This window comes from Streptomyces oryzae, assembly GCF_017676365.1.
In the GTDB taxonomy this organism is placed as follows: Bacteria; Actinomycetota; Actinomycetes; order Streptomycetales; family Streptomycetaceae; genus Streptomyces; species Streptomyces oryzae.
Genome location: NZ_JADKMA010000041.1, coordinates 1 through 41,381 on the forward strand (window position 1 = coordinate 1; position 41,381 = coordinate 41,381).

The window sequence follows — 41,381 nt, forward strand, 5'->3', positions numbered from 1 at the left end:
GGGGCTGCTCGAGAGGCAGCCCCTCCGGCGTCCGCCCCGGCCGGAGGGCCTTACTTGCCCAGCGTGGGGTACAGCGGGTGCTTCTCCGCGAGCGCCGTGACCCGCGCGGCGAGGGCCTTGCCCTTGGCGTCGTCGAAGCCCGGCAGCAGTGCCTCGGCGATGATGTCGGCGACCTCGGTGAAGTCCTCGTCCTGGAAGCCGCGGGTCGCCAGCGCGGGCGTCCCGATGCGCAGCCCCGAGGTCACCATCGGCGGCCGGGGGTCGTTGGGTACGGCGTTGCGGTTGACGGTGATGCCGATGTCGTGCAGCCGGTCCTCGGCCTGCTGCCCGTCCAGCTCGCTGTTGCGCAGGTCGACCAGCACGAGGTGGACGTCCGTGCCGCCGGACAGTACGGAGACGCCGGCCTCCACCGCGTCCGGGCGCAGCAGGCGCTCGGCGAGGATGCGTGCGCCGGAGAGCGTGCGTCGCTGCCGGTCCTTGAAGTCATCGCTGGCCGCGACCTTGAAGGCGACGGCCTTCGCGGCGATCACATGCTCCAGCGGGCCGCCCTGCTGGCCGGGGAAGACCGCGGAGTTGATCTTCTTGGCGTGCTCCTTCTTGGAGAGGATCACACCGCCGCGCGGCCCGCCGAGGGTCTTGTGCGTGGTGGTCGTGACGACGTCCGCGTACGGCACCGGGCTCGGGTGCAGCCCCGCGGCCACCAGCCCGGCGAAGTGCGCCATGTCCACCATCAGGTAGGCGCCCACCTCGTCGGCGATCCGGCGGAAGGCGGCGAAGTCCAGCTGGCGCGGGTAGGCGGACCAGCCCGCGATGATCAGCTGCGGGCGGTGCTCCTTGGCCAGCCGCTCGACCTCGTCCATGTCGACCCGGCTGGTCTGCTCGTCCACCTTGTAGGCGACGACGTTGTAGAGCTTGCCGGAGAAGTTGATCTTCATGCCGTGGGTGAGGTGGCCGCCGTGCGCCAGGTCCAGACCCAGGATGGTGTCGCCCGGCTTGAGCAGCGCGAACATCGCGGCGGCGTTGGCCTGGGCGCCGGAGTGCGGCTGTACGTTGGCGGCCTCGGCGTCGAACAGCGCCTTGATGCGGTCCCTGGCCAGGGACTCGACCACGTCGACGTACTCGCAGCCACCGTAGTAGCGGCGGCCGGGGTAGCCCTCGGCGTACTTGTTGGTGAGGACCGAGCCCTGGGCCTCCATGGAGGCGACCGGAGCGAAGTTCTCCGAGGCGATCATCTCGAGGGTGGACTGCTGGCGGTGGAGTTCGGCGTCGACGGCGGCGGCGACGTCGGGGTCGACCTCGTGGAGAGAACCGTTCAGAAGCGACATGGAAGAACCGTCCCTGTGAAGTGGCGGCGGAGTGGGCAAGCGGAGTGGCAAGCGGCCTCGGTGATCCGAGGCGGCCCCGGGCGATCCGAGGCGGCCTCGGGCGACCGGGCGGGCCCCTCGGGTGACCGGGCGGACCTCGGTCACCCGAGGGGGCGCCTCAGCTGCCTGAGGCGAAAGCGGCGTACTCGTCGGCCGAGAGCAGGTCGTCCGGCACCTCGGAGATCTTCACCTTGAACAGCCAGCCGCCCTCGAACGGGGCGGAGTTCACCAGCGCCGGGTCGTCCACCACTTCCTGGTTGACCTCGGTGATCTCACCCGAGGCCGGGGAGTAGAGGTCGCTGACGGACTTGGTGGACTCCAGCTCGCCACAGGTCTCGCCCGCGGTCACGGTGTCGCCGACCTCGGGGAGCTGGACGAAAACCACGTCACCGAGTGCGTTGGCGGCGTGCTCGGTGATACCGACCGTCGCGACGCCGTCCTCGACGTCCGACAGCCACTCGTGCTCCTTGCTGTAGCGGAGCTGCTGGGGGTTGCTCATGAGTCTGATTCTCCCGGATGCGAAAGGTGCAGTGAAAACGGTCTTGGCAGGTGAAACCGGGGGCCCGAACTCGGCGCCACCGGGGGAAAGAGCTCGGCCACGCTGCCGGCCCGGTCCCTCGTACTGGTGACTCAGCCCTTCTTGTCCCTCGTGTAGAAGGGCAACGCCACAACCTCGTACGGCTCGTGGGAGCCCCGGATGTCCACGGCGACCCCCTTCGTTCCGGGTTCCGCGTGTGCCGCGTCCACGTACGCCATGGCGATCGGCTTGCCCAGGGTGGGGGAGGGAGCCCCGGAGGTGATTTCGCCCACAACGGCCCCGTCCGCCACCACGGAGTAGCCGGCGCGCGGTACGCGGCGCCCCTCGGACACCAGTCCGACCAGCTTGCGCGGCGGCGCGGACTTGGCCCGCTCGGCAGCGGCGGCCAGCGCGTCCCGGCCCACGAAGCGGCCCTCGTTCGTCGTTTTCTCGAACTTGACGACTCTGCCCAGACCCGCGTCGAACGGGGTCAGCGCGGTGGACAGCTCGTGTCCGTACAGCGGCATGCCCGCCTCCAGGCGCAGCGTGTCGCGGCAGCTGAGCCCGCACGGCACCAGGCCGGCGCCCTGGCCCGCATCCGTCAGTGCCTCCCAGACCGCGACGGCGTCGTCGGGGGAGACGAACAGCTCGAAGCCGTCCTCGCCGGTGTAACCCGTACGGGCGATGAGCGCGGACTTGCCGGCCACTATGTCCCGCTCGCCCGCGTAGTAGCGCAGCCCGTCCACGTCGAAGCCGGTCAGCTGCTTCAGGATGCCCGCGGCTGCCGGCCCCTGGACGGCGATGAGCGCGTACTTGTCGCGGTCGTCGCGCACCTCGGCGCCGTATCCGTCCTGCCGTTCGACCAGCGCGTCGAGGACGGTCTGCGCGTTGGCGGCGTTGGCGACCACCAGATACTCGCGCTCGTCCTGCTCGCCCAGCCGGTAGACGATCAGATCGTCGAGGATGCCGCCGTTCTCGTCGCAGATCATGGTGTAGCGGGCGCGGCCGACGGCCAGCTTGGAGAGGTTGCCGACCAGTGCGTAGTCCAGCAGTTCGCCCGCCTGCGGCCCGGTCACGGCGATCTCCCCCATATGGGAGAGGTCGAAGAGGCCGGCGGCCGAGCGCACGGCCAGATGCTCCTCGCGCTCGCTGCCGTAGCGCAGCGGCATGTCCCAGCCGGCGAAGTCGGTCATGGTGGCGCCCAGCGCGCGATGCGTGGCGTCCAGCGCGGTCTTGTGTGCGGCCGGTGGTTCGGTCATGCAGGCTCCCAGAGTTCCGATGAGTCCCAATGAGTCCCCACAAGGGGTATGACGCGGATGTCCTCCCCATCTGTCATCGGAACCTGAGAGGTTCGCCGACAGCTCCCGAACGGCTGGAGCCCGGCTTGCACCTTGGGTGGGATCGCCGGCCCGCGCCGGGGCGGGAGCGCGGCGGTCCGCTTTTCAGATCTGCCTAGCCTGCGCGGTAACGGGGCCTGAGAGATTCAAGGGAGGATCTTGCTCCTTCGGCGCCCCGGTGTGCGGATGCGGTAGCTGACATGCGAGGACTGCTGCCGCCTGCCGGGGACTCTCCCGCGCGGGTTCGAACGGCCGGTATGGAGTTGAGTCCGCACATCATCGCACGGGTGAGCGGGCCCTGGCTGCCCCTGAGCGGAAGCACTTCGCCTTGAATCGCATTACCTTTTCTTTACATACTGGGGGAAGGTGATGGCCGAGCCGTCGCCCGGGGAGGGGAGATCCATTGGGCAGCTTGTGCAGTGCCGACACGGTGCCGAGGAGCGCGCGGGCGGGCCCCGCGGCCCGCTCCGTGGTCCGCCACGACCTGCGCCGTTCCGCCGCGGCGCGGACGCTTCGCTATCGGACGGGGGATGTGGTGGTCGTCTCCGGGCTGCCGGGCGGCGGCAAGTCCACCCTGATCAGAACCGCGGTCCCGGCACACGGCGATGTCGTCCGTATCGACTCGCAGGACACCCGGGAGCGCTGGGAGCGGCGGATGCCGCGCTGGCTGCCGTACGGCGTCTACCGGCCGCTGGTGCGGCTCGCGCACTACGCGGGGCTGCGCGCGGCGCTCGGCTCCGGGGCCTCCGTCGTGGTGCACGACTGCGGTACGCAGAGCTGGGTGCGCCGCTGGCTGGCCCGGGACGCGGTACGCCGGGGCCGTTCGCTCCATCTGCTGCTGCTCGACGTCTCGCCCCGGGACGCGCTGGCCGGGCAGACCGCGCGGGGCAGAAGCGTGTCCGGATACGCCTTCCGCCGTCACCTGCGTGCAGTACGCAGACTGCGGTCCGCCGCCGAGGCGGGACGGCTGCCCGCGGGCTGCGCCTCCTCGGTGCTGCTCGACCGGGGCGCGGCACAGGCCCTGCGGTCCGTGCTCTTCGAACGACTGCCCCCATCGGTGCCCATGGAGGTCTCCACCTATGTGCGGCCGGTGCCCGCGCCCGCCCGGGTGCCGACGGCGCCCGCGCCCGCGCCGGTGGCGTCCGTGCCGCCCGCGCGGGCGGGGCCCCGGACGCCGACGGTCCCGCCGCCCGGGAGGGGCGACGGGACCGCGGAGGGGGACACCTGTGACCGGGCCCCGGATGTGACCGGGGTCAGTGGCCGTCCACCGGGGTGACCGGCTTCTGCGGCTGCTGCCCGGGGGTCAACCCCTGCGGCAGGAGCCCCTGCCCCGGCTTCGCGGGCTTCGCGGGCTGACCGGGCTTGGCGTTCTGGCCGGGCTTTGCGGGCTGACCGGGCTTCGCAGGCTTGGCGGGCTGGCCCGGCTTCGCGGCCTGGCCCGGCTTCGCGGCCTCGCCGGGGGCGGCCGGCTTTCCGGGCTTGGGCTCCGAGGGCTTGGGCTCGGACGGCTTCGGCTCCCCGGGCTTGGGCTCGGCGAGCTTCTGCTGCTTCGTCGGCTGTTCGGGCTTCTGCGGCTGCGCCGGCTTCTGGCCCGACTCGGGCTTCTGGGCGGCGCCCGGCTTCTGGCCCGTCGCCGGGTTCTGCTGCTCCAGCGGATCGTCCTGGGGGGCTGCAGGCTTCTGCTGCTGGCCCGGCTTCTGCGGCTGCGCCGGCTTCTGCTCCTGCGCAGCGTTGTCTCCCGACGGCTCCGGCTTGCCCGGTTCCGTTCCGGTGTCGTGGTCGGCGGGTTGATGGACGCCGGGCCGGTGTCCCGGGGTGTGGTCCGCGGGCAGCGAGGACGCCGCGGAGGAGGCCGCGCCCGCCGCGCCGATGGCGAGCGAGCCGGCCAGGGAAACGGTGACGGCGGTGGCGGTGAGTCTGTTCACTCGCATGTGCTCTCCTCCAATGAGCGTGCCGGATGGCACAAAATGGAACGAAACCCACTTTTCGGGCGATGAATGGGAGTCGCAACCGGAGCGTCGCCGGACGAGTCCCCGAGCCCTCCCTCGCGGCACCGCACACGGAGATCACGGATAGGCTTGTCCGTATGACAGTTCCCTCGCAGCCCCAGCCGCAGCAGCCGCAGCACTTCGGGCCCGGGCACGGGGGCGGCTGGCCCGGCAACGAGCTGGAGGAAGCCCTGGCCGCCTCGCTCCAGGTGCCGCACGCGGGCGCCCGGCTGCTGGAGGTGCTGGCCCGCAGCAGCGTATGGGTGCCGCTTCCGGAAGGCGGCAGCCGGGAGAGCCGCGAACTGGACCTGCCCACCATCGAGTTGGACGGCGCGGTCTATGTGCCGGTCTTCAGCTCGGAGGAGCAGTTCCTGAACGTCGTCGGCTCGCACATGTCCTTCACCGTCGCCCCGGCCCGCCAGTTCGCGCGCGGCCTTCCGCCGGGGGTCGGTATCGCGCTGAACCCGGAGGGGACGGTGGGGGTACCGCTGCCCGCTGAGGCCGTCGCGGAGCTGTGCGGGAACACCCCGGCCGAGCAGTCCGCGGCCGGTGTGGCGCGGGGCGCGCGGGTGCGGCTGTTCGAGCCTGACTGGCAGGACGACCCGCTCTCGTTCCTCACCGCGGCCTCGTCGGAGTTCGCCGCGCTCCCGGCCGTGCGTACCGCCCGGCGCGGCCTGGCCAGCATGGAGGGCGATCCGCCTGCGCTGTTCATCGGGGTGGAACTCGAGCTGCTGGAGCCGGAGTCCAGGCAGGCGGCGCACGACGCGCTCGGCAGGGCGCTGCACCTGGTCCAGGTGCCCTGGCCGGTGCAGATGGTGCTGCTGGACGCGGCCGACGACCCGGTGGTGGAGTGGATGCGCCAGTGCGTGCGCCCCTTCTACACCCGTGACTCGCACGCCTGAGCGCCGTACGGAGCCGAGCTGAGTACGAGTACTGATCCCCCGGCCCGCTCTTAAGCTGGTTGGATAGCGGTGAGGGGCGACGAGTCGGGCAAGGGAACGGCGGCAGTGTGGAAGGGCGGCCCAGGTGAGCGCGGGTGGAAGCGTCGAACAGCTCCTGCGACGGGTGTCGCCCGCTGCGGTGGACACCTACGAGACCTATGAGGCCCTGCTCCAGGCGCTGGCGGGCAGCCAGGTGTGGATGCTGCTGTGGAACGGCCAGGCCGGTGCACCCGACGCGCAGTACGGCAACATGGAGGTGGCCGGATACGGTTACGCCCCCTGTGTGACCTCGGCCCAGGAGCTGGCGGCCTCCGGCTGGAACCGCGCACACGAGGTCGTCGGCGGCCGGGACATTGCCGCGGCGCTCTTTCCCGACCGCTGGGGAATTTGGCTGAATCCGCACGCTCCCGGTGGTGGCGTGGGCATTCCGTGGGTGGATCTGCGGCGGATCGCGGTCGGCCTCGACCAGCTACCGGCCGGCCCGCTGGGGATCAGTGAGCCGACCCTGGACATCCCGCAGTTCTACGCACTGCTGACGCAGAACGCACACCACACGCCGGTCGTCCGTTCGCTGCGCCGCGCCTGGGTGCGCCCCGCGCTCGGCGTCCCGTATCTCGCCGTCGGCCTCGACCTCTACGACAACGGTCCGGCGTCCGTCGAGGCAGCGCGGCGGATGATGGCCCAGTCGGTCACCGCGGTCCCGGCCGGACTGCCCGTCTCCAGCGTCGCCATGGCGGACGACTACGACCCGGTGGCGATGTGGATGCGCAGCCAGTCCCGTCCGTTCTTCGACCGGGACGCACACCGTCCGGCGGGCTACGACGCGTCGCGCGCGCCGGCTCCCGGCTTCGGTTACGGCTACCCGCGCCCCTTCTGAGCGGGGCGCCAGCCTCTGCCGAGGCGGCCGGACCGGGCAAGGAGCCCGCCCGGATCGGGTCCGATCGGATCCGGACCGAGCCCCGGACAGAGATCGGAATCCGGACGCGTTTTTGGCGTCACAGACCCTATGGATTCCGGACAAAATCCCAGGTCTCGCACCGCTCAACGTCAACATCCGTCCGCATAACGGAACATGATGCGTCACATCACAGTTGCGCATCCTTTCCCCGCCAGGTCTGGCGACTGGTCGAGACCGCGATGAAGACTCCCCGGTAATCAGCCGCCAGCAGGCCGAAGTCCGGCCTACCGCCGGAACGGCTTGCGAACGTCTTCAGAACTTTGACCGCTACAGCGGTGTGCGTGGACTGGTCAACTGCCGGTCGAGAAGGGGTCCCCAACACGATGACGGCACCACTGCACGAGGAAACGGTCGCCGACAGCGCGGCCGTGGAGCCGGCCCTCAACAAGGCCGAAAAGGCGATCGAGGGCCGCTCACTCGGCCGGATCGCCTGGGAACGGCTCAAGCGTGACAAGGTGGCGCTGATCGGCGGCGCGATCGTCCTGCTGCTGGTCCTGGTCGCGATCTTCGCGCCGGCGATCGCGGCGTTGACCGGGCAGTCGCCGAACGAGCGGCACGAGGATCTGATCGATCCGCTCTTCAGCACACCAAAGGGCGCGTTGGGCGGTATGTCCGGTGAGCACCTGCTGGGTGTGGAGCCGGTCAGCGGCCGCGACATCCTCGCCCGGATCGTCTACGGGGCGCGTGTCTCGATCCTCGTCGGCTTCCTCTCGGCCGTCGTCGCGGTCATCTTCGGCACCATCCTCGGCACGCTCGCCGGCTACTTCGGCGGCTGGCTGGACGCACTCATCAGCCGGGTGATGGACATGCTGCTGGCCTTCCCGCAGCTGCTGTTCATCATCTCCCTGATCTCCGTCATGCCGAACCACCTGTTGGGCCTGACCGGTACGGGCGTGCGGCTGCTGGTGATGATCCTGGTCATCGGGTTCTTCGGCTGGCCCTACATCGGTCGCATCGTACGCGGCCAGGTGCTCTCGCTGCGCGAGCGGGAGTACATCGAGGCGGCCCGCAGCCTGGGTGCGGGGCGCGGCTACATCATCAGCAAGGAGCTGCTGCCCAACCTGGTCGCGCCGATCACCGTCTACATGACCCTGATGATCCCGACCAACATCCTCACCGAGGCCGCGCTCAGCTTCCTCGGCGTGGGCGTCAAGCCGCCGACCGCCTCCTGGGGCTCGATGCTCTCGGACGCCGTGACCTACTACGAGTCCGACCCGATGTACATGATCATCCCCGGCGTCGCCATCTTCATCACGGTGCTCGCCTTCAACCTCTTCGGTGACGGCGTACGCGACGCACTGGACCCGAAGGGCACCCGTTGATCCCCCATCCCAGACCCCGGCCCCGCCCAGCCCGTGCGGGCCGTGACCTACCACGGAGGTTGCGAGACGTGACACATCTACGCGCATCAAGGCGCCGATTGGCCGCGCTCTCGGCCGTCGCCGCCGCCACGCTGCTGGCCACCACGGCCTGCGGCGGTGGCGACAGCGACAGCGAGGGCGGTGGCGAGTTCAACGCGGGCGTCAACAAGGTCGCCAACGCCTCGAACAAGAAGGGCGGGACGCTGAAGTTCGTCGGCGTCCAGGACGCGGACTCCTGGGACACCACGCGTATGTACTACGCGTTCGCCTTCGACTTCGCGCGCTTCTACAGCCGCCAGCTGGTCAGCTACACCCCCAAGCCCGGCAAGAAGAGCGTCGAGCTCAAGCCGGACCTGGCCACCGACCACGCCCAGATATCCGACGACGGCAAGACCTACAAGTACACCCTCAAGGACGGCCTGAAGTGGGAGGACGGCAAGCCGATCACCTCCCAGGACGTCAAGTACGGCATTGAGCGGCAGTGGGCGCAGAAGACCCTCTCCGGCGGGCCGACCTACCTCAAGGACGTGCTCGACCCGGACGGCAAGTGGAAGGGCCCCTACGACGATAAGGGGGACTTCGACGGCATCAAGACGCCGGACGACAAGACCATCGAGTTCCATCTGGCGAAGCCCAACGGTGACTTCGAGCAGATGCTGGCGATGCCCACCAACTCGCCGGTGCGCAAGGACAAGGACACCAAGTCCAAGTACACGCTGCACCCCTTCTCCTCGGGCCCGTACAAGTTCAAGTCGTACACCCCGAACAAGTCGCTGCTCCTGGTGCGCAACAAGAACTGGGACCGCAACAGCGACCCGCTGCGCAAGGCGCTGCCCGACCAGGTCAAGGTCACGCTGCTCACCAACCCGGACGAGCGCGACAAGCGACTGATCAACGGTGACGCCGACCTCGACCTCAACCAGCGCGGTATGGAGGTCCAGGGCCGGCAGTCCGCGCTCAAGCAGCACAAGGGCAACGTGGACAACCCGGACACCGGGTTCATCTCGTACGTGGCCTTCCCGCAGAGCGTGAAGCCGTTCGACAACATCCACTGCCGCAAGGCCGCCATCTACGGCACCGACCACAAGTCCGTGCAGACCGCGCGCGGTGGCCCCACCGCCGGTGGTGAGCTGGCCGTCAACATGCTGCCGCCCGTGGTTCCCGGCCACAAGGACAGCGACGACCAGTACGGCATCCGCAAGAACGGCGGCAAGGCCGCCGTCGCCAAGGCCAAGGAAGAGCTCAAGAAGTGCGGCAAGCCCAACGGCTTCAGCACCACGCTCGCCGTGCGCAACACCGACAAGAACGACGTGAAGTCCGCCGAGTCCATCCAGGCGTCGCTCAAGAAGGTCGGCATCAAGGTGGACATCGACGAGTTCGACGGCGCCCAGGGCTCCTCGATCGTCGGTAACCAGGCCACGGTCAAGAAGAAGAACTACGGCATGGTCCTCTACGGCTGGGGCCCGGACTTCCCGAGTGGCCAGGGCTACGGCATCGAGCTGTGGCACAGCTCGAAGATCCGGGACAACGGCAACAACAACTACGCGCTGATCGACGACAAGAAGATCGACAAGGGTCTCGAGGACGCGATCGCCGAGATGGACCCGGACAAGGCCGCCGAGAAGTACGCCCAGGTCAACCATGACGTCATGGCGGGTGCCTACTACCTGCCGCTGACCTACATGAAGATCGTGCAGTGGCGTTCGGACCGGCTCACCAACGTCTACGCGGCCGACTCCTACAGCGGCTGGTACGACTTCGCGTCCCTCGGCGTCAAGTGACCCCCCAGGTCAGCGAATCCTCGAGGTTCGCCACCGATATCACCATCTGACGGCGCCACCCGCCGCTGGCACGAAGGGCAGGTGAAGGCCGCTACGGCGGCCCGGCCGCCCGCTCCCCGACCGGGAGCGGGCCCGGGCCGCCGACGGGCGGCCGGAGAGCAGTGCTCACATACCTCATCAGGCGGCTGTTCGCCGTCGCAGTGATGCTGGTCGTCATCATTCTGGCGGTCTTCTGCATCTTCTTCCTGATCCCCAAGTGGACGGGGATCGATCCGGCAACCATGTTCGTCGGCAAGCAGGCCGACAAGGACAGCATCGAAGCCGTCCGCCAGAAGCTCCAGCTGGACGACCCGGTCCTGGTGCAGCTCTTCGAGTTCTTCAAGGGCCTCTTCGTCGGCCGGGACTACACCGCCGGGGGCGACACCACGCACTGCTCGGCCCCCTGCTTCGGCTACTCCTTCCGTACCGAGCAGGAGATCTGGCCGGTGCTGACGGACCGGCTCCCGGTCACACTCTCGCTCGCGCTGGGCGCCGCGGTGATCTGGCTGCTGATCGGGCTGACCGTCGGTGTGCTCTCCGCACTCAAGCGGGGCAGCCTGTGGGACCGGCTGGCCATGACCGGCGCGCTGGCCGGCGTCTCGCTGCCCGTCTACTTCACCGGTCTGATCTCGCTGGCAATCTTCGCCTACCAGCTCGACCTGGTGAGCAACTCCTTCACCCCGTTCAGCGAGAACGCGGGCAAGTGGTTCAGCGGCATGATCCTGCCCTGGATCACCCTCGCCTTCCTCTTCGGCGCGATGTACGCCCGGCTGACCCGGGCCACCATGCTCGAGGTGATGGGCGAGGACTACATACGCACCGCCCGCGCCAAGGGGCTCAAGGAGCAGGTCGTCATCGGCAAGCACGCCATGCGCTCCACCATGACGCCCGTTCTCACGCTCCTCGGCATCGACATCGGCGCCCTGATGGGCGGAGCGATCCTCACCGAGACCACCTTCAGCATCCCCGGACTCGGGCAGGCCGTGCTCAAGGCGATCACCGACCGCGACCTCCCGCTGATCCTGGGCGTCACCCTCATCACCGCAACCGCCGTCGTCATCGCGAATCTCATCGTGGACCTGCTGTACGGCGTGATCGACCCACGAGTGAGGCTGGGATGACCGACCACGAGCACAAGTCCCCCGAGGACAGCAAGCCCGAGCCCGCCGAGGACGCCGCCGAGGCGAAGCAGGCCGAGGACGTGGCTCCCGCGGCTCCCGCGGCGGCGTCCGGCCTGACCGGCACCGGCACCGCGCCCGGCGAGGTGGAGCTGGACAAGCAGCCGCCCACGGCGTTCCTCGAAGTACGCGATCTGCGGGTGCACTTCCCCACCCAGGACGGGCTGGTCAAGTCCGTCGACGGGCTCTCCTTCACCCTGGAGAAGGGCAAGACCCTCGGTATCGTCGGCGAGTCCGGCTCCGGCAAGTCCGTCACCTCGCTCGGCATCATGGGGCTGCACACCGTCGGCCAGTACGGCAGGCAGCGCCCGCGGCTCTCCGGCGAGATCTGGCTGAACGGGCAGGAGCTGCTGAGCGCCGACCCGGAGGCGGTGCGCAAGCTGCGCGGCCGCGAGATCTCGATGATCTTCCAGGACCCGCTCTCGGCGCTGCACCCCTTCTTCACCGTCGGTCACCAGATCGTCGAGGCGTACCGCGTCCACCACAACGTCGACAAGAAGACGGCCCGCAAGCGCGCCGTCGAACTGCTCGACCGCGTCGGCATCCCCGAGCCCGGCAAGCGGGTGGACAGCTATCCGCACGAGTTCTCCGGCGGTATGCGCCAGCGCGCGATGATCGCGATGTCGCTGGTCAACAACCCCGAGCTGCTGATCGCCGACGAGCCCACCACGGCGCTGGACGTGACCGTGCAGGCGCAGATCCTCGACCTGATCCGCGATCTGCAGAAGGAGTTCGGCTCCGCCGTCATCATCATCACCCACGACCTGGGCGTCGTCGCCGAGCTGTCCGACGACATCCTGGTGATGTACGGCGGGCGCTGCGTCGAGTACGGCACCGCCGAGCAGGTCTTCTACGAGCCGCAGCACCCCTACACCTGGGGGCTGCTGGGCTCCATGCCGCGGATCGACCGGGACAGGTCCGACCGGCTGATCCCGGTCAAGGGCTCGCCGCCCAGCCTCATCAACGTCCCCTCCGGCTGCGCCTTCAACCCGCGCTGCCCGTACGCGGACGTTCCCGAGGGCGACGTCACCCGCACCACGCGGCCCGAGCTGCGCGAGGTGAAGCCCGGGCACCTGGCCGCCTGTCACATGGCGCAGGAGGACAGGGAGCGGATCTGGAACGAAGAGATTGCCCCGAAGCTGTGAGCCCCGTGAGTGAGGACGACGAGCCGATGACGAAACCCGAGAAATCCCCGGGCTCCGAGCAGACGGCAGGCTCCACGACCGCGCCGGGCGAGAGCACGGGCACGGCGGCCGAGCCGCGCCAGGGCGAACCGCTGCTGAAGGTCAGCGGTCTCAAGAAGCACTTCCCCGTCACCAAGGGCCTCTTCAAGCGGCAGGTCGGCGCTGTGCTGGCGGTCGACGGGCTCGACTTCGAGGTACGGGCCGGCGAGACCCTCGGCGTGGTGGGCGAGTCCGGCTGCGGCAAGTCGACGATGGGCCGGCTGATCACCCGGCTGCTCGAACCGACCGGCGGCTCCATCGAGTTCGAGGGCACGGACATCACGCACCTGGGCGTGCGGGGCATGCGTCCGATGCGGCGCGACGTCCAGATGATCTTCCAGGACCCGTACTCCTCGCTGAACCCCCGGCACACGGTCGGCGCCATCGTCAGCGCGCCGTTCAAGCTGCAGGGCGTGCAGCCGGAGGGCGGCGTCAAGAAGGAGGTGCAGCGGCTGCTGGAGGTGGTCGGGCTCAGCCCCGAGCACTACAACCGCTATCCGCACGAGTTCTCCGGCGGGCAGCGCCAGCGCATCGGCATCGCCCGCGCGCTGGCCCTGAGCCCGAAGCTGGTGGTGGCCGACGAGCCGGTCTCCGCGCTGGACGTCTCCATCCAGGCGCAGGTCGTCAACCTCCTGGACGACCTCCAGGAAGAGCTCGGCCTGACCTACGTGATCATCGCCCACGACCTGTCCGTCATCCGCCATGTCTCGGACCGGATCGCGGTGATGTACCTGGGCAAGATCGTTGAGCTGACCGACCGGCAGTCGCTGTACGACACACCCATGCACCCGTACACGCGGGCGCTGCTGTCGGCGGTGCCGGTGCCGGATCCGCGCCGCAAGGCGGCGGACGGCCGGGAGCGGATTCTGCTGCAGGGCGATGTGCCGTCGCCGATGAACCCGCCGTCCGGGTGCCGGTTCCATACCCGGTGCTGGAAGGCGACGGAGGTGTGCCGGACGAAGGAGCCGCCGCTGGTCCCGCTGGCGGCGGGGCACAATGTGGCCTGCCATCATCCGGAGAATGCGCCGGATCAGGAGCCCGGTGACACCAAGTTGCTGCGCGAGGCCGGTGTCAGTAAGAGCTGACCTCTCCGGGGGCGCCCTTTCCGATGAGGGGGCGCCCCTGGACGTTGTCTGCTTCCGGATACAAAGGTGCGGTGGAAACCCTCTTCAGTCCTCCCTTGCAGCACTGGCTGGATATCGCCGGCATCTTTGTCTTCGCCATCTCCGGGGCGCTGCTGGCGGTGCGCCGCAACTTCGACGTGTTCGGTATCGCCGTCCTGGCCGAGGTCACCGGCCTCGGCGGCGGTCTGTTCCGCGATGTCGTGATCGGCGCGGAGCCTCCGGCCGCCTTCACCGATCTCGGGTACTTCCTGACGCCGCTCGTCTCCGCCGTCCTGGTCTTCTTCCTGCACCCGCAGGTGGAACGGATCAACAAGGCGGTGAGCGTCTTCGACGCGGCGGGGCTGGGGCTCTTCTGCGTGACGGGCACGCTCAAGGCGAACGAGTACGGCCTGGGGCTGACGTCCTCGGTCGTGATGGGCCTGGCCACGGCCGCCGGGGGCGGGGTGCTGCGTGACGTGCTGGCCAACGAGGTGCCCTCGCTGCTGCGCTGGGACCGCGAGGTCTACGCCGTCCCGGCGATCGTCGGGTCCAGCGCCGTGGCACTGCTGATCCACCTGGACGCGGTACGCCCCAGCACCACTCTGGGCGCCGCGCTGCTCGCGTTCGTCCTGCGGCTGCTGGCGCTGCGCTACAACTGGCGGGCGCCGCGCGCATGGAAGCGCAGCAGCGCACGGGTGGACACAGAGGCGACGAGCGGCACACCAGACACGTCTACCGGCGGGTAATAAAACCGGTGTACGGTTCCACCATGTCCGAGGCACCATCCCAGGTCACTCCGCACGCGCCCGTCGGCGGCAGCGAGTTCGACCGCGACACCATGGTCCGCACCCGCGAGCCCGGCGTGCACGAGGCGCAGCTCTCCCCGGGCTGGGCGATAGGCAAGGCCCTCAACGGCGGCTACCTGCTGGCCGTACTGGGCCGTGCCCTGCGCCAGGCACTCCCGCACCCGGACCCGTTCACCATCACGGCCCACTATCTGACCGCCACCGTGGCCGGCCCCGCCACCGTCCGCACCTCGGTGGCCCGCGCAGGCCGCACCGTCTCCACCGCCTCCGCCGGGCTCTACCAGACGGACAGCCGCGGTACGGAGGTCGAACGCATCCGCGTACTGGCCACCTACGGCGACCTGGACGCGCTCACCGACGACGTCCGCACCAGCGCCGAGCCGCCCGCCATGCCGCCGCGGGAGCAGTGCTTCCGCGCCACCGACCACCCCGGCGGCGACGCGGCCGTGCCGGAGATGGGGCGCAGGCTCGATCTGCGGCTCGACCCGGAGACCTGTGGCTGGGCCCTCGGGGCGCCCAGCATGCGGGGCGAGATCCGGGCCTGGCTCGAGCTCGCGGACGGCCGTGACCCCGATCCGCTCTCGGTGCTGATGGCGGTGGACGCCCTGCCGCCCACCGGTTTCGACCTCGGCCTCACCGGCTGGGTGCCCACCGTGGAGCTCACCGTGCATGTGCGGGCCAGGCCGGCGCCCGGCCCGCTCCGCGTCGCCATCACCACCCGGAACCTGGCCGGCGGGTTCCTGGAGGAGGACGCCGAGGTGTGGGACACCGCCGACCGCCTGGTCGCGCAGTCCCGGCAGTTGGCCCGCGCTTAGGACGGCCCCGGGCGTGGCCGGGGTCCGCTTTCTCCCTGTGTGCTTACTTTGGTGGAGAAAGTGACCGTCTGAGAGAAAGCGACGCCCGTGACCTACACCGTGAAGAGCACGCTTCCCGAGTCGGATCTGCAGACCGTCGCCGAGGCGCTGCAAGGCACGCTGCTGGACCTCATCGACCTCTCCCTCGCCGCCAAGCAGATCCACTGGAACGTGGTCGGGCCGCGCTTCCGGTCCATCCACCTCCAGCTCGACGAGGTCGTCGACACCGCACGCCAGTACTCCGACACCGTCGCCGAACGCGCCTCGGCGCTCGGCGTCAGCCCCGACGGCCGCTCCACCAGGGTCGCCGGCGGCAGTGCCATCGCCACCGTCAAGGAGGGCTGGCTCCCCGACAACGACGCCGTCCGCCTCATGGTCGAGGCACTGGGCGCCGTCGTCACCAAGGCCAGGGAGCGGATGAAGGCCGTAGGGCCCGTCGACCCGGTCACCGAGGACGTCTTCATCCAGCTCATCGGCGTGCTGGAAAAGGAACACTGGATGTTCCAGGCGGAGAACCGCGGCTGAGCGGCGCGGGAGGGCTCCCGGCTCTCCCGCGCACATCGCGGAACCCACACGGCAGCGTGCGCTGCTACGCGCCGGTCGTGCGCCCCGCGGGGAACCGTAGGATTGAGTAACCATGGCTGACTCCGCCCACCCCGCCTATCTCGACCACGCCGCCACCACGCCCATGTGGCCCGAAGCGGTGCGGACGATGACCGAACAGCTCGCGGTCGTCGGCAACGCCTCCTCGCTGCACGGCGCGGGGCGGCGTGCGCGGCGCACCGTAGAGGAGTCCCGGGAGTCGCTCGCGGCCTCGCTGGGTGCCAGGCCCAGCGAAGTGGTCTTCACCGCGGGCGGCACCGAGGCGGACAACCTCGCGGTGAAGGGGCTGTACTGGGCGCGCCGGGACCAGGACCCGCGGCGTACGAGAGTGCTGGCGGGTCCGGCGGAGCACCACGCAGTCCTGGACGCCGTCGAGTGGCTCGCCGAGCACGAGGGCGCGCGCCTGGAGTGGCTGCCGGTGGACGGGTACGGGAGGGTGCACCCCGAGGCGCTGCGCGAGGCCATCGGGCGGGACCCGTCCGATGTCGCGCTGGCCACCGTGATGTGGGCGAACAACGAGATCGGCACCGTCACCCCGATTCCGGAACTGGCCGAGGTGGCAGCGGAGTTCGAGGTCCCGCTGCACTCGGACGCGGTGCAGGCGTTCGGCCAGCTCGACCTCTCCTTCGAGGAGTCGGGGCTGGCCGCGATGGCCGTCACCGGGCACAAGACCGGCGGCCCTTACGGCGTCGGCGCCCTGCTGCTGCGGCGCGAGTACGCCCCCGTACCGCTGCTGCACGGCGGCGGTCAGGAGCGGCATGTCCGCTCCGGCACCCTGGACACCCCCGCCATCGCCGCGTTCGCCACGGCAGCGCGGGTGTCCGTCGAGCGGCGGGCCGACTTCGTCCACGAGGTGGGCGCGCTGCGGGACGCGCTGGTGGCGGCCGTCCTCGACGCCGTGCCCGACGCGGTGCTCAACGGCGACCCCGACCCGGCCGGGCGGCTCCCGGCCAACGCGCACTTCTCCTTCCCCGGCTGCGAGGGCGATTCGCTGCTGCTGCTCCTGGACGCGCAGGGGATCGAGTGTTCGACGGGCTCGGCCTGTACGGCGGGCGTCGCGCAGCCCAGCCACGTACTGCTGGCCACCGGTACCGACCCGGACCTGGCCCGCGGCACGCTCCGCTTCTCGCTGGGCCACACCTCGACGAAGGCGGACGTGGACGCCCTCGCCGAAGCGATCGGCCCGGTCGTCGAGCGCGCCCGGGCCGCGGGGTTGAGTTAGGGCTGCTGAGGAGGGGGCTGCCCCGGTCTGTGGGCGGCAGTCTGCGGGTGCTTTGTGGCTGGTCGCTCCCCCAAGTTCTCGGCTTCGCTCGAACAGGGGGGACCCCCACCGCGGCGGAGCCGCAAATGAACACAGTCCCGCGCCCCTTCGGGGCGCTCACTTGTCGCGCAACGTGCTCTCCACCTTCATCTCCGTCCGCACCAGCCGCAGGTACTTGTCCCAGTCCCAATGCCGGCCCGGATCGGTGTGATCCGCGCCGGGCACCTCGTTGTGCCCGATGATGTGCCGGCGATCCGCCGGAAATCCGTACCGCGCGCAGATCCCGGCCGTCAGCTTGGCGGAGGAGCGGTACATGGCCTCCGTGAAGTCCTGCGGGCGGTCTATCCAGCCCTCGTGCTCGATGCCGACACTGCGTTCGTTGTACTCCCGGTTCGCCGCGTGGAAGGCGACATCCAGCTCGCGGATCATCTGGATGATCTGGCCGTCCTTGCAGACGATGTAGTGCGCGGCGGCCTGGTGCGCCGGGTTGCGGAAGACTTTCACGGCGGCCGCGGCGGTGCCCTGCGTGACGTGGATGATCACCCGGTCGATGCCGTAGTCGGCGGGCCGGTCCCCGCGCCGCAGGTTCCCGTCCGCTGCGGCCACCCACCGGGCGCGGGCGTCGTCCACCTCGCCCTCCAGCCGGGGCTTGTCGTTCCCCGGCATCCGCCACCACCAGCGCTTGAGCTCCTGCTGGGTGGCCACCCCGAGCACCCCCAGCCCCAGCACGGTGCTGCCCGCGATCAGCAGCCTGCGCCGGGCGACACCGTGCTTGCGCCGGCCGCCCCCGCTCTGCCGGCCGCCCTCGTCCCGGCCCTCGCCGGGCCCCTGACCGCCGTCGCCGGGTCCTGCATCCTCGGGGCCGTTCGGCCGCCCGTCATCCGCCGCCTGTCCCATACGCTTCCTAACGCGTTCGGGTCACCCGGTCGTTCCGTCTACCCTGGAGGACGCTATGACTACTGCATCCTCGCGGGGGACCTCCTCCGCGCGCCCGCTGCGTGTGCTGGCCGCCATGTCCGGAGGGGTGGACTCCGCCGTCGCGGCGGCCCGCGCCGCCGAGGCGGGACACGACGTGACGGGCGTGCATCTGGCTCTGTCCGCCAACCCTAAGTCGTTCCGTACGGGCGCGCGCGGCTGCTGCACCATCGAGGACTCGAACGACGCGCGCCGTGCCGCCGATGTGATCGGCATCCCGTTCTACGTGTGGGACCTGGCCGAACGCTTCCGCGAGGACGTCGTGGAGGACTTCGTCGCGGAGTACGAGGCAGGCCGTACGCCCAATCCCTGCCTGCGCTGCAACGAGAAGATCAAGTTTGCCGCGCTGCTGGACAAGGCGCTCGCGCTGGGCTTCGACGCGGTGTGCACCGGCCACTACGCCACTGTGGTGACGCATGAGGACGGGCGCCGCGAATTGCACCGGGCGAGTGACGCGGCCAAGGACCAGAGCTATGTGCTCGGGGTGCTGGACGAGCGGCAGCTGGCCCATGCGATGTTCCCGCTGGGCGACACCCTCACCACCAAGGACGAGATCCGCGCCGAGGCCGAGCGGCGCGGCCTCTCCGTGGCCAAGAAGCCCGACAGCCACGACATCTGCTTCATCGCCGACGGCGACACCCAGGGCTTCCTCGCCTCCCGGCTGGGCCGGGCCGAGGGAGACGTGGTCGACGAGTCCGGCACCAAGGTGGGCACCCACGACGGTGCGTACGGCTTCACCATCGGCCAGCGCAAGGGCCTGCGGCTGGGCCACCCGGCCCCGGACGGCAAGCCCCGCTATGTGCTGGACATCTCCCCGGTCGACAACACGGTGACCGTGGGCCCCGCTGCCTCCCTCGACGTCGCCGCGCTCACCGCCGTACGCCCCCGCTGGTGCGGCGAGCCGCCCGCGGACGGCCCCCGCCGCTACACGGCACAGCTGCGCGCGCACGGTGCCGAGACACCGGTGGAGGCGGAGCTGGTCGGCGGTGAGCTGCGGGTACGGTTCGCCGCGCCGGAGCGCGGAGTGGCCCCGGGCCAGGCGATCGTGCTGTACGACGGCACGCGGGTGGTGGGCTCCGCGACGATCGACCGGACGGAGCGCGCCGTTCCGGCTGCCTGAGCCGGCGTCGGGGCGCTGCTGGCCGGAACGCTCAGGCTCCCAGCAGCTCCAGTGCCTGCTGGGCGTCGTCCGCGAAGGTGACCAGATCCGACAGCGGGATGGGCAGGAACCCCTCGGCCTCCATCCGGGCCATCTGCTGCCGGAGTCCGTCGTAGAAGCCCGCCGTGTTGAGCAGCACCACCGGCTTGGTGTGCATGCCGTGCTTGCGCAGTTCCAGGATCTCGGTCGCCTCGTCCAGCGTGCCGGTGCCGCCGACCAGGACCACGATCGCGTCCGCCCGGTCCAGCATCAGCGCCTTGCGCTCCGCCAGATCGGCGGCGACGACCATCTCGTCGGCGTTCGCCCGTGCCATGTCACGCAGGAACTCCACCGAGATGCCGATGAGCCGCCCGCCCGCCTCCTGCACACCGTCGGCGACGACCTTCATCAGCCCGGAGTCCGAGCCGCCCCACACCAGGCTGTGGCCCCGCTTGCCGATGAGCTTCGCGAACTCGCGGGCTGCTTCGGTGTAGACGCTGTCGAGCTCGGCGGCGGAGCAGAAGACACAGATGTTCATGGGTGCGGAGGAGGCCATGCCGCACAGCCTATGACCGGGCTCGGTGCGGTGGAAGCCCGGCTGTCCGGCGGCTGCCCGCCCTCCCAGGACAGGGGAGGGCGGGCAGCACTGCGGTGTCCGGGTCCGGGTCAGCCCTTGGCCAGCGTGAAGCGGAAGATGCCCCAGGTGAGACGGTGCTTCTTGCCGCCGTCGACCCAGTGGGCAAGGCCCTTCTTCATCTGGCTGAGATAGTCGCTGCTGACCTTCGAGGCGAGCCCTTCGCCCTCCTGCCGCTCGGTCTCCTCCAGCACCCGCCCGTAGTGCATGACGAGTTGCTCACGCAGGTCCTCGAACCCGCCGTCGGAGTCGGCGTGCTGGGTCGGGGTGAAGCCGAGGCGGGTGAGCTCGCGCTTGTAGAAGCCGGGGGAGCCCATGTCGTCCAGGTGGATACGGTCCAGGATGGGCTGGATGGCGCTGAGGTCGGTGCCGTCGGCGGCCATCGGGTCGGTGAAGACCAGCTGCCCGCCCGGCTTGAGGACCCGCCGGATCTCCTCCAGCACCCGCAGCCGGTCCCCGCTGTGCAGGAACGCGTCCTGCGACCAGACCACGTCCACGCTGGAGTCGGGGAACGGCACGCTCTCGAAGGAGCCGTCCACGACCTCGATCCGGTCGGTCAGACCGCGGATCGCGTTGAGCTCCTTGTGCCGCTGGTTCTCCACCTCGCTGAGGTTGAGGGCCTGTACGGTGCAGCCGAACGTTTCGGCGAGGTAGCGGGCCGAGCCGCCGAAGCCGGAGCCGAGGTCGAGGACCCGGGAGGCCTTGGTGAGGCCGAGCCCGGAGGCCATCCGCTCGACGGTGCGGCGGCTGGCGTCGGCGATGGGCTCCTGGGCGTCCGCATAGACGCCGACGTGAATGTCCTCGCCGCCCCAGACGGTGGAATAGAAGGCGTCGGCGTCCGGGGAGTTGTAATAACTCCGCGCCGTATTCACGGCACCGCCGTAAGCGCCTTCTCCCTGATCCTCCATCCGGTATTCCTTCTCCGCGACATGCACGAAGAAGTCGGGCTGCTCGTCCCGGTAGGTGTGCTGGAAGTCGCCGTACGTCTCGATGCGCTGGAACCCGACCTCGGACATGAGGCGCCGCGTGTAGTCCTTGCGGAGCGGGAACATGTTGAGGTGGTAGGCCGAGCTGTCCGGGAAGCGGTACCGCATGCGGCACAGCCCCTCGTCGACGTATTCCGGTTCCACTGCGACATCTTCGCCGCAGTAGTAGTACGTGTGCTTGCTGGAGTAGCCGCGATCGAGAATCGCGTCGTAGTTGCGCTGATCCAGGATGAGGATTCCGTCGTGCTTCAGCATCGCGTAGAACTCGGCCAGCGCCTTGCGCCGGTCGCGTTCCGAGAACAGATGCGTGAAGGAGTTGCCGAGGCACACGATGGCGTCGTACTCACCGTGAACGTCCCGGTTGAGCCATCGCCAGTCCGCCTGGACGACCCGCAGGATGTGGTCGCCGTTCTTCATTCCGTTCTCGAACGCCATCGCGAGCATATCGGCGCTGCCGTCCGCGCTCACGGTTTCGAACCCGGCTTCCAGTAGCCGTACGGAATGGAACCCGGTCCCTGTCGCGACGTCGAGAACGCTCCTTACGCCCCGCTTCCGAAGCAGGTCGATGAAGAAATTTCCCTCGCTCTCCGCTCGCTTCTCCCAATCTATGAGAGAATCCCACTTCTCCACGAAGCTGGGGACGTATTCCTCTGTGTAGTGTCCGGTCTCCCGAACCTCGACGGGGTTGTCTCCGAATTCCTGAGCCGGTCGCGCGGAAATGACGAAACCTCCAGTGGTAGAGACGGTGGCCCATGGCGCGGTCGCCGAGGACGCACCAGGCTTCGGGCTCGGTGAACCGCGCGTGGTCTCCGGTGCATAGCTATCCACCCCCCGGAGATCTATGCCACCAACTCGCTGGCGCACGCATGCGATTGTCCGGAAAACGCGCTCCGACCAGCCACTTTCCGATTCCAGATTCTCGCCGGGCCGGTGCGGGCCACCTGCCGCAGCAAACAGGACAGTTGGGTATGCTGCGGCTGGCAGCACCACAATTCGGCACGACTCGTGCCAGTGCTTGCAACCTCGTTACAACCACGTACAACTTCGTACAACACCGCACCGAACATGGCGAGTACACATGGCTAAGCGCACCTCGGCTCCCTCCGCCTCCTCCCCGTTCCGCGGCCGCGACATCGGCATAGACCTCGGCACGGCCAACACGCTGGTGTACGAACGGGGCCGCGGCGTCGTCCTGAACGAGCCCTCCGTGGTGGCGATCGACACGAACACCGGAAAGGTGCTCGCCGTCGGCGCCCAGGCCCGGCAGGCGGTGGGCCGCACCCCCGGCTCCATCACCGCCACCCGCCCCCTCAAAGGCGGCGTGATCACGGACTTCGAGGCGACGGAGGGCATGCTCCGCTACTTCATCCGCGCGGCCCGCGACGGCAAGGGCCGCGGCAGGTCACCCCGCGTCGTCGTCTGCGTACCCAGCGGTGTCACCGGTGTCGAACGGCGTGCCGTGCTGCAGACCGCCAGCCGGGCCGGAGCCCGTTCGGTGCGGCTGATCGAGGAGCCCATAGCGGCAGCGATCGGCGCCGGGCTGCCGGTGCACGAGGCCCGCGGCTCGATGGTCGTGGACATCGGCGGCGGCAGTACGGAGATCGCCATCATCTCGCTGGGCGGCATGGTCGTCTCCCGCTCGGCGCGGGTGGCCGGCGACGCGCTGGACGCGGCCATCGCCTCCTGGATCGAGCGGGAGTACACCATCGCCGTCGGCGAGCGGACCTCCGAGGAGATCAAGATGTCCCTCGGCAGCGGCGAGTTCGTCCCCGTACGCGGCCGGGACAAGCACACCGGTATGCCCAAGGTCGTCCAGCTGGCGCCCGAGGAGATCGTGGAGGCCGTGGAACGCCCGGTGCGCTCCATCGTGGCGGCCGTACAGGCGGCCTTCGAGGAGTGCCCGCCCGAGCTGTACGGCGACATCATGGAGCGCGGAGTCGTGCTGACCGGCGGCGGCGCACTGCTGCACGGTCTGGACGAGCGGCTGATGAAGGAGACGGGCATGCCGGTGACCGTGGCCGACGAGCCGCTCGGCTGTGTGGCGCTGGGCACGGGCCGCTGCCTGGAGGAGTACGACAAGCTGGAGGCGTTCTTCGCGGCGTGAGCCCGGTGCAGCGCTTCGCGGCGTGCCTCCGGTACGCACATGGTGGCGTGCCCGGCGCGGGCGCGGGCCGTGCGGTGGGCGGCCCGGCACGGTGCGGGATCATGGGGGCATGGCAACACACGTGATCACAGGCGCGGGCTCCGGAATCGGGGCCGAGGTGGCGCGCCGCCTGATGGACCGCGGCGACACCCTCTGGCTGCTGGCCCGCGACGCCGGCCGCGCCAAGGAGCTCGCCCGCCGGTTCGACGGCGCCCGCACACTGGTCGGCGACCTGGCGGAACCGGAGCGGCTCTCCTGGGCGTTCGAGCATCAGCAGCTTCCCCAGGACATCGACTCGCTGCTGCACATCGCAGGCGTTGTCGAGCTGAGCACGGTGGGCGAGAGCAGCCCGAAGATGTGGCAGGCCACCCTCGCCGCGAACCTGGTGGCGCCCGCCGAGCTGACCCGGCTGCTGCTGCCGCAGCTGCGCCGCTCCCGCGGCCACGTCGTCTTCGTCAACTCCGGTGCGGGGCTGCGCGCCAACCCCGAGTGGGGCGCGTACGCGGCCAGCAAGCACGGCCTCAAGGCGCTGGCGGACGCGCTGCGCGGCGAGGAGGGCGGCAACGGCGTCCGCGTCACCTCCGTCTACCCCGGCCGCACCGCCACCCCGATGCAGGAGAAGGTGCACCGCCAGGAGGGCAAGGAGTACGACCCGGGCAAGTGGATCCCCGTGGAGGCGGTGGCGACCACCGTGCTGACGGCCCTGGACCTGCCACGGGGCGCGGAGGTCACCGATCTGAGCGTGCGGCCCGGAGGCTGACCGGTGAGCGACGCGAACGGACATGCGCCCTGGGGCCCCGCTGCGGCGACCGGTATCGGTTCGATGCCCGGCACCGAAGCCCGCGAGGCCGCGAAGACGGCCACCGGTCTGCTGGAGGACCCGCAGCACCTGCCCTTCCTCCCCGAGCTCCCCGCCAGAGGGCCTGGCGCGGACATGCTGGGCCGCACCGCGGGGCTGCTGGCCGAGCTGTACGTGCATCTGGAACCCAGCGGATGGCGGATCAGCGACCGTCCTGGCCGGGAGACCCGGCGGGCACGCGCCTGGCTGGGCGAAGACCTCGACGCGCTGGAGGAGTTCACCCAGGGGTACGGCGAGGGAGACCGTCCGCGCGGGATCAAGGTGTCGGTCGTCGGCCCCTGGACGCTGGCCGCGGGGCTGGAGCGGCGCAACGGTGAGGCCATGCTGGGCGACCACGGCGCGGTCCGCGATCTGGCGGCCTCGCTCGCCGAGGGACTGGCCGCTCACCTCGCGGAGGTGCGCCGCAGGGTGCCGGGCGCCGTCCCCGTCCTGCAGCTGGACGAGCCGTCGCTGACCGCCGTACTGCGCGGCAGCGTGCGCACGGCCAGCGGCTACCGCACCCACCCGGCCGTGGACCGCGCGGTGGTCGAATCGACGCTCCGCGAACTGCTCGCCGTGCACGACGGGCCGACGGTTGTGCACTCGTGCGCCCCCGGCGTGCCCCTCGGACTGCTGCGCCGGGCCGGGGCCGACGGCATCTCCCTGGACCTCTCGCTGCTCACCGAACGTGACGACGAGGCGGTCGGTGAGGCGGTGGAGGGCGGCGTCACGCTCTTCGCCGGTGTCGTACCTGCCACCGAGCCGGACAGCGGGGCATTGTCAGACCCTGCCGGTAGCGTCGGGGGTGTCAGGTCGTTGTGGCGCAGGCTCGGGCTGTCTCCGGGCCTGCTGTCCGAGTCCGTCGTGGTCACCCCCACGTGTGGGCTCGCAGGGGCCTCGCCCGCGTACGCGCGGGCGGCGCTCGCCCACTGCGCCCGGGCGGCACGAGCACTCGCTGACAACCCTCAGTGACGGGAGGACCTACGGTGGCCGGCGAACAGGACGGGACGGTCCCCGCCAAGGCGCGGCAGGACGTGACGGTCCCCGCGGACAAGCGGGAGGAGCACCAGCGCCTCGCGGAGCAGATCGAGGAGCACCGCTTCCGGTATTACGTGAAGGACGCACCGGTCATCAGCGACGCCGAGTTCGACCGGCTGCTGCGCGAGCTGGAGGCCCTGGAGGAGGAGCACCCCTCGCTGCGCACCCCGGACTCACCGACCCAGAAGGTCGCCGGGCGCTATGAGACGGAGTTCACCGAGGTCGCCCACCGGGAGCGGATGCTCTCGCTGGACAACGCCTTCGACGACGCGGAGCTGGGCGAGTGGGCGGACCGGATCGCGCGCGAGCTGGAGGGGGTCGACTACCACTTCCTGTGCGAGCTCAAGGTCGACGGCCTCGCGGTCAACCTCACCTACGAGCACGGGCGGCTGACCCGCGCGGCGACCCGCGGCGACGGCCGTACGGGCGAGGACATCACGCCCAACATCCGCACGATCGCCGACATCCCCGAGCGGCTGACCGGCGAGAAGCTGCCCGACCTCGTCGAGGTGCGCGGCGAGGTGTTCTTCCCCATGGAACGCTTCCAGGAGCTGAACGCCCGGCTGGTGGAGGCGGGAGAGAAACCGTTCGCCAACCCGCGCAACGCGGCCGCTGGTTCGCTGCGCCAGAAGGATCCGCGGGTGACGGCCTCGCGCCCGCTGCACATGGTGGTGCACGGCATCGGCGCCCTGGAGGGCTTCGCCAAGGAGGACTTCGACCGGCTCTCGAACGTCTACCACCGGCTGCGCGAATGGGGCCTGCCGACCTCGGCGCACGCCGCCGTGGTGGACGGGCTGGAGGGCGTACGCGAATTCATCGCCCACTACGGCGAGCACCGGCACTCGGTGGAGCACGAGATCGACGGCGTCGTCGTCAAGCTGGACGAGATCCGGCTGCAGGGCCGGCTCGGTGCCACCTCGCGGGCGCCCCGCTGGGCCATCGCGTGGAAGTACGCGCCGGAGGAGGTCAACACCAAGCTGGTCGACATCCGCGTCGGGGTGGGCCGCACAGGGCGGGTGACGCCCTATGCGGTGGTGGAGCCGATCACGGTCGCCGGCTCCGAGGTCGAGTTCGCCACCCTGCACAACCAGGACGTCGTCAAGGCCAAGGGCGTGCTCATCGGGGACACGGTGGTGCTGCGCAAGGCGGGCGACGTCATCCCCGAGATCCTGGGCCCGGTCGCCGATCTGCGGGACGGCAGCGAGCGGGAGTTCGTGATGCCCGCCGAGTGCCCCGAGTGCGGATCGCCGCTCCAGCCCATGAAGGAGGGCGATGTCGATCTGCGCTGCCCCAACGCCCGCTCCTGCCCGGCCCAGTTGCGCGAGCGGCTGTTCTATCTGGCGGGCCGCAAGGCGCTGGACATCGAGCACTTCGGCTATGTCGTCGCCAGCGCGCTGACCCAGCCGCTGGAGCCGCAGGAGCCGCCGCTGCGCGACGAGGCCGGGCTGTTCGATCTGACCGTCGAGGACCTGCTGCCCATCGTGGCGTACGTCGTCGACCCGGACTCCGGACTGCCCAAGCGCGACCCGAAGACCGGCGAGGAGAAGACCGTCACCCTCTTCGCCAACCAGAAGGGCGAGCCGCGCAAGAACACGCTGGCGATGCTGGAGAACATCCAGGCCGCCAAGAGCCGCCCGCTCGCCCGGATCATCACCGGGCTGTCCATCCGGCACGTGGGCCCGGTCGCCGCCGAGGCGCTGGCCCGCGAGTTCCGCTCGCTGGAGAGGATCGCCGAGGCCGAGGAGGAGGAGCTGGCCGCCACCGAGGGCGTGGGGCCGACGATCGCCGCCTCCCTGAAGGCGTGGTTCGCCGAGGAATGGCACCGCGAGATCGTCCGGCGCTGGAGAGCCGCTGGAGTCCGGATGGAGGAGGAGTCCACCGGTGAGGAGGGTCCGCGCCCGCTGGCGGGGCTGACCACGGTCGTCACCGGCACCCTCGCCTCCTACACCAGGGACGGCGCCAAGGCCGCGCTCCAGGAGCAGGGCGCCAAGGTCACCGGGTCGGTGTCGAAGAAGACCGACTTCGTCATCGTGGGCGAGAACCCTGGCTCGAAATACGACAAGGCGGTGCAGGCGAAGGTGCCGATTCTGGACGATGACGGCTTCGCCGTGCTGTTGGCACAGGGGCCCGAGGCCGCCCGGGAGGCCGCGCTGGTCACTGAGGAAGGGGAGGAAGCGGACGCCTGACGGCGGAGCGTGCCACCAGGGGTGAGTCCGGGACAATCCCCAACGCACCTACGCAGCACCGCCCTTCGCGCACAGGCCACATCCAGCCACCCGCGCCCCGCCCCTCACGTGCCCGGCATACGGCTGCGGGCCGTCAGCAGCCGTATGCCACACCGGAGTTGGCGCGGACGGGCGTAGACGCATTCAGGGCAACAGCGGCCGATCGCTGCCCTTCCGCCCAGGCAGCGGCCTACTGTTGACATAGACGCCTGTCGTGGCGAGGGGCAGGCGTGGACGGCTGCGAGAGGGACCAGGATGCTGGATTTCTCCGGGGGATCATCCAGGCCCCCGTTCTCCCGCCTGCCCTCGGACGGCACCCGGCGCGTGGCGGGGCGAAACGCCGGGGCGGGCAGGTCCGGGGGCAGGACGGCGAGCAGGGGTGCGGGTGCCCGCGGCAGCGCGGGCAGCGGCACAGGACCTGACGGCGGCGCGCGCGGTGCCGGGCCGGGCGGTGGCGGGTCCGGCGGTGGCGAGGAAGTGCCGTGGATCCAGCGGCTGCTGGCGCTCCGTCCGCCACTGCTGCCGGCGCTGGCCGTGGCCGCCGCCGCGCTCGGACTGGCCTCCGGGGTCGGCCGGGCGGTGTGGCAGGGCCGCGCGCTCTTCCCCGATGGCGCGGCCGGCTGGGCGTTCGCGCTGCTCACCGGCTGCGTGGTGGCGCATCTGGTCGCCATGAGCCGGGACCGCTGGTGGGGCGGCACGGGGTCGGGCCCCGCGCTGACGCTGGCGATCCTGCTGCTGCACGGCTGGGTGCCGGCGCTGCTCGTCAGTCTCGCCGTCGTGGTCCTGGTCGCCGGGGCACGCCGGACCACATGGCGGAAGGCGCTCGTGCAGGGCGCCGTCGACATCCTCGGAATCGGCGTGGCCGGTCTCGTCCTCGCGCTGTGCGGGGTGCACCCCTCGGTGGAGCACCCGTGGCGGCCGGACACCTGGACCTGGTGGGCCGTGCTGGAGATTCCCCTGGTGGCGGCCGTGTATCTGCTGGTCACCCGGGCGCTCCAGTGGTTCTGCTTCGCGCCGCGCACCCGCGGACTGCCCTCTGCGCTGCGTACCGCGCTGGTACGGCAGGGGCTGATCGCCCTCTCGCTGCTGGGCATCGCGCCGCTCATCGTGGTGGTCGCCGTCCACAAGCCGCCGCTGCTGCCGCTGTTCGCCGTTCCGCTGATCGCGCTCGACTCCACGCTGCGGATCGCCCGCGCCCGCGCCGAGGAGCAGCTGCGCGATCCGCTGACCGGACTGCCCAACCGGCTGTGGCTGCTGGAGCGCGCCTGGGCCGCGCTGGACGAGGCCGAACGCACCTCGGCGCGCTCGGCGCTCGTCCTGATCGACCTGGACCGGTTCCGCTCCGTCAACGACACTCTCGGCCATCTCGCGGGCGACCGGCTGCTGTTGCAGATCGCCGAGCGGCTGCGTGCCGCGCTGCCGCGCGGCGCCGAAGCGGCCCGGCTCGGCGGGGACGAGTTCGCCGTGCTGCTGCCGGTCGCCGACTCGACCACCAGCGCCCAGCGCATCGCGCGCGGCCTGGTCTCCGCGCTCAGCTCCCCGCTCGACCTGGACGGGCTGACGCTGGTGCTGGAGGCCAGCGCCGGTGTCGCCGTCTTTCCCGAGCACGCCACCGAGGCCGAGGGGCTGCTGCGCCGCGCCGATGTGGCGATGTACGAGGCCAAGCGCGACCGCACCGCCGTCGAGGTCTACGAGGCCACCCGGGACGGCAACACCCCCGACCGGCTCGGCCTGCTGGCCGACCTGCGCCGGGCGCTGGACGCGGGCGAGGTCGAGCTGCACTACCAGCCGAAGGTCGGCTTCGACGGCACCGTCTCCGGCCTCGAAGCACTGGTGCGCTGGGCCCACCCCGAGCGGGGCCGGGTGCCTCCGGACGAGTTCATCGCCATCGCCGAGACCTCCGGGCTGATGCCGCGGCTGACGGAGTACGTGCTGGAGACCGCGCTCGCCCAGGTGGCGAAGTGGCGCTCGGGCGGGCTGACGGTGCCGGTCGCCGTGAACGTCTCGCCGCGCGACGTCCACTCGCCCGGTTTCGCCGGCGCGGTCGCCGCCCGGCTGGCCCGGCACGGGGTGCCGCCCGGCGCGCTCCAGTTGGAGATCACCGAGCATGTGCTGCTGGAGGACCCGCAACAGGCCGCCGACACCCTGGCGGGGCTGACCGGACACGGCGTCAAGATGTCGCTGGACGACTTCGGTACGGGCTACTCCTCGCTGGTCCATCTGCGGCGGCTGCCGGTGAGCGAGCTGAAGATCGACCGGTCGTTCGTGGCGCGGCTGGCAGTGGACACCGAGGACGCGGAGATCGTGCGCTGCACCGTCGATCTGGCGCACTCGCTGGGCCTGTTGGTGGTCGCGGAGGGCGTCGAGGACGACGAGACGTGGGAGCGGCTGCGGGATCTGGGCTGCGATGCGGTGCAGGGGTGGTTGGTGGCCGCCGCCATGCCCCCCGGGGAGACCACCGCGTGGTTGCGGGCCCGCGATGTCCCCGCGGCCCGCACCTTGCCGTCCCCGCCCGCGCGGACCCCCTGACGGCGCCGGAGGGGGCGCCCCGAGGGGGCGCGGGGAACTGCTCCCCCAAGCTCTTCGAGCAGGGGGGTACCCCCAAAGCCACGACGCTACGGGCGGACTGCGGACGGCGGGCAGGGGCAGCCCCTCATCAGGACAGGAGACGGGCTCCGCTCAACGGCCCTCCCCGGCGAGCGCGTACAGCAACTCATATGCGAGGGGCACCAATCGGCAGGCCCGGCCGTGGCGCGTGGCCACCGCCGCGAGCCCCGTGCCGGAGGCGGGGTGGTAGCCGCAGAACGCCTGCTGGCCGAAGGTGGCGCCGGCGTGGAAGAGCAAGGGCCCGCCCGGGGCCGGGTGCTGGAACCAGGTGAGGGTGTGGGTCTCACCGCGCCGGCCGCCCCGCTGCAGCTGCGGCACCTGCACTTCCTTCAGGGGCCCGCTCAGTGGCGTACCGGCCGGGTTCAGATGGGCCTCCAGAAAGCCGAGCAGGTCGTCGGGGGTGGCCCGGACAGCGCCTGCCGCGGTGAACGCACCCATGTCCGTGGCGGGGACGGGGGAGTGGCCGTCCGCCCGGTATCCGACGGCGTCAGCCCCTTCGGGCCCGGGCCGCAGCGTGGTGCCGGTCAGCCCCAGTGGCCGCAGCACCCGGGTGCCCAGCAGCGCCGGGTACGCCACCCCGGCAGCACGGGCCAGCGCCGGGCCCAGCAGCGAGACCCCGAAGTTCGAGTAGATCCAGCGTCTGCCCGCCGGATACCGGGGCCGGGTGGCGGCGAACGCGTCCAGCAGCCGTTCGGTGTCGTAGCGGGCGTAACCGCTCTCGTAGGGGCGCAGCAGCGCGCCGGGCAGCAGCCGGTACGGGATGCGGGGCAGTCCTGAGGTGTGGGTGGCCAGGTGGCGCAGTGTGATGCCGCGGGAGGCCCGGTGCGGCAGCCGCAGGCTGGACGGCAGATGGGCGGCCAGCCGGTCGTCCTGGCCGAGCACCCCCTCGGCGGCCAGTGTGGCGAGGAGCAGCACGGCGTACGTCTTGGAGACCGAGCCCAGCTCATAACGCAACGCCTCGCGCGGGGTGGTGGACTCGGCGACGCGCCCCCCGGTCACCACGGTGCGCTTCCCACGCCGGGTCACGCCCAGCACCACGTCCGGCGCGTCGATGCGGGCCACCTCGCGGGCGAGCCGGTCCTCGAGCGCGGCTCGTTCACGGTTCATGCGCCACCCGCCGACAGCGACCGGGAGGTGGCCATCGCGGAGGCGAATGCGGCGACCAGTGTGGGGTGGTGCACGATGTCGAACACGTCGGACGGGTCACCCTCCGGCATCGCTCCGCACACCGGCATCGCCCCCGTCCCGGACTGCGCCGTCGCGTACTGCTCCCACAGCTGCCCGTCCAGCGCAGGCCGGGGCAGGCAGGCGTCGACGATGAGGAGTTCGCCAAGGAGGTCCCAGTGCTGGAGCTCGGCCCAGTCCGCTGCCCAGGCGGGCAGATACAGCTCCAGGTAGTCGGCGAGTGGGGGCGGCAGCCGGCCAGGGTCCTCGCCCCAGTTGGTGAGGTGGAAGACGGTGTGGGTGATGTCGTAGGCGATGTGCAGATGGACCGTCCACGGCTCGGGACGCCGGCCGAGCCAGGTGGCAGCGGTGGCCTCGGCGAAGTCGCCGCTGGGTGTCAGCCCCATTCTGCGCTCGGCGTTGAGGACGCCCAGCCGGCGGCTCGGGGGCATTTCCAGCGCGCGCCAGGTGGCGGTGCGCCGGGGGATGTCCAGTGCGGCTTCCAGGCCGGGGTGCCGGTAGCCCAGTTCGTGGAAGACCGCGTAGATCTCCAGGGACACCGGGGAGAAGGGCTCGTTGTGCTGGTGTGCGGCCAGCACGTTGCCGCCGTCCAGCAACTCCCGCCAGGCGAAGTCCAGCAGCGCTCCGGCCCGTGCTCCCTGGCGGCTGCCGGCCACGCCCTCCCGGAAGAGCATCCGCATGTTGATGGCCAGCTCGCCGATCGGCTTGAGGCGTTCCACCAGCGCGTCGCCGCGCGCCAGGTCGGCCTCGGTCAGCCTGAAGTAGTCGCGGTGGGCGTCGAGCCAGGTCAGCGCGCGGTCGCCGACGGCGTGCAGCAGCGCGGGGGGAGCGGTGGTGAGCATGGTCATCCGGGGGCCTCGCTCTCCGGGATCGGGGCGGCGGTCCTGGCCAGGGTCGCGGCGTAGGCCAGTACGAGGGTGGAGTGGTAGCAGGCGAAGAAGGCGTCGACCGCGGAGGCGCCGGGCGGGGGCGCGGCACCCTGCTCGGGGAGGGCGCCGTCGGCCGCTCTGGCGGCGGCCAGCCGCTGCCAGGCCACCGCGTCGAACGGCGCGCCGGGCAGACAGGCGGTCACGGCGAGCAACTCGCCCACCAGATCCCACAGCTGCTCCTCCAGCCAGCTCTCCACCCAGGCGGGCAGCCACAGCCGCAGGTAGTCCGCCGCCGCGCCGGTGAGCTGGGCCCGGTCGCGGCCCCAGTCGGTGAGGTGGAAGACGTCGTGGGTGAGGCCGTAGGCCGTTCGGCACTCCAGCAGCCAGGGCTCCGGCAGCCGGCCCAGCCCGGTGTGGGCCAGCACGGCGCCGAAGTCCGCGTGGCGCGGCAGCCCGATCCGTTCCTCGGCGTTGAGTACGGCCAGTGTCCTGGTGTGGTCCTCGCGCGCCACCCGCCAGCCGCGCAGCGCGGTGGTGGTCCGCATCAGTTCGTCGACGGCGGCGTTGCGGAGCCCCGCCCTGGCGAAGACGCCGTACAGCTCCACCGGGTAGGTGGCCTGCGGCTCTCCCCGGACGAGTTCGGCGAACAGGTGGCCCTCGCGGGTCTCCTGCCAGGCGTGCGAGAACAGCCGCTCCGCCTGGCCGCGTACGGCGGGCAGCGGATGGCAGGCCGCGATCAGCGCCGTCAGCTCGGCGAGCTCGCAGAGCGGTTTGAGGGTCACGTTCGGGTCGGCGGTGGTGGTGACGTCCGCGGGCAGCCGGAAGCGGTCGCGGTTGCGCTCCGTCCAGCCCAGGCTCTCGCTCACCAGGGCGTCGAGGAGCTCCGCGTCCGCGCTCCCGGCTTGCGGAGGGTGTGCGGGGGCCGCCCTGCGGGTGGCGGTCACCGGGCCCGTCCGAAGAAGATCTGCGCCGCGGTGACATGGACGGCGACCCTGGGGTCGTCGCTCATCTGCCGTACGAAGCGCAGCCCGTCGTCCAGGCCGAGGGTGGCCGGGGTCCGCGGCATCCTGGCCAGCCACCGGCCAAGACCGGCCGACTGCAGCCAGTCGCGGCGGCGGACGGCGCGGACGAAGCCGCGGGCCAGGTCCTCGGTGCGCTCCGTCAGCCGGTCGGTGAGGCCGAGGGCGAGCCCGGGCAGCGCCAGCGACGCCAGCTGGGACACCCGGTGGGACAGCCGGGGCCAGGGGTCGGACGCGAGCCAGTCGGCCTCCGGCTCGGGCGGCTCGGGCAGGCTCGTGGCGTGTCCTGCCAGGAACGCGCGGGACGCCTCCACCAGTCCGCGGTAGCTCCACACCGAGACGGCGGAGGTCTCACCTGTGGGCGGGAAAGCGGTGAGCGCGCTGTGCACGATTGCCGCGTCCGCGCCGCCCGCACCGTCGGCGCCGGGGTGTCCGTCCAGCGCGTACGGGGCGAGAGCGTCGGCGCCCAGCACCCGGACCGCGGCGGGGGAGAGCCCGTCGTCCTGCCGCAGGATCCTGGAGAGCGCATAGGGATCGCCCTCGCCGCGGAGGGCAAGGGCGATCTCGGATGCGGCATCAGCGATCACCGCGCTCAAGGCGGCTGCTCCCTGTGCCTGTTCCGTCAAGACGGCCCCCTTACTTGGTGTCCGTCTTGGGGCGGGGGGTCGGCGGCGATACGAGCAGCAGCGCCGCCAGCAGTACCGCGCCCGCGCACTCACGGGAGTCGCGGAAGACACCGTCCGGTTCGGGGGCGTTCATCAGGCCCTCGACCTCGGCGGCCAGTGCGGTGGTCTCGGTCGGCGCAGTGCGATCCATAGGCATAAGATCACTCCTTTTCCTTCGGGGACAGCAGCCTCCATCGTGACCTCACTCTCAAATGCCCGCAATTCGGGTATTTGAGGCATGACCGCATCCTTCCTGACCAGGGACGATGCGGCTGCCCCCGGTGCAGCCCCCGGTGCAGTCGGCGGCGTACGCCCGGACCGGGCCCGGGGGAGGAAAGCCAGTCCCGGGCAGTCGGGGGCGCCCCATAGGATTGGGGCGGACCATTCGACACTCACCCAGAGGACCGCTGCATGCCTGGCATCTCGCGCGAGGAGGTCGCCCACCTCGCGAAGCTGGCGCGCCTGGAGCTGAAGGACGAAGAGCTCGAACACTTCGCCGGACAGCTCGACGACATCATCGGCGCGGTAGCCGCCGTCTCCGAGGTCGCCGACGACGCTTCCGTACCGCCGACCTCCCACCCGCTCCCGCTCACCAACGTCATGCGACCCGACGAGGTCCGTGCGTCGCTGACCCCGCAGCAGGCGCTCTCCGGCGCCCCGGCGCAGGAGCAGCAGCGTTTCAAGGTCCCGCAGATCCTGGGGGAGGAGTGACCGGGATGGCCGGCGAACTGATCAAGCTGACCGCCGCCGAGCTGGCGGCGCGGATCGCGAGCGGTGAGGTCACCGCCGTCGAGGCGGCCGAGGCGCACCTGGCCCGGATCGAGGCGGTGGACGAGAAGATCAACGCCTTCCTGCACGTGGACCGCGAGGGCGCACTCGCGCAGGCCCGCGAGGTCGACGCCAAGCGGGAGCGCGGCGAGCAGCTGGGCCCGCTGGCGGGCGTCCCGCTGGCGCTGAAGGACCTGTTCACCACCGAGGGCGTGCCCACCACCGCCGGGTCGAAGATCCTGGAGGGCTGGATTCCGCCGTACGACGCGACGGTCACCAAGCGCCTCAAGGACGCCGACGTCGTCGTCCTCGGCAAGACCAACATGGACGAGTTCGCCATGGGGTCCTCCACCGAGAACAGCGCGTACGGCCCGACCGCCAACCCCTGGGACCTCACCCGTATCCCGGGCGGCTCCGGCGGTGGCTCCGCCGCCTCGCTCGCCGCGCACATGGCGCCGCTCGCGATCGGTACGGACACCGGCGGCTCGATCCGCCAGCCCGCTGCCGTCACCGGCACCGTCGGGGTGAAGCCCACCTACGGCGGGGTCTCCCGGTACGGCATGATCGCCTTCTCCTCGTCGCTGGACCAGGGCGGGCCCTGCGCCCGTACGGTGCTGGACGCGGCGCTGCTGCACAGCGTCATCGCGGGGCACGACGAGAAGGACTCGACCTCCATCGACCAGCCGGTCCCCGACATCGTGGCCGCTGCCCGCAACGGCACGGCGCAGGGGATGCGCGTCGGCGTCGTCAAGGAGTTCCGCGGCGAGGGCTACCAGGCCGGGGTGATGCAGCGCTTCGACGAGTCGGTCGAGCTGCTGCGCGAGCTGGGCGCCGAGATCGTGGAGCTGTCCTGCCCCTCGTTCACCAAGGCACTGGCGGCCTACTACCTGATCGCCCCCTCCGAGTGCTCCTCGAACCTGGCCCGCTTCGACGCCATGCGCTACGGCATGCGCACCGGCGACGACGGCACCCACTCGGCGGAGGAGGTCACGGCGCTGACCCGCGAGGCGGGCTTCGGGCCCGAGGTCAAGCGCCGCGTCATGCTGGGCACCTACGCGCTCAGCTCCGGCTACTACGACGCCTACTACGGCTCGGCGCAGAAGGTCCGTACGCTGATCACCCGGGACTTCGCGAAGGCGTTCGAGCAGGTGGACGTCGTCGTCTCGCCGACCACGCCCACCACCGCCTTCCCGATCGGGGAGCGTGTCGACGACCCGATGGCGATGTATCTCGCCGACCTGTGCACCATCCCGTCCAACCTGGCGGGCAACTCCGCCATGTCGATCCCGTGCGGACTCGCACCGGAGGACGGGCTCCCGGTGGGGCTGCAGATCATCGCCCCCGCCATGGCCGATGACAGGCTCTACCGTGTCGGTGCGGCCCTGGAGGCCGCCTTCCAGGCACGTTGGGGTCACCCGCTGCTAGAGGAGGCACCGTCGCTGTGAGTTCGAAGCTGCAGAAGGCCAAGGGATTCAAGAAGTCCAGGGCCGGGCTCTACTTCTCGATCGCCGGCTCGCTCATCGGCGTCCCCGGCACCGTCAAGCGCGCCAAGGAGGCCAGGAAGGAAGGGGACACGCTGCAGCTGATCGATGTGGCGGTCTCCGCTGCGGGCATCGTCACGGGCGTGGTGCTGCTCGTACGCGAGCTGCGGCGGCTGGACAGCGACGACATCCTCGCCGACGACTGACGCGGGCCAGAGGGGTAGAAAGGTAAGTTTTCCGTGACCGTCACCGAACTGGTGTCGTACGACGAGGCGCTGGCCTCCTACGACCCCGTGATGGGCCTCGAGGTCCACGTCGAGCTGGGCACCAGGACCAAGATGTTCTGCGGTTGCTCGACGGAGCTGGGCGCCGAGCCCAACAGCCAGGTCTGCCCGACCTGTCTGGGGCTGCCCGGCGCGCTGCCCGTCGTCAACAAGGCGGGCGTGGAGTCCGCCGTCCGTATCGGCCTCGCACTGAACTGCCGGATCGCCGAGTGGTGCCGCTTCGCCCGGAAGAACTACTTCTATCCGGACATGCCGAAGAACTTCCAGACCTCCCAGTACGACGAGCCGATCGCCTTCGACGGCTATCTGGACGTCCAGCTGGAGGACGGCGAGGTCTTCCGCGTCGAGATCGAGCGCGCCCATATGGAGGAGGACACCGGCAAGTCCACCCACGTGGGCGGGGCCACCGGCCGTATCCACGGCGCCTCGCACTCGCTGCTCGACTACAACCGCGCCGGCATCCCGCTCATCGAGATCGTCACCAAGCCCATCGTGGGCGCGGGCGAGCGGGCCCCCGAGGTCGCCAAGGCGTACGTCGCCGAGCTGCGCGAGCTCATCAAGGCGCTCGGCGTCTCCGAGGCCCGGATGGAGATGGGCCAGATGCGCTGCGACGTCAACCTCTCGCTGCGCCCCAAGGGCACCGAGAAGTTCGGCACCCGCAGCGAGACGAAGAACGTCAACTCGCTGCGCAGCGTCGAGCGTGCGGCCCGGTTCGAGATCCAGCGGCACGCCGCCGTGCTCTCGTCCGGCGGCACGATCATCCAGGAGACCCGGCACTTCCACGAGGACGACGGCTCCACCACCTCGGGCCGGGCCAAGGAGGAGGCGGAGGACTACCGCTACTTCCCCGAGCCCGACCTGGTGCCCGTCGCCCCGTCCCTGGAGTGGGTGGAGGAGCTGCGCGGCACGCTGCCGGAGCTGCCCCGGCTGCGGCGCAAGCGGCTCCAGGAGGAGTGGGGCATCTCCGAGCACGAGATGCAGTCGGTGCTCAACGCGGGCGCCGTCGACCCGATCGTGACCACCGTGGACGCGGGCGCCCCCGCCGACCAGGCCCGCAAGTGGTGGATGGGCGAGCTGGCCCGCCGCGCCAACGAGGACGGCGTCGAGCTGACCGCGCTGCCCATCACCCCCGCGCAGATCGCCCGGATCTGCGCGCTGGTCGCCGAGGGCTCCCTCAACGACAAGCTCGCCCGGCAGACCATCGAAGGCGTGCTGGCCGGTGAGGGCGGCCCCGACGAGGTGGTCGAGAAGCGCGGCCTGAAGATCGTCTCCGACGAGGGCGCGCTGGGCACCGCCGTGGACGAGGCCATCGCCGGCAATCCGGACATCGCCGAGAAGGTACGCGGCGGCAAGATCCAGGCCGCCGGAGCGCTGGTCGGTGCCGTCATGAAGGCCACCAGGGGCCAGGCGGACGCGGCCCGCGCCCGTCAGATGATCCTGGAGAAGCTGGGCGTGGAGGGCTGACGCCTCCCGCTTGACCCAGTCGCCGAGGGGCGGGGCACCGTTGCTGGTGCCCCGCCCCTTCGCTGTGTCCGCGGGTGCTGCGGGTGCGGTGTCCGCAGGCCGCCCGGCGGGCGAGGTGCGCACGGCGGCTCAGTCATCCAGTACCCGGATCGGCAGAAGGACCCGTTCTGCCACGCCAACTGCAACAACTGCTGGTGGCAGTGGCCTGGTTGGGGCCGTCCGGTTCCGGCCGGGCGGCCCCGTATGCGCGTCGGCCCTCAGCGGGGGCTCACCCTGAGGCTCAGACTCTCCGGCACCGCGGCGCAGGCGTCCGCTGCGGCGCGGACCAGCCCTGCCGCGTCCGGCTCTGCGGGGTCGGCGACCCACGTGTCCATGGCCTGGCGGAAGGCAGCCACCAGGATGTCGACGGTCAGCCGGAGCAGCAGCCCTTCCTGCGGGCCCCGGGTGCCGGACAGCTCGAATCGCTGCCTGACCAGCTCCACGACGGCGGCGCTGGTGCGGTCGCAGAACGCCAGCCCGTGGGCGTCGATGGAGGGTGCACCGGCGGCCAGCCGGCGGCTGCGTCGCACGCGTTGCGCCCAGCCGCCATCGGCTGCCGCCATCCGCTCGATGGTGGCCAGCAGGGTGTCGCGGAGCAGCGCGAAGGCCGAACTTTCGGCTGAGTTGCCCGGCTCGGCGGTCTCCAGCTCCCTCAGAAAGGCCGTCCACAGATCGTGGGCCGGGGCCAGGGCCACCTCCTCCTTGCTGTCGAAGGTGCGGAAGAAGGTGCGCTTGGAGACCTCCACGGCATCGCAGAGCGCGTCGAGTGTGACGCGGTCGAAGCCGTGCTCGGTGAACTGTTCCAGTGCGGTGTCGATGAGCATCTGCCGCGTACGCAGCTTCTTGCGCTCGCGCAGGGTCAGGGGCTTCCCCTCCGCGTCGGGTCCCTTCGTGGTGGCGGCCATGACAGAAGTGTAGCCGCGGCAGCAAATGCCCCTTGATGGCTTGTGCCACTCAGTGGCAGTATCTCTTCGTGAAGCGGCCACGCGCTGTACGTGACCGCCCCGAACGGAGGTAACTGCCATGCGAGCCCTGCTTGTCGACTCTTCCGCCCCTGTGGGCCTCCGCCTCGGCGAGGCACCCGAGCCGACCCCCGCCCCGCACCAGGCGCTGGTCCGGACGACGGCCACCTCCCTCAACTACGGGGAGGTGAAGTTCGGCCCCTCCCTCGCCGAACAGGGCACAGTGCTCGGCTGGGACGCCGCAGGTGTTGTCGAACGCGCCGCCGCCGACGGCTCAGGCCCAGCGGCCGGTACCCCGGTGGTGACCCTCGCCGCGGACGGCGGCTGGGCGGAGCTCCGCGCCGTGGACACCGCTCAGCTCGGCACCGTCCCCGACGGCGCCGACCTGGGCGCCATCAGCACCGTCCCGGTGGCGGGCGCCAGCGCCCTGCGGGCCCTGCACCGCACCGGCCCGGTGCTCGGCCGCCGGATCATGGTCACCGGCGCGACAGGCGGAGTCGGCCGCTACGCGGTGCAGCTGGCGCGCATGGGCGGCGCCCGCGTCGTGGCCGTCACCGGCGACCCGGCGGCGCACGGGGAGGCGCTGCGCGCCCTCGGCGCGGACGAGGTGGTGGCCCGCCCCGCCGAGGCCGGTGAGCCGGTGGACGGCGTGGTGGACGTGGTCGGCGGCCGGCAACTGGTCGAAGCACACGACCGGCTGGCCGCATCCGGCACCCTGGTCGCGGTCGGGCACTCGGGCGGCGACGGCGAGCACTTCCCGCACGGCGCCTGGTTCGGGGACGCACGCCGCCACGACCGTTCCGTCGTCAGCTTCCACCTGCTGCAGTGCCACGGACTCGCCAGGGATCTGACCTGGCTCGCGGAGCAGGTGGCGGCGGGCGTACTGGACCCCGGGACGACCTGGCGCGGCGCCCTGGACAAGGCCGCCGAAGCCGTCGAGCTCCTCCTCGGCCGCCGCCTGCACGGCAAGGCGGTGCTGGATATCGGCTGAGCCATATCGGCTGGTCTATATCGGCTGAGCCGTAACTAGGCGGTGGCGTTCTCCGCGGCGAAGGCCACCATCTCGGGCAGGACCGCGGCTATCGGTTCCGGGTCCGTACTGTCCAGATGCCGGTACTCGGTCCTGACCGTGACCACCAGCCGCTCCACCAGCCCGAGTTCGGGCCAATGGTTCTCGCTGGCGATGGTGCGCGCGGCCTCGACGGCGGACACCCCGCGCGCGTGCAGGGCGTGCGCGCGCTCCCGTAGCCGGCTGAGGTAGTCGATGTGCGCGCGCAGCCCCGCCCGGTCGAGCACCGGTCCATGGCCGGGGACGATGGTCCCGGCCCCGCTGTCGAGCACCCCCTCGCACGCCGCGATCACATTCTCCAGCGGCCCCGCCCAGTGCACCGCATGGTCGCCGGGCTCCTCGGGCGTCGAGGCGAAGACGATGTCGCCGGTGAACACGGTGCCGTGGTCGGGTAGATGGACGATCAGGTCCCCGGCGGTGTGCGCGGGCGGCAGACTGGTCAGCACCACCGGATGCCCGCCCACGGTCAGCTCCAGCTCGCCCTCGAACACGGCCGAGGGAACGATGACGTTGGTACGGGACCAGTCGAAGTGCCCGAAGTGCTCGGCGAGATAACCGCCGACCGGCGACTGCGCGCCCGCTCCCTCGATCAGCTTGCGCATCTGCTGCGGACTCGGCTCCATCTCGATGTGGTGCCGCGCCTCCCGGGTGGCTATCACCTCGGCGTCGGGCACGACATCGGCACCCCACAGGTGGTCTCCATTGGCGTGCGTGACGACGACCCGCGCTATCCCGCCGCCGTCCAGCACTTCCCGGGACGCCGCGAGAAACGCCTCCGCCAGCGGCCGGTCGTACGGCGTGTCGATCCACAGCCCCTCGCCGTCCCCCACCAGCAACCCGCAGTTGGCCAGCCCCCAGCCGCGCCGCGGCGGCTTCCACAGATGCAGACCGTCACCGAGTGCGCGAAGGGAGGAAGGAGAGAGCGTCATGCGTGCGATTATCCCGCCGCGCCGACCGGGGCGCCCGCATCGATGAGTTCCGGTGCCGAGGGCGGTCTGTTCCTGCAAGACCCCCGCTACACACCCCTGAAGGAGACCACGATGTCCGAGGCACACAGCGCCCTGTCCATTGCCACGGCGGGAGAGGGTGCCGTCCCCGGCCGACGCCACGAGATCGCGGTGAAGGTCCTCACCGTACTGCTCGCCCTGTTCCTCGGTGCGGCCAGCGGGCTGCCCAAGCTGTTCCGGGCCGAAGCCGCCGTCGAGGCGTTCGACAAGATCGGCTGGGGCGACTGGTTCATGTACGCCGTCGGCTCCCTGGAGGTGCTGGGCGCCCTCGCCCTGCTGGTGCCGATACTGTCCGGGGCCGCGGCGCTGGCCTTCATCGGCCTGATGATCGGCGCCACCGTCTTCAACCTGACCGTGCTGGATGCGCCGCAGGCCGTCCTCACGACCGCCATCCTGACCGTCGTGCTCGGCTACATCGCCTGGTCCCGCCGCACCCACACCACGCAACTGCTGCGCCGCCTGCGCCCGTGACCTCGTCAGGCCCTACCTGATGCGACCGGCAAACCGCGCCCACGCCTCGTACCCGAACGCGAGCGAGAGTCGCGACCTCGACGCACCCAGCAACACCACCTACACCTATGAGCTGAGCTTCCGCGTTCCCCGTGCGCGGCGGAGCGTGCCCCGGGTGCGGGCGATGGTGCGGGCCTTATTGGGGCGTGGGGCTTGGGGCT

Annotated in this window: 39 protein-coding genes and 1 riboswitch; of the genes, 25 read left to right on the forward strand and 14 right to left on the reverse strand. The window is 70.9% G+C overall.

Going from position 1 to position 41,381, the window contains the following annotated elements; genetic code table 11:
* Nucleotides 1–50: 50 nt before the first annotated feature.
* The 3 genes from glyA to gcvT form a co-directional block, all read right to left on the reverse strand.
* The gene (gene glyA, locus ITI46_RS10655; protein ID WP_209239220.1) at nt 51–1,325 is read right to left on the reverse strand and encodes a serine hydroxymethyltransferase; all 1,275 of its coding nucleotides are present in this window, start codon (nt 1,323–1,325) and stop codon (nt 51–53) included.
* Between the two features lie 157 nt (nt 1,326–1,482).
* Nucleotides 1,483–1,863 carry a glycine cleavage system protein GcvH gene (gene gcvH, locus ITI46_RS10660; protein ID WP_209239221.1) on the reverse strand — a complete coding sequence of 127 codons (381 nt, stop codon included), beginning with the start codon at nt 1,861–1,863 and terminating at the stop codon, nt 1,483–1,485.
* 131 nt (nt 1,864–1,994) lie between these two features.
* Nucleotides 1,995–3,140, reverse strand: a complete 1,146-nt coding sequence (gene gcvT / locus ITI46_RS10665; RefSeq protein ID WP_209239222.1) for a glycine cleavage system aminomethyltransferase GcvT — start codon at nt 3,138–3,140, stop codon at nt 1,995–1,997.
* Between the two features lie 193 nt (nt 3,141–3,333).
* Nucleotides 3,334–3,465, reverse strand: a riboswitch (glycine riboswitch).
* 165 nt (nt 3,466–3,630) lie between these two features.
* Here gcvT and ITI46_RS10670 point away from each other — a divergent pair.
* A complete protein-coding gene (locus tag ITI46_RS10670; protein ID WP_372451898.1) occupies nt 3,631–4,494 on the forward strand; it encodes an AAA family ATPase in 864 nt (287 codons plus the stop codon).
* Here the strand turns inward: ITI46_RS10670 and ITI46_RS10675 are convergent.
* Entirely contained in the window at nt 4,472–5,149 is a 678-nt protein-coding gene (locus ITI46_RS10675; protein ID WP_209239224.1) for a hypothetical protein, read from the reverse strand. The two genes, ITI46_RS10670 and ITI46_RS10675, sit on opposite strands and share 23 nt — an antisense overlap.
* A gap of 155 nt (nt 5,150–5,304) precedes the next feature.
* Here ITI46_RS10675 and ITI46_RS10680 point away from each other — a divergent pair, with 155 nt between their 5' ends.
* From ITI46_RS10680 to ITI46_RS10730, 11 genes are all read left to right on the forward strand, one after another.
* Complete coding sequence (locus ITI46_RS10680; protein WP_209239225.1) at nt 5,305–6,108, forward strand: enhanced serine sensitivity protein SseB; 804 nt, start codon at nt 5,305–5,307, stop codon at nt 6,106–6,108.
* 124 nt (nt 6,109–6,232) lie between these two features.
* Nucleotides 6,233–7,024 carry an enhanced serine sensitivity protein SseB C-terminal domain-containing protein gene (locus ITI46_RS10685; RefSeq protein WP_209239226.1) on the forward strand — a complete coding sequence of 264 codons (792 nt, stop codon included), beginning with the start codon at nt 6,233–6,235 and terminating at the stop codon, nt 7,022–7,024.
* Nucleotides 7,025–7,428: 404 nt separating this feature from the next.
* The gene (locus ITI46_RS10690) at nt 7,429–8,427 is read left to right on the forward strand and encodes an ABC transporter permease (RefSeq protein ID WP_209239227.1); all 999 of its coding nucleotides are present in this window, start codon (nt 7,429–7,431) and stop codon (nt 8,425–8,427) included.
* A gap of 68 nt (nt 8,428–8,495) precedes the next feature.
* Nucleotides 8,496–10,247, forward strand: a complete 1,752-nt coding sequence (locus ITI46_RS10695; protein ID WP_209239228.1) for an ABC transporter substrate-binding protein — start codon at nt 8,496–8,498, stop codon at nt 10,245–10,247.
* 161 nt (nt 10,248–10,408) lie between these two features.
* Nucleotides 10,409–11,407 carry an ABC transporter permease gene (locus tag ITI46_RS10700; protein WP_209239229.1) on the forward strand — a complete coding sequence of 333 codons (999 nt, stop codon included), beginning with the start codon at nt 10,409–10,411 and terminating at the stop codon, nt 11,405–11,407.
* 80 nt (nt 11,408–11,487) lie between these two features.
* The gene (locus ITI46_RS10705; protein ID WP_372451900.1) at nt 11,488–12,609 is read left to right on the forward strand and encodes an ABC transporter ATP-binding protein; all 1,122 of its coding nucleotides are present in this window, start codon (nt 11,488–11,490) and stop codon (nt 12,607–12,609) included.
* Between the two features lie 26 nt (nt 12,610–12,635).
* A complete protein-coding gene (locus ITI46_RS10710) occupies nt 12,636–13,772 on the forward strand; it encodes an ABC transporter ATP-binding protein (protein WP_209239230.1) in 1,137 nt (378 codons plus the stop codon).
* A gap of 71 nt (nt 13,773–13,843) precedes the next feature.
* A complete protein-coding gene (locus ITI46_RS10715) occupies nt 13,844–14,536 on the forward strand; it encodes a trimeric intracellular cation channel family protein (RefSeq protein ID WP_307808123.1) in 693 nt (230 codons plus the stop codon).
* A 23-nt stretch (nt 14,537–14,559) separates the two neighbouring features.
* On the forward strand, nt 14,560–15,411 hold the full coding sequence (locus ITI46_RS10720; RefSeq protein ID WP_209239232.1) for a thioesterase family protein: 852 nt from the start codon (nt 14,560–14,562) through the stop codon (nt 15,409–15,411).
* 87 nt (nt 15,412–15,498) lie between these two features.
* On the forward strand, nt 15,499–15,975 hold the full coding sequence (locus ITI46_RS10725) for a Dps family protein (protein ID WP_209239233.1): 477 nt from the start codon (nt 15,499–15,501) through the stop codon (nt 15,973–15,975).
* Nucleotides 15,976–16,087: 112 nt separating this feature from the next.
* Nucleotides 16,088–17,275: a cysteine desulfurase family protein gene (locus ITI46_RS10730; RefSeq protein ID WP_209239234.1), complete on the forward strand. Its 1,188-nt coding sequence runs from the start codon at nt 16,088–16,090 to the stop codon at nt 17,273–17,275.
* A gap of 156 nt (nt 17,276–17,431) precedes the next feature.
* Here ITI46_RS10730 and ITI46_RS10735 read toward each other — a convergent pair whose 3' ends face one another.
* Nucleotides 17,432–18,211, reverse strand: coding sequence for an N-acetylmuramoyl-L-alanine amidase (locus ITI46_RS10735; protein ID WP_209239235.1), 780 nt, complete (start codon nt 18,209–18,211; stop codon nt 17,432–17,434).
* A gap of 55 nt (nt 18,212–18,266) precedes the next feature.
* Between ITI46_RS10735 and mnmA the strand changes: the two genes are divergently transcribed.
* Nucleotides 18,267–19,409 carry a tRNA 2-thiouridine(34) synthase MnmA gene (mnmA, locus tag ITI46_RS10740; protein WP_209239236.1) on the forward strand — a complete coding sequence of 381 codons (1,143 nt, stop codon included), beginning with the start codon at nt 18,267–18,269 and terminating at the stop codon, nt 19,407–19,409.
* A 31-nt stretch (nt 19,410–19,440) separates the two neighbouring features.
* On the opposite strand, the gene ITI46_RS10745 is transcribed toward mnmA, so the two are convergent.
* Nucleotides 19,441–19,965 carry an LOG family protein gene (locus ITI46_RS10745; protein ID WP_209239254.1) on the reverse strand — a complete coding sequence of 175 codons (525 nt, stop codon included), beginning with the start codon at nt 19,963–19,965 and terminating at the stop codon, nt 19,441–19,443.
* 128 nt (nt 19,966–20,093) lie between these two features.
* On the reverse strand, nt 20,094–21,767 hold the full coding sequence (locus tag ITI46_RS10750) for a glycine/sarcosine N-methyltransferase (protein WP_443742833.1): 1,674 nt from the start codon (nt 21,765–21,767) through the stop codon (nt 20,094–20,096).
* A gap of 358 nt (nt 21,768–22,125) precedes the next feature.
* Here ITI46_RS10750 and ITI46_RS10755 point away from each other — a divergent pair, with 358 nt between their 5' ends.
* The 5 genes from ITI46_RS10755 to ITI46_RS10775 all read left to right on the forward strand — a co-directional run bounded on the left by ITI46_RS10755 (nt 22,126) and on the right by ITI46_RS10775 (nt 29,820).
* Nucleotides 22,126–23,151 carry a rod shape-determining protein gene (locus ITI46_RS10755; protein WP_209239237.1) on the forward strand — a complete coding sequence of 342 codons (1,026 nt, stop codon included), beginning with the start codon at nt 22,126–22,128 and terminating at the stop codon, nt 23,149–23,151.
* A gap of 109 nt (nt 23,152–23,260) precedes the next feature.
* Complete coding sequence (locus tag ITI46_RS10760; protein ID WP_209239238.1) at nt 23,261–23,950, forward strand: SDR family oxidoreductase; 690 nt, start codon at nt 23,261–23,263, stop codon at nt 23,948–23,950.
* A 3-nt stretch (nt 23,951–23,953) separates the two neighbouring features.
* Nucleotides 23,954–25,000 carry a methionine synthase gene (locus ITI46_RS10765; protein ID WP_209239239.1) on the forward strand — a complete coding sequence of 349 codons (1,047 nt, stop codon included), beginning with the start codon at nt 23,954–23,956 and terminating at the stop codon, nt 24,998–25,000.
* A gap of 14 nt (nt 25,001–25,014) precedes the next feature.
* Nucleotides 25,015–27,252, forward strand: coding sequence for an NAD-dependent DNA ligase LigA (ligA, locus tag ITI46_RS10770; protein WP_307808124.1), 2,238 nt, complete (start codon nt 25,015–25,017; stop codon nt 27,250–27,252).
* A 294-nt stretch (nt 27,253–27,546) separates the two neighbouring features.
* On the forward strand, nt 27,547–29,820 hold the full coding sequence (locus tag ITI46_RS10775; protein ID WP_209239240.1) for a putative bifunctional diguanylate cyclase/phosphodiesterase: 2,274 nt from the start codon (nt 27,547–27,549) through the stop codon (nt 29,818–29,820).
* 150 nt (nt 29,821–29,970) lie between these two features.
* Here the strand turns inward: ITI46_RS10775 and ITI46_RS10780 are convergent, their stop codons facing one another.
* Genes ITI46_RS10780 through ITI46_RS10800 form a run of 5 tightly spaced genes read right to left on the reverse strand, consistent with a single transcriptional unit; the run spans nt 29,971 to nt 33,793 of the window.
* Entirely contained in the window at nt 29,971–31,005 is a 1,035-nt protein-coding gene (locus ITI46_RS10780) for a serine hydrolase domain-containing protein (RefSeq protein WP_209239241.1), read from the reverse strand.
* Nucleotides 31,002–31,931 (reverse strand): DUF6895 family protein, encoded by a 930-nt coding sequence (locus ITI46_RS10785; RefSeq protein WP_209239242.1) that lies wholly within the window; start codon nt 31,929–31,931, stop codon nt 31,002–31,004. The genes ITI46_RS10780 and ITI46_RS10785 overlap by 4 nt, the downstream gene beginning before the upstream one ends.
* Nucleotides 31,928–32,896, reverse strand: coding sequence for a DUF6895 family protein (locus ITI46_RS10790; protein WP_307808125.1), 969 nt, complete (start codon nt 32,894–32,896; stop codon nt 31,928–31,930). Before ITI46_RS10790 ends, ITI46_RS10785 begins: the two co-directional genes overlap by 4 nt.
* Nucleotides 32,893–33,558 carry a hypothetical protein gene (locus ITI46_RS10795; RefSeq protein ID WP_209239258.1) on the reverse strand — a complete coding sequence of 222 codons (666 nt, stop codon included), beginning with the start codon at nt 33,556–33,558 and terminating at the stop codon, nt 32,893–32,895. The genes ITI46_RS10790 and ITI46_RS10795 overlap by 4 nt, the downstream gene beginning before the upstream one ends.
* A 49-nt stretch (nt 33,559–33,607) precedes the next feature.
* A complete protein-coding gene (locus ITI46_RS10800) occupies nt 33,608–33,793 on the reverse strand; it encodes a hypothetical protein (protein ID WP_209239243.1) in 186 nt (61 codons plus the stop codon).
* 254 nt (nt 33,794–34,047) lie between these two features.
* On the opposite strand from ITI46_RS10800, the gene gatC reads away from it, so the two are divergent.
* The 4 genes from gatC to gatB are packed head-to-tail and all read left to right on the forward strand — an operon-like array spanning nt 34,048 to nt 37,633.
* The gene (gene gatC / locus ITI46_RS10805) at nt 34,048–34,347 is read left to right on the forward strand and encodes an Asp-tRNA(Asn)/Glu-tRNA(Gln) amidotransferase subunit GatC (RefSeq protein ID WP_209239244.1); all 300 of its coding nucleotides are present in this window, start codon (nt 34,048–34,050) and stop codon (nt 34,345–34,347) included.
* Nucleotides 34,348–34,352: 5 nt separating this feature from the next.
* A complete protein-coding gene (gene gatA, locus ITI46_RS10810; protein WP_209239245.1) occupies nt 34,353–35,849 on the forward strand; it encodes an Asp-tRNA(Asn)/Glu-tRNA(Gln) amidotransferase subunit GatA in 1,497 nt (498 codons plus the stop codon).
* The gene (locus ITI46_RS10815; RefSeq protein ID WP_209239246.1) at nt 35,846–36,091 is read left to right on the forward strand and encodes a hypothetical protein; all 246 of its coding nucleotides are present in this window, start codon (nt 35,846–35,848) and stop codon (nt 36,089–36,091) included. Before gatA ends, ITI46_RS10815 begins: the two co-directional genes overlap by 4 nt.
* Before the next feature lie 33 nt (nt 36,092–36,124).
* Complete coding sequence (gatB, locus tag ITI46_RS10820) at nt 36,125–37,633, forward strand: Asp-tRNA(Asn)/Glu-tRNA(Gln) amidotransferase subunit GatB (protein ID WP_209239247.1); 1,509 nt, start codon at nt 36,125–36,127, stop codon at nt 37,631–37,633.
* Between the two features lie 257 nt (nt 37,634–37,890).
* Here gatB and ITI46_RS10825 read toward each other — a convergent pair whose 3' ends face one another.
* Nucleotides 37,891–38,577, reverse strand: coding sequence for a TetR/AcrR family transcriptional regulator (locus tag ITI46_RS10825; protein WP_209239248.1), 687 nt, complete (start codon nt 38,575–38,577; stop codon nt 37,891–37,893).
* 118 nt (nt 38,578–38,695) lie between these two features.
* On the opposite strand from ITI46_RS10825, the gene ITI46_RS10830 reads away from it, so the two are divergent.
* Nucleotides 38,696–39,625, forward strand: coding sequence for a zinc-binding dehydrogenase (locus ITI46_RS10830; RefSeq protein ID WP_209239249.1), 930 nt, complete (start codon nt 38,696–38,698; stop codon nt 39,623–39,625).
* Nucleotides 39,626–39,660: 35 nt separating this feature from the next.
* Here ITI46_RS10830 and ITI46_RS10835 read toward each other — a convergent pair whose 3' ends face one another.
* Nucleotides 39,661–40,632 (reverse strand): MBL fold metallo-hydrolase, encoded by a 972-nt coding sequence (locus tag ITI46_RS10835; RefSeq protein ID WP_209239250.1) that lies wholly within the window; start codon nt 40,630–40,632, stop codon nt 39,661–39,663.
* A 111-nt stretch (nt 40,633–40,743) separates the two neighbouring features.
* Here ITI46_RS10835 and ITI46_RS10840 point away from each other — a divergent pair, with 111 nt between their 5' ends.
* Nucleotides 40,744–41,181: a DoxX family protein gene (locus ITI46_RS10840; protein WP_209239251.1), complete on the forward strand. Its 438-nt coding sequence runs from the start codon at nt 40,744–40,746 to the stop codon at nt 41,179–41,181.
* Between the two features lie 19 nt (nt 41,182–41,200).
* On the forward strand, nt 41,201–41,381 hold a 181-nt coding region (locus tag ITI46_RS10845), incomplete at its 3' end, for a hypothetical protein (protein WP_209239252.1).

Coding starts and splice junctions, on each gene's coding strand:
- glyA (WP_209239220.1), bottom strand. CDS start 1,325: ATGTCGCTTCTGAACGGTTCTCTCCACGAGGTCGACCCCGACGTCGCC.
- gcvH (WP_209239221.1), bottom strand. CDS start 1,863: ATGAGCAACCCCCAGCAGCTCCGCTACAGCAAGGAGCACGAGTGGCTG.
- gcvT (WP_209239222.1), bottom strand. CDS start 3,140: ATGACCGAACCACCGGCCGCACACAAGACCGCGCTGGACGCCACGCAT.
- ITI46_RS10675 (WP_209239224.1), bottom strand. CDS start 5,149: ATGCGAGTGAACAGACTCACCGCCACCGCCGTCACCGTTTCCCTGGCC.
- ITI46_RS10680 (WP_209239225.1), top strand. CDS start 5,305: ATGACAGTTCCCTCGCAGCCCCAGCCGCAGCAGCCGCAGCACTTCGGG.
- ITI46_RS10690 (WP_209239227.1), top strand. CDS start 7,429: ATGACGGCACCACTGCACGAGGAAACGGTCGCCGACAGCGCGGCCGTG.
- ITI46_RS10710 (WP_209239230.1), top strand. CDS start 12,636: ATGACGAAACCCGAGAAATCCCCGGGCTCCGAGCAGACGGCAGGCTCC.
- ITI46_RS10720 (WP_209239232.1), top strand. CDS start 14,560: ATGTCCGAGGCACCATCCCAGGTCACTCCGCACGCGCCCGTCGGCGGC.
- ITI46_RS10730 (WP_209239234.1), top strand. CDS start 16,088: ATGGCTGACTCCGCCCACCCCGCCTATCTCGACCACGCCGCCACCACG.
- ITI46_RS10735 (WP_209239235.1), bottom strand. CDS start 18,211: ATGGGACAGGCGGCGGATGACGGGCGGCCGAACGGCCCCGAGGATGCA.
- mnmA (WP_209239236.1), top strand. CDS start 18,267: ATGACTACTGCATCCTCGCGGGGGACCTCCTCCGCGCGCCCGCTGCGT.
- ITI46_RS10745 (WP_209239254.1), bottom strand. CDS start 19,965: ATGAACATCTGTGTCTTCTGCTCCGCCGCCGAGCTCGACAGCGTCTAC.
- ITI46_RS10755 (WP_209239237.1), top strand. CDS start 22,126: ATGGCTAAGCGCACCTCGGCTCCCTCCGCCTCCTCCCCGTTCCGCGGC.
- ITI46_RS10760 (WP_209239238.1), top strand. CDS start 23,261: ATGGCAACACACGTGATCACAGGCGCGGGCTCCGGAATCGGGGCCGAG.
- ITI46_RS10775 (WP_209239240.1), top strand. CDS start 27,547: ATGCTGGATTTCTCCGGGGGATCATCCAGGCCCCCGTTCTCCCGCCTG.
- ITI46_RS10780 (WP_209239241.1), bottom strand. CDS start 31,005: ATGAACCGTGAACGAGCCGCGCTCGAGGACCGGCTCGCCCGCGAGGTG.
- ITI46_RS10785 (WP_209239242.1), bottom strand. CDS start 31,931: ATGACCATGCTCACCACCGCTCCCCCCGCGCTGCTGCACGCCGTCGGC.
- ITI46_RS10800 (WP_209239243.1), bottom strand. CDS start 33,793: ATGCCTATGGATCGCACTGCGCCGACCGAGACCACCGCACTGGCCGCC.
- gatC (WP_209239244.1), top strand. CDS start 34,048: ATGCCTGGCATCTCGCGCGAGGAGGTCGCCCACCTCGCGAAGCTGGCG.
- gatA (WP_209239245.1), top strand. CDS start 34,353: ATGGCCGGCGAACTGATCAAGCTGACCGCCGCCGAGCTGGCGGCGCGG.
- ITI46_RS10825 (WP_209239248.1), bottom strand. CDS start 38,577: ATGGCCGCCACCACGAAGGGACCCGACGCGGAGGGGAAGCCCCTGACC.
- ITI46_RS10830 (WP_209239249.1), top strand. CDS start 38,696: ATGCGAGCCCTGCTTGTCGACTCTTCCGCCCCTGTGGGCCTCCGCCTC.
- ITI46_RS10835 (WP_209239250.1), bottom strand. CDS start 40,632: ATGACGCTCTCTCCTTCCTCCCTTCGCGCACTCGGTGACGGTCTGCAT.
- ITI46_RS10840 (WP_209239251.1), top strand. CDS start 40,744: ATGTCCGAGGCACACAGCGCCCTGTCCATTGCCACGGCGGGAGAGGGT.